54 protein-coding genes, 2 pseudogenes and 3 riboswitches (1 of these 59 cut by a window edge) are annotated in these 57,671 nt (G+C 36.7%); of the genes and pseudogenes, 7 read left to right on the forward strand and 49 right to left on the reverse strand.

Features of this window, described 5'->3' with window-relative positions:
* Positions 1-1,148: 1,148 nt before the first annotated feature.
* The 7 genes from AC3CH7_RS17065 to AC3CH7_RS17095 all read right to left on the reverse strand — a co-directional run bounded on the left by AC3CH7_RS17065 (position 1,149) and on the right by AC3CH7_RS17095 (position 6,587).
* Positions 1,149-1,706 (reverse strand): class I SAM-dependent methyltransferase, encoded by a 558-nt coding sequence (locus AC3CH7_RS17065; RefSeq protein ID WP_012294539.1) that lies wholly within the window; start codon positions 1,704-1,706, stop codon positions 1,149-1,151.
* A gap of 129 nt (positions 1,707-1,835) precedes the next feature.
* The gene (locus tag AC3CH7_RS17070) at positions 1,836-2,912 is read right to left on the reverse strand and encodes a sensor histidine kinase (protein ID WP_488381665.1); all 1,077 of its coding nucleotides are present in this window, start codon (positions 2,910-2,912) and stop codon (positions 1,836-1,838) included.
* Entirely contained in the window at positions 2,909-3,595 is a 687-nt protein-coding gene (locus tag AC3CH7_RS17075) for a response regulator transcription factor (RefSeq protein WP_012294541.1), read from the reverse strand. Before AC3CH7_RS17075 ends, AC3CH7_RS17070 begins: the two co-directional genes overlap by 4 nt.
* A gap of 182 nt (positions 3,596-3,777) precedes the next feature.
* The gene (locus AC3CH7_RS17080) at positions 3,778-4,596 is read right to left on the reverse strand and encodes an SPL family radical SAM protein (RefSeq protein WP_197223929.1); all 819 of its coding nucleotides are present in this window, start codon (positions 4,594-4,596) and stop codon (positions 3,778-3,780) included.
* A 36-nt stretch (positions 4,597-4,632) separates the two neighbouring features.
* On the reverse strand, positions 4,633-5,166 hold the full coding sequence (adaB, locus tag AC3CH7_RS17085) for a methylated-DNA--[protein]-cysteine S-methyltransferase (RefSeq protein ID WP_488381666.1): 534 nt from the start codon (positions 5,164-5,166) through the stop codon (positions 4,633-4,635).
* Positions 5,150-5,788 carry a bifunctional transcriptional activator/DNA repair enzyme AdaA gene (locus AC3CH7_RS17090; protein WP_099805854.1) on the reverse strand — a complete coding sequence of 213 codons (639 nt, stop codon included), beginning with the start codon at positions 5,786-5,788 and terminating at the stop codon, positions 5,150-5,152. The genes adaB and AC3CH7_RS17090 overlap by 17 nt, the downstream gene beginning before the upstream one ends.
* A gap of 85 nt (positions 5,789-5,873) precedes the next feature.
* Positions 5,874-6,587 carry a 2OG-Fe(II) oxygenase gene (locus AC3CH7_RS17095; protein ID WP_099805855.1) on the reverse strand — a complete coding sequence of 238 codons (714 nt, stop codon included), beginning with the start codon at positions 6,585-6,587 and terminating at the stop codon, positions 5,874-5,876.
* A 163-nt stretch (positions 6,588-6,750) separates the two neighbouring features.
* Between AC3CH7_RS17095 and AC3CH7_RS17100 the strand changes: the two genes are divergently transcribed.
* Positions 6,751-7,662, forward strand: a complete 912-nt coding sequence (locus AC3CH7_RS17100) for a DNA glycosylase (protein ID WP_036161718.1) — start codon at positions 6,751-6,753, stop codon at positions 7,660-7,662.
* A 364-nt stretch (positions 7,663-8,026) separates the two neighbouring features.
* On the opposite strand, the gene AC3CH7_RS17105 is transcribed toward AC3CH7_RS17100, so the two are convergent.
* The 18 genes and pseudogenes from AC3CH7_RS17105 to AC3CH7_RS17190 all read right to left on the reverse strand — a co-directional run bounded on the left by AC3CH7_RS17105 (position 8,027) and on the right by AC3CH7_RS17190 (position 23,291).
* The gene (locus AC3CH7_RS17105) at positions 8,027-8,683 is read right to left on the reverse strand and encodes a Type 1 glutamine amidotransferase-like domain-containing protein (protein ID WP_488381667.1); all 657 of its coding nucleotides are present in this window, start codon (positions 8,681-8,683) and stop codon (positions 8,027-8,029) included.
* Between the two features lie 78 nt (positions 8,684-8,761).
* The gene (locus tag AC3CH7_RS17110; protein WP_012294548.1) at positions 8,762-9,175 is read right to left on the reverse strand and encodes a DUF4279 domain-containing protein; all 414 of its coding nucleotides are present in this window, start codon (positions 9,173-9,175) and stop codon (positions 8,762-8,764) included.
* 251 nt (positions 9,176-9,426) lie between these two features.
* On the reverse strand, positions 9,427-10,713 hold the full coding sequence (locus tag AC3CH7_RS17115; protein ID WP_488381668.1) for an ATP-binding protein: 1,287 nt from the start codon (positions 10,711-10,713) through the stop codon (positions 9,427-9,429).
* A complete protein-coding gene (locus AC3CH7_RS17120; RefSeq protein ID WP_488381669.1) occupies positions 10,706-11,617 on the reverse strand; it encodes a tetratricopeptide repeat protein in 912 nt (303 codons plus the stop codon). The genes AC3CH7_RS17115 and AC3CH7_RS17120 overlap by 8 nt, the downstream gene beginning before the upstream one ends.
* A 19-nt stretch (positions 11,618-11,636) precedes the next feature.
* Positions 11,637-12,086, reverse strand: coding sequence for a hypothetical protein (locus AC3CH7_RS17125; protein WP_481276432.1), 450 nt, complete (start codon positions 12,084-12,086; stop codon positions 11,637-11,639).
* Positions 12,087-12,123: 37 nt separating this feature from the next.
* Entirely contained in the window at positions 12,124-13,005 is an 882-nt protein-coding gene (locus tag AC3CH7_RS17130; protein WP_036216291.1) for a tetratricopeptide repeat protein, read from the reverse strand.
* 17 nt (positions 13,006-13,022) lie between these two features.
* The gene (locus AC3CH7_RS17135; RefSeq protein WP_031415973.1) at positions 13,023-13,457 is read right to left on the reverse strand and encodes a hypothetical protein; all 435 of its coding nucleotides are present in this window, start codon (positions 13,455-13,457) and stop codon (positions 13,023-13,025) included.
* A 475-nt stretch (positions 13,458-13,932) separates the two neighbouring features.
* On the reverse strand, positions 13,933-14,358 hold the full coding sequence (locus AC3CH7_RS17140) for a stage III sporulation protein AH (RefSeq protein ID WP_200991356.1): 426 nt from the start codon (positions 14,356-14,358) through the stop codon (positions 13,933-13,935).
* Between the two features lie 229 nt (positions 14,359-14,587).
* Positions 14,588-15,217: pseudogene (locus tag AC3CH7_RS17145) on the reverse strand (DUF3885 domain-containing protein).
* A 47-nt stretch (positions 15,218-15,264) separates the two neighbouring features.
* Complete coding sequence (locus AC3CH7_RS17150) at positions 15,265-16,185, reverse strand: ABC transporter ATP-binding protein (RefSeq protein ID WP_447402307.1); 921 nt, start codon at positions 16,183-16,185, stop codon at positions 15,265-15,267.
* An 11-nt stretch (positions 16,186-16,196) separates the two neighbouring features.
* The gene (locus tag AC3CH7_RS17155) at positions 16,197-17,408 is read right to left on the reverse strand and encodes an ABC transporter permease (RefSeq protein WP_012294557.1); all 1,212 of its coding nucleotides are present in this window, start codon (positions 17,406-17,408) and stop codon (positions 16,197-16,199) included.
* 17 nt (positions 17,409-17,425) lie between these two features.
* The gene (locus tag AC3CH7_RS17160; protein ID WP_447402308.1) at positions 17,426-18,550 is read right to left on the reverse strand and encodes an ABC transporter; all 1,125 of its coding nucleotides are present in this window, start codon (positions 18,548-18,550) and stop codon (positions 17,426-17,428) included.
* Between the two features lie 584 nt (positions 18,551-19,134).
* A complete protein-coding gene (locus AC3CH7_RS17165) occupies positions 19,135-19,887 on the reverse strand; it encodes an SDR family NAD(P)-dependent oxidoreductase (RefSeq protein WP_207889104.1) in 753 nt (250 codons plus the stop codon).
* Positions 19,888-20,253: 366 nt separating this feature from the next.
* A complete protein-coding gene (gene hslO, locus AC3CH7_RS17170; protein WP_031415980.1) occupies positions 20,254-21,132 on the reverse strand; it encodes an Hsp33 family molecular chaperone HslO in 879 nt (292 codons plus the stop codon).
* Between the two features lie 391 nt (positions 21,133-21,523).
* Positions 21,524-21,961, reverse strand: a complete 438-nt coding sequence (locus tag AC3CH7_RS17175) for a MarR family winged helix-turn-helix transcriptional regulator (protein ID WP_012294563.1) — start codon at positions 21,959-21,961, stop codon at positions 21,524-21,526.
* A gap of 271 nt (positions 21,962-22,232) precedes the next feature.
* Positions 22,233-22,514 carry a hypothetical protein gene (locus tag AC3CH7_RS17180; protein ID WP_031415983.1) on the reverse strand — a complete coding sequence of 94 codons (282 nt, stop codon included), beginning with the start codon at positions 22,512-22,514 and terminating at the stop codon, positions 22,233-22,235.
* Between the two features lie 6 nt (positions 22,515-22,520).
* Entirely contained in the window at positions 22,521-22,910 is a 390-nt protein-coding gene (locus AC3CH7_RS17185) for an SHOCT-like domain-containing protein (protein WP_197223921.1), read from the reverse strand.
* A 12-nt stretch (positions 22,911-22,922) separates the two neighbouring features.
* Positions 22,923-23,291 (reverse strand): DUF2089 domain-containing protein, encoded by a 369-nt coding sequence (locus AC3CH7_RS17190; RefSeq protein ID WP_031415985.1) that lies wholly within the window; start codon positions 23,289-23,291, stop codon positions 22,923-22,925.
* A 550-nt stretch (positions 23,292-23,841) separates the two neighbouring features.
* Here AC3CH7_RS17190 and AC3CH7_RS17195 point away from each other — a divergent pair.
* The gene (locus AC3CH7_RS17195; protein ID WP_031415986.1) at positions 23,842-24,177 is read left to right on the forward strand and encodes a 2Fe-2S iron-sulfur cluster-binding protein; all 336 of its coding nucleotides are present in this window, start codon (positions 23,842-23,844) and stop codon (positions 24,175-24,177) included.
* 109 nt (positions 24,178-24,286) lie between these two features.
* On the opposite strand, the pseudogene AC3CH7_RS17200 reads toward AC3CH7_RS17195, so the two are convergent.
* Positions 24,287-24,475: pseudogene (locus AC3CH7_RS17200) on the reverse strand (SDR family oxidoreductase); the annotation flags it as partial.
* A gap of 203 nt (positions 24,476-24,678) precedes the next feature.
* Between AC3CH7_RS17200 and AC3CH7_RS17205 the strand changes: the two are divergent.
* Together AC3CH7_RS17205 and AC3CH7_RS17210 are read left to right on the forward strand one after the other, a co-directional pair.
* Positions 24,679-25,644 (forward strand): arsenic resistance protein, encoded by a 966-nt coding sequence (locus tag AC3CH7_RS17205; protein WP_488381788.1) that lies wholly within the window; start codon positions 24,679-24,681, stop codon positions 25,642-25,644.
* A 447-nt stretch (positions 25,645-26,091) separates the two neighbouring features.
* Positions 26,092-27,570 (forward strand): Lsa family ABC-F type ribosomal protection protein, encoded by a 1,479-nt coding sequence (locus AC3CH7_RS17210; RefSeq protein WP_488381670.1) that lies wholly within the window; start codon positions 26,092-26,094, stop codon positions 27,568-27,570.
* A gap of 135 nt (positions 27,571-27,705) precedes the next feature.
* On the opposite strand, the gene AC3CH7_RS17215 is transcribed toward AC3CH7_RS17210, so the two are convergent.
* From AC3CH7_RS17215 to paiA, 7 genes are all read right to left on the reverse strand, one after another.
* On the reverse strand, positions 27,706-28,530 hold the full coding sequence (locus AC3CH7_RS17215) for a sugar phosphate isomerase/epimerase family protein (RefSeq protein ID WP_031415994.1): 825 nt from the start codon (positions 28,528-28,530) through the stop codon (positions 27,706-27,708).
* Positions 28,527-29,501 (reverse strand): DUF6005 family protein, encoded by a 975-nt coding sequence (locus AC3CH7_RS17220; RefSeq protein WP_488381671.1) that lies wholly within the window; start codon positions 29,499-29,501, stop codon positions 28,527-28,529. The genes AC3CH7_RS17215 and AC3CH7_RS17220 overlap by 4 nt, the downstream gene beginning before the upstream one ends.
* A gap of 13 nt (positions 29,502-29,514) precedes the next feature.
* Complete coding sequence (gene asbD, locus AC3CH7_RS17225) at positions 29,515-29,772, reverse strand: petrobactin biosynthesis protein AsbD (RefSeq protein ID WP_031415996.1); 258 nt, start codon at positions 29,770-29,772, stop codon at positions 29,515-29,517.
* Positions 29,769-31,001, reverse strand: coding sequence for an AMP-binding protein (locus tag AC3CH7_RS17230; RefSeq protein WP_488381672.1), 1,233 nt, complete (start codon positions 30,999-31,001; stop codon positions 29,769-29,771). The genes asbD and AC3CH7_RS17230 overlap by 4 nt, the downstream gene beginning before the upstream one ends.
* A gap of 2 nt (positions 31,002-31,003) precedes the next feature.
* Entirely contained in the window at positions 31,004-32,749 is a 1,746-nt protein-coding gene (locus AC3CH7_RS17235; protein WP_488381673.1) for an IucA/IucC family protein, read from the reverse strand.
* Positions 32,724-34,544, reverse strand: a complete 1,821-nt coding sequence (locus AC3CH7_RS17240; RefSeq protein ID WP_012294576.1) for an IucA/IucC family protein — start codon at positions 34,542-34,544, stop codon at positions 32,724-32,726. Before AC3CH7_RS17240 ends, AC3CH7_RS17235 begins: the two co-directional genes overlap by 26 nt.
* A gap of 473 nt (positions 34,545-35,017) precedes the next feature.
* Positions 35,018-35,536, reverse strand: a complete 519-nt coding sequence (gene paiA / locus AC3CH7_RS17245; protein ID WP_416277656.1) for a spermidine/spermine N(1)-acetyltransferase — start codon at positions 35,534-35,536, stop codon at positions 35,018-35,020.
* Between the two features lie 121 nt (positions 35,537-35,657).
* On the opposite strand from paiA, the gene AC3CH7_RS17250 reads away from it, so the two are divergent.
* Complete coding sequence (locus tag AC3CH7_RS17250) at positions 35,658-36,299, forward strand: YczE/YyaS/YitT family protein (RefSeq protein WP_488381674.1); 642 nt, start codon at positions 35,658-35,660, stop codon at positions 36,297-36,299.
* Positions 36,300-36,408: 109 nt separating this feature from the next.
* Here the strand turns inward: AC3CH7_RS17250 and AC3CH7_RS17255 are convergent, their stop codons facing one another.
* The 6 genes from AC3CH7_RS17255 to mmgD all read right to left on the reverse strand — a co-directional run bounded on the left by AC3CH7_RS17255 (position 36,409) and on the right by mmgD (position 43,589).
* Positions 36,409-37,464: an enoyl-CoA hydratase/isomerase family protein gene (locus tag AC3CH7_RS17255; protein WP_012294579.1), complete on the reverse strand. Its 1,056-nt coding sequence runs from the start codon at positions 37,462-37,464 to the stop codon at positions 36,409-36,411.
* Positions 37,465-37,478: 14 nt separating this feature from the next.
* A complete protein-coding gene (locus tag AC3CH7_RS17260) occupies positions 37,479-38,264 on the reverse strand; it encodes an enoyl-CoA hydratase-related protein (RefSeq protein WP_031416003.1) in 786 nt (261 codons plus the stop codon).
* A 10-nt stretch (positions 38,265-38,274) separates the two neighbouring features.
* Entirely contained in the window at positions 38,275-39,933 is a 1,659-nt protein-coding gene (locus AC3CH7_RS17265) for an acyl-CoA dehydrogenase family protein (protein WP_031416004.1), read from the reverse strand.
* A gap of 45 nt (positions 39,934-39,978) precedes the next feature.
* Positions 39,979-40,893 carry a methylisocitrate lyase gene (gene prpB / locus AC3CH7_RS17270; protein WP_036163716.1) on the reverse strand — a complete coding sequence of 305 codons (915 nt, stop codon included), beginning with the start codon at positions 40,891-40,893 and terminating at the stop codon, positions 39,979-39,981.
* 42 nt (positions 40,894-40,935) lie between these two features.
* The gene (locus AC3CH7_RS17275) at positions 40,936-42,369 is read right to left on the reverse strand and encodes a bifunctional 2-methylcitrate dehydratase/aconitate hydratase (RefSeq protein WP_036216312.1); all 1,434 of its coding nucleotides are present in this window, start codon (positions 42,367-42,369) and stop codon (positions 40,936-40,938) included.
* A gap of 98 nt (positions 42,370-42,467) precedes the next feature.
* Positions 42,468-43,589 (reverse strand): citrate synthase, encoded by a 1,122-nt coding sequence (mmgD, locus tag AC3CH7_RS17280; RefSeq protein WP_012294584.1) that lies wholly within the window; start codon positions 43,587-43,589, stop codon positions 42,468-42,470.
* Positions 43,590-43,778: 189 nt separating this feature from the next.
* Positions 43,779-43,973: riboswitch (cobalamin riboswitch) on the reverse strand.
* A 231-nt stretch (positions 43,974-44,204) separates the two neighbouring features.
* Here mmgD and AC3CH7_RS17285 point away from each other — a divergent pair.
* On the forward strand, positions 44,205-44,690 hold the full coding sequence (locus AC3CH7_RS17285; RefSeq protein WP_031416007.1) for an NUDIX hydrolase: 486 nt from the start codon (positions 44,205-44,207) through the stop codon (positions 44,688-44,690).
* Between the two features lie 47 nt (positions 44,691-44,737).
* On the opposite strand, the gene AC3CH7_RS17290 is transcribed toward AC3CH7_RS17285, so the two are convergent.
* The 6 genes from AC3CH7_RS17290 to metE form a co-directional block, all read right to left on the reverse strand.
* Entirely contained in the window at positions 44,738-45,556 is an 819-nt protein-coding gene (locus AC3CH7_RS17290) for an ABC transporter ATP-binding protein (RefSeq protein WP_488381675.1), read from the reverse strand.
* 2 nt (positions 45,557-45,558) lie between these two features.
* Entirely contained in the window at positions 45,559-46,332 is a 774-nt protein-coding gene (locus tag AC3CH7_RS17295) for an ABC transporter ATP-binding protein (protein WP_012294587.1), read from the reverse strand.
* 10 nt (positions 46,333-46,342) lie between these two features.
* The gene (locus tag AC3CH7_RS17300) at positions 46,343-47,146 is read right to left on the reverse strand and encodes an ABC transporter permease subunit (RefSeq protein ID WP_236249520.1); all 804 of its coding nucleotides are present in this window, start codon (positions 47,144-47,146) and stop codon (positions 46,343-46,345) included.
* Between the two features lies 1 nt (position 47,147).
* Positions 47,148-48,101, reverse strand: a complete 954-nt coding sequence (nikB, locus tag AC3CH7_RS17305; RefSeq protein WP_036161745.1) for a nickel ABC transporter permease — start codon at positions 48,099-48,101, stop codon at positions 47,148-47,150.
* Between the two features lie 71 nt (positions 48,102-48,172).
* Complete coding sequence (gene nikA / locus AC3CH7_RS17310) at positions 48,173-49,792, reverse strand: nickel ABC transporter substrate-binding protein (RefSeq protein WP_289448968.1); 1,620 nt, start codon at positions 49,790-49,792, stop codon at positions 48,173-48,175.
* A gap of 144 nt (positions 49,793-49,936) precedes the next feature.
* Positions 49,937-50,129, reverse strand: a riboswitch (cobalamin riboswitch).
* Between the two features lie 120 nt (positions 50,130-50,249).
* Positions 50,250-52,547: a 5-methyltetrahydropteroyltriglutamate--homocysteine S-methyltransferase gene (gene metE / locus AC3CH7_RS17315; protein WP_036163729.1), complete on the reverse strand. Its 2,298-nt coding sequence runs from the start codon at positions 52,545-52,547 to the stop codon at positions 50,250-50,252.
* 274 nt (positions 52,548-52,821) lie between these two features.
* A riboswitch (cobalamin riboswitch) is annotated at positions 52,822-53,000 on the reverse strand.
* Between the two features lie 546 nt (positions 53,001-53,546).
* On the opposite strand from metE, the gene AC3CH7_RS17320 reads away from it, so the two are divergent.
* Complete coding sequence (locus AC3CH7_RS17320; protein ID WP_080695201.1) at positions 53,547-53,693, forward strand: YrzI family small protein; 147 nt, start codon at positions 53,547-53,549, stop codon at positions 53,691-53,693.
* A 397-nt stretch (positions 53,694-54,090) separates the two neighbouring features.
* On the opposite strand, the gene AC3CH7_RS17325 is transcribed toward AC3CH7_RS17320, so the two are convergent.
* The 4 genes from AC3CH7_RS17325 to AC3CH7_RS17340 form a co-directional block, all read right to left on the reverse strand.
* Positions 54,091-54,936 carry a DUF2785 domain-containing protein gene (locus tag AC3CH7_RS17325; RefSeq protein WP_426388675.1) on the reverse strand — a complete coding sequence of 282 codons (846 nt, stop codon included), beginning with the start codon at positions 54,934-54,936 and terminating at the stop codon, positions 54,091-54,093.
* The gene (locus AC3CH7_RS17330) at positions 54,933-55,694 is read right to left on the reverse strand and encodes an alpha/beta fold hydrolase (protein ID WP_207889108.1); all 762 of its coding nucleotides are present in this window, start codon (positions 55,692-55,694) and stop codon (positions 54,933-54,935) included. Before AC3CH7_RS17330 ends, AC3CH7_RS17325 begins: the two co-directional genes overlap by 4 nt.
* Positions 55,695-55,863: 169 nt before the next feature.
* Entirely contained in the window at positions 55,864-56,919 is a 1,056-nt protein-coding gene (locus tag AC3CH7_RS17335; RefSeq protein ID WP_325881485.1) for an ankyrin repeat domain-containing protein, read from the reverse strand.
* A gap of 186 nt (positions 56,920-57,105) precedes the next feature.
* Positions 57,106-57,671: the 3' portion of a DUF4085 family protein gene (locus tag AC3CH7_RS17340; RefSeq protein WP_488381676.1), read on the reverse strand. Its footprint extends 502 nt past the window's final position; only the last 566 of its 1,068 coding nucleotides appear in the window; the start codon falls outside the window, past its right edge; the stop codon is at positions 57,106-57,108.

The following is a 57,671-nucleotide window of genomic DNA, read 5'->3' on the forward strand; positions in this document are numbered from 1 at the left end:
ATCCATACGATCAACTCCTGGGTCAATCTATTCGCCTTGGAATAATTATCGCTGTCGCTTTCCTTTCGCGCAGGTAAACAATGCATCCTAAGGCTTTATCTTATTTCTACGAGCGGATGCTTTTGTATAAAAGCTAGATGTTTCGTTTCAATAAGACCTAACAACTCTAAACTTCGCAATGCCTCTCTCACAGAGGATTGCCTGACACCCAGACGTTCTGAAAGGACTCATTCGAAAGGTTCCTTTTCACCAGCCTGTGTTTTTTCATTTTAATAAGTTGTCGTAATTGTTGGACGATATCTAAAAACACTTTCTTTTGTTCGTTTTTTTTATCCATACGATTAACTCCTGGGTCAATCTATTCGCCTTGGAATAATTATCGCTGTCGCTTTCCTTTCGCGCAGATAAACAATACATCCTAAGGCTTTATCTTCATTCAATAGGTGTTTGGATACCTACTATAAAGAAACAAAATCCACCACCTCCAGATGGTGGCGTCTCTTACTGAATGAATCCAAAAGTGGTCTGGCCACTTTTGAATTGGCTTTATCTTACAAAATAATTATTTAAAAGTAAAGAAGAAACTGTATAAAAATTTATGTAATTTCTAAAATTACTTCAATTTCATATTCTTTTCGTCGTTTGGGCATGTTTTACTTTTACTTGAGGTCTACCAAAGCGCTTTTCAAGCGTTCTCTCACTGTAAAGCAATTCATCTTCTAGTAACAGCTCTTGAACAAGATGAGAAACTTTCCGGAATAAGGTTGCAGATACTCTTCCAAACTCATCCTGAAGCTAATAAAGGCCATTTGTAAACGGCGACTTACAAGGAAAGCACGTATCTGGCTCGTTCGGACGTGCCCCACTGAGCCAATATCCAGGGTTATTAATCGTAACTTTTTTATAATTGTCGCCACTTTACTAAATCAAGAGTTTTAGTATAGGTGTATATATCGTGAAAAAAACAATAAATATGAACAAACTATCCGTATTAAAAAACAAGCAGGGTTAAAAACCTAGCTTGTTTGAAAATAATTTTCATATAAAAAATCCATATAAGTATCTTTTGTAAGATTAAAAATAATTACCTGTCTTTGTATTATTTTCAACTAAAGCTATTTAGAGAGTTTTTTTACAACTAACCGCTCTCACTTTTTGCAGCTCATTATATAAGCAGGTGGGAAATTTCTAATTTCTCTATTAATATCAATTTTAGAAAAATAGCTTTCTAGAAATGTTAATTTAAATTTGGTGTATTGAAACGTTATAAAGAGCCCATCTTCTTTAAGGACTTTTAAAGAGTTTCGTAATATATTACTTGATACATTTTTAGGCAAACTTGCAAATGGTAACCCTGAAATTATATAGTCTGCGTAAGGTATATCGTTTTCGATTAAAATATCTTCAATATACTCAGCAGAACTATCTATAATTACAAAGTTTTTTTCTTTTATATATCTTGCTTTTAATAATGTGTAAAATTCTTTATTATTTTCTACTAAAACAACTTTAGTTGTTTGTTTCCTCTTTTTTAGAATATTCTCTGTGAATACTCCGGTACCTGGGCCAAACTCAACTATATATTCTGCTTGTTCAAAATCGATTTCTTTAACCATTTTTTTACTAAGATACTTGGAACTTGGAAGAATTGCTCCCACTGATCTAGGGTTAAACATATATTGAAAAATAAAAGATAGGTTTTTCATGATAACACTCCATTGCGTTAAAGTTATTTCTACTTAAAATCTAAACTTAAAACCTTAAGTAGTTATCATGAAATTCCTTAAGAATTCTTAAGAAAAAGGGTCTTGGAATTTATATATTCCAAGACCCTTTTATTTTTTTAAAGGATATTCGACAGTAATACTCAAAAACCCATTACCATATTCTGCATAAATTTTCCCATTGTGTAATTCCACAATCCTTTTAGAAATGGCCAGTCCTAAACCTCCCCCTTGATTACTTACGCGAGCCTTATCTCCAGTATAAAACCGCTCGAATAAACTATTTAAATCTTTACTCGGCTTTTCTTCAACCTGATTCATAATTTTAAAAATTACGTAATTTCCCTTTGCCTGTAGAGATATTTGTAATTCTGAGGGCTTCATACTAAATTTTATTGCATTTGTGAAAAGATTTTCATAAACCCTCACTACCTGTTCTATATCAATGAGTACAGGAGCTTTCACTTCAATTGACTTTATAACATTTAATTTTTCTTTTTCAAAAATGGGGATATACTCTCCTACGATTTGTTGTAACAAATCACTCATGTCTACTTCACATAAATTCAGATTTATATTTGGATTCGATAAACGAGTATATTCAAACAATTCATCAATTAATAATTTGAGTCTCTGTGACTTTAAATAGGTTATCTCTAAATACTCTTTATATTTTTCGCTATCACTGTAGTTCCCTTTTTTCAATAAATCTAAATACCCGATTAATGATGTCAAGGGTGTTCTTAGATCATGAGAGACATTTGTTATGAGTTCATTCTTTCCTTTTTCTATTTCTCTTTCATGCTGGAATTGGTTTTCTAATTCATTTGACATAAAATTAATATTTTGTGCAAGTAAGGTTAACTCATCTTTCCCCATTATATTAATGTTAAACCCTAGGTTTCCATTAGCAATTTGTTGTACACTATCAGAAATATGCTTTAAATATTTTAGTTTATTTCTTATCAAAAATAAAAAACAAGCAATAAACGAAAAAATTATAACTAGAAATTGGAATGTAATAAAAATACTTGCATTAGTAGTGTTCATTTCTATATTTTTATAAGTTATATAGTATAAAAATAATTGCGATGTAAGTAAAGAAATAAACAATGAAAAGAATAAACTGATTGCAAATGAACTTAGTAATCTGACAGTAAGTTTGTTCCTAAGCTTAATGTTTTTCATATCTTATATCCCACACCCCAAACGGTTTTAATATATATTGGATGTTTAGGATCTTGTTCTATCTTTTCCCTTATATTAGTGATATGAACCATAACCGTGTTGTCTGACTTAAAATAATCTTCTTTCCATACAGCTTCATATATTTTTTGAATGCTGAGTACAATACCTTTGTTGTATGCTAGAAGTTCTAAAATATCAAATTCTTTAGGTGTTAATCTAATTTCTTTTTCTTGTACAATAACCTGTCGAGTATCTGTATTTATAACTAAATTTCCTATTTCTATAATTTTCTTATTGTTTTTCATGTTTACATTATATTTACTGGAGCGTCTTAGCTGCGATTTAACCCTTGCAATTAACTCTAATGGGTTAAATGGTTTCGATAAATAATCATCAGCTCCAGAAGTCAGTCCTTGAATCTTATCTATATCTTCTGACTTTGCTGATAGCATAATTATAGGCATACTTTTTTCTTCTCGTATCTTTAAACAGGCTTGAATACCATCCATTTTTGGCATCATAATATCGAGGATTATTAAATCTACATCATTTGATTTTAAAAATTCTAGCCCTTTTATCGCATCGGCTACTTTAATGGTCTCCATCCCTTCATTTTCTAAGTAAACAGAAATCAAATTTCTAATATCATTATCATCATCTATAACAAGAATTTTGGGTATCATGGTTTCTCCTTTTTAGTAATCTTCCCGAAAAAACATTAAATATGTTTTTTAAATCGTTATTAATTCCAACTAGCTAAAGTTATTATCTATTTCATGTATATGCTATATTATTATTCTATCATTTTTTAATACAGCTGAATCAAGTAGCTTACTACCTCTATTCATTATTAAAAATGCTATCTTTAGGGCACAAACCCAGCCTGGCTCACATAAACTTGTTTTTCGGGAAAGACTTCAATAAATCTTTTATATACTTTTCTAAGAACATCCGATCCGTACCATTCCTCTAAACCAAGCTGGGCGTATTTGCTGTCAATACCGAGTTTTCGTGTGCGTTTACCACCACTACCATCGCCCATGAAGTAGTCATCTATACATATCCGATCGACATAAGACTTTAGCTTTAACGGAAAATCATCCCCACTTGGCAATATGGGAGCTATAGCCACTTGGATGGGTATGCCCGCGGCTGCTAATTTTTCCAATGTTTTAAAGCGTGCCTGAATGGGAGGGGCCTTCGGAGTAAAGTGTTTTCGTATCGTTTCCGAATCGGTCTCAATCGTCATACTTACTCGAACTTTGTCCTTCAATTGTTGCAGCAAATCGATATCTCGACTTACAAGTGGACTTCTAGTCTGTACTAATAGAAAATCAGGTGGATCTTCTACCATTACTTCTAGTAAAGATCGCGTGACCTTTTCCTTTTGCTCTATAGGTTGATATGGGTCTGTACTTGATGACATAAAAATAGTTACATTCCCTTTAGCTTTGGCTCGATAAAGTTCTTTTTTTAATAAATTTGCAGCTCCATTTTTAACATCCACCCAATTTCCCCATTCACCCTCCCGAAACAGAGATACAGGCATTTCACGGACATAACAATAGGAACACCCAAAAGAACAGCCTGTATAGGGATTAAGTGAATGCGTATAGCCAGAGAGGAAGCCTGTCCCTTTATTCAGAATGGTTTTCGGATTTTTATAGAATAATTCACTACTCATGACGGTACCTCCATTTGTTGTACAGCAATAACTAGATTACATATTGCTTGATAAAGCTCGCTTTTCCAGATCAAGGAGCAATGTCTTCATTTCTAATCCACCTCGATAGCCAGTTAATGAGCCGTTCTTTCCTATTACGCGATGGCATGGCACAGTAATCAATACCGGATTAGCCCCGATCGCTGCGCCTACTGCCCGCACAGCTGCTGGATTATTGATAGCATTGGCAATATCAGAATAGGATTTCGTCTCGCCATAAGGGATATCACAAAGTGCCTGCCAGACTGCTAGCTGGAATGGTGTACCTACATACTCAAATGGAATCGTAAAGGTTTTCCGCGTTCCTTCTAGATACTGAGTGATTTCATCGACAAAGGGCTCAAGCTTTTCAGCATCTTCCACAAGCGGACTTCCTGGAAAGTGTTTCGAAGCCCATTCTAATAATTCCTCGAATGGATTGTTCTGTGACCCAACAAACACAAGCCCCTTTGATGTTGAAGCTACATAGAATTTCCACTCTTTAAACTTTAGTAAAGACCAATAAAGGGTTGGTTTATTCATTTTTTCCATTGCACTGTTCCTCCATCTTCCTCATTTGACGAAATTGCGCTGGTGTCTGGCCCGTTTTCTTTTTAAATAAAGTAATAAAATAAGGCGTGTTAGCCATACCCACACATATGGCGATATCACCAATTGATTTATTCGTCTGAATCAAATACCTTTTAGCTGCGTGAACTCTAACTTGCTGTATATACTCTACTGGCGTAATGCCTTTAATTTTTTTAAATGTCCGCTGCATATGATACGGACTTCCATGACAAATATATGCTAACGATTCTAGCGTTAATTTTTCTGTAAAATTTTTATCAATGTATTCCGTAATTAAATTGACCCACTCACTATCAGGTAGATTTTCATTTGTCGGCTTACATCGTTTACATGGGCGAAAATTAGCACGGAGAGCTTGTTCTGCATTTAGAAAAATACATACATTTTCTTTTTTGGGGACGCGTGATTTACAAGAAGGCTTACAAAATATCCCTGTTGACTTGACAGCGTAGAAAAATTGATTATTGTATGCAATATCATTATTTATAATGGCTTGCCACTTCTCATCAGTTATCATTTCTCCATCATTCAAATGACTTTGAGCATAGCTCTCTTTGTAGCCGTGATCCATTCTATCTGACATTTTCTCACCTCACCTTATAATATACTCCCTATCCATTCGAATGGATATCTCAAAGAATGGAATAGCAAAATATTGAAACGTAATATTATTGAGAATCATGAAAAATGATTCCAAGTCCGTATCGTTCCCCAGAAGTAACGGTGCTTACACCGTGACGAATTGTATTTTTATAATAGCCTTTTTTACCGAGAACGGGTCTGTGGTTAGTGGGGAAAATAAGGGCACTACCTTGTTCTAACGTAATGACATGACCCCTGCTTTGCGCACGTGGAATTTGTTCTACTAATAGAGATTCCCCACCGCAATAGTCTTGATCTCGCTGATTTAATACAAACACTACTTGAAACGGAAAAAATAGATCGCCATATAAATCTTGATGCAGACAATTAAACCCGCCTGCTTCATACTTTAATAGTAAAGGTGTCGGTCTCGTTTGATTAAACTCCTCACAGGTGTTCAAAAAATCTTGAAGATGTTGTGGATACCGTTCTGTTTTCTTCAAATAGCCCAGCCATCGATTAGCAGTTTTCGCTAATTCCGAATAAAAGGACTCTCTTAAATGTTGGATGATATCAGGAAATGGATAAGAAAAATATTTGTACTCCCCATTCCCAAAACGATATCTTGTCATATTGATTGTCGTCCTGTATAGCTCTTCCTCCCCATACATTTCCATGAAAGATTCACATTCCTCTTTTGTTAAAATTGTTGGAAGCTTTGCGAAACCCTGCTCATCTAATTCATTTTGAATGCACTCCCAATCTAAGCCTTCGACACGTGTCTTTATGTCTTGCACCATGTTATCCCTCCTATTTAGCAATGTTGATAACTAACACTATAACCTCATCAATCGAAAAAAATAAGGTATTTAGAATGTAAGAGCAAGATAACAAAATTAGTAAAGATGATGATGTGATAAAGTAAAAATGACATCAGTGTATTTTGTAAAGGAGAATGAAAAAATGAAATGGCATGAAGTCAATAATAATATTGTCATTACCCTACCTAAACATTTCAACATGAATGCCAATCTAGGCTATCTAACAAGAGAAAAGAATGAATGCATGTATGAAATAGAGAACGATAGTATTACAAAAGTGATTGCTATTGGAGAAATTCGGTCTCTGGTACAGGTAAACGTCATGAAGAATAAACAAATGATTGTTCAATTCTTAAATGAATCAAGACCTATTGAAAGCTGGCAACGAGAACAGGTTGTAAAATATATTCATGAGTGGTTTGATCTTCATAACGATTTAACACCCTTTTATGAAATGGCAAAGGCAGATCCTTTATTAAAAATACCTGCTGAAAGCTTCTACGGATTGCGAGTTATTGGCATTCCTGATTTATTTGAAGCTTTATGCTGGGGAGTTTTAGGCCAACAAATTAACTTAGCCTTCGCGTACACCTTAAAGAGGCAATTTGTTGAAAAATTTGGCGATTTCATCGAATGGAATGGTAAGCAATTTTGGGTGTTCCCATCGTACGAAAGAATTGCACAGTTAACACCCTCTGACCTTGCAGATATTAAAATGACGGTAAGAAAAAGTGAATATATCATTGGCATTGCGAAATTAATGGCAAGTGGAGAATTATCGAGGGAAAAATTAATGAAGATGAACTTTAAAGATGCTGAAAAAAGCTTAATTAAAATACGAGGAATCGGTCCTTGGACAGCCAATTATGTGCTAATGCGCTGCCTCAGGTTCCGAACCGCCTTTCCAATTGATGATGTGGGTCTTATCAATTCAATCAAAATATTACTGAACATGAATCAAAAGCCGACGAAAGATGAGATCTTGGAATTATCGATACCATGGAAAAACTGGGAATCCTACGCTACCTTTTATTTATGGCGTGTCCTTTACTAAAAAAATTTTAAGATGAGAACAATTATAAAGAGCATGCTTTGAAACAAATGAATCAAAAACATGCTCTTTTTCAACTATTCTTTGCGAGCTATCTAATCACAGGCTCTATTATAAATGTAAATCTATCCTACAATCCATCAATAATGTTATTATGGTAAACTTTCCACGATTTCCTCGTTGGAAGCCCCATCATGCTTCATGAAAAATTTTCTTGTAAACGCACTAACTGTTAAACTCACTACAATATTAACACCTAATCTGGTATAAAGGAGAACAAAGAAAGAGCGTGTTTTGGAAAAAGATAAATCCAAATACGCTCTTCTTATTTCCAATAATTCAGGTAAGCTATTGCCATTCGCCCTATCTAGAGCGTCTCATCCAACTTCTTAACTTTTGACTGGGAAATTAAATATACATTACCTAAAATGTCGATGCTGTTTCCCTTTACACGTACTGCACAATCTTTGTTCGACGCATAAATATTTAGTTCTTCCGATAAGGGAGACAACTCGTTTTGCACCAACTCTATGTTATTTTCAAGATCAAAATGCGAGAGGACGGAAAAATTGTCAAGACCGATTCCATCGTATAAAGAGCTTTTTTCAACTGGATAGCCAAAGTTTTTTGAGCATAACCATTTAGCGGACATATTGATTGCTCCTGCGCTTGCTCCCATCACAACCGCTGTGCTTTTTTTGATTAAATCCGACAATTCATAGTCTAGTAAAAACTCATTTTGTTTCAGCGTATCTCCACCTAACAAAAAAATGGCTGACGCATTTCGAATAAAGGTTTGGGCATCTTCCTTCTTTACGTGATAATTAATTAAATGATAGTCATCGAATAGGATACCTGCTTGGTCAAGCCATGAGCGTTCAGTAGCACCCCCATCTTCATACAAAAGTGGATTCGAGCTAATCATAGCAAGCGATTTTCTATCAGTTATATCCTCCTGTAACACCCTGCCTAGATTCTCTGGAAAAAAATCATTAAACCACCCTAAATAATAGTGTGTTTTCATGTGTACCTCCGTCATTATTACCTGCTTTTATAAGTTCTGTTTGTAGTACGAAATAAAAGGCTTTTTACTTTTTGCAATTTATATTTCATCGCGATAAATATCAATATCGTATTCTGAGTCGGTGTCATAAGCAAATTTAATAAGTTTTTGATTTATAAAAAGACCGGAAGTTTCAGGAAAAACAAGGATCACTGCTATTTTACATTGTAACTTATATTTCTTTTTAAAGTGATTGATAATGTTTACCTTATTCGTGAAAATATCTATTAGTTCATTTATTTGTAAAGTAGGATCACTTGTTCGTTGATCATCTATTTCGTAAGTCCACGATGAAGTATAACTTTCGTGTTGTGTTTTTCCGATTGTATAGAGTGCACCTTTTGTACGTGTTTCTGTTGGTGTTATTGCTATTTTTTGTGTGAATTCATCTAGTGGAAAATTATCTCCAAATACACAAAAATAAGACCTTATATTAGTTGTTGGCTTTTCCATTCTTTCTCCCTTCTTGAGGAATTAATTAAACGCCATCATGAATAAAATTTAAAATACAATTACAGTACTCTCTCAACCATGGGCTACTGTTTGTTATTTAGCAATGCTCATGCTCAAACCTGAGCCACTTGTAATTTGCAAAGACACGCGATTAAAGTAACGACTATTTATATAAAAAGTAAACCTTCTAAACTTTGAATGTTTAAAAGGTTTTTTTCATGTTTTGCTATCAATATTTGGAGATAGCCATTTTATATATACCGTGCATGTGCTCGAAGATATTTTTCTACGTCATTATACAACCCTGATTGATTTGCGTATTTAACATAATTTTTTGCTGTACGAAGCCAATCTAATGTAGAAGGCTGAAGTTCATGTAGTGCCCTTACTAAGTCATCGGTAGTAATGGGTCTTTCATTACCTGAAAGTAATATTTCTTCTAGCACATACTCAGTAGCTAATTCCACTACATTAGCTATATCAGCACCTGAGAAAAATGGCGTTTTGGCTGCTAATACGGCTGTATCAACATTTTCAACAAATCTTCCCTTTAATTTCAAATTAAAAATTTGCTCTCTTGCTTTTTCATCTGGTGGCGCTACAAAGATGAGCCGGTCAAATCTACCAGGTCTTTTTAGAGCGCTATCAACATCCCATGGTGTATTGGTAGCAGCCATTACCAGAACCTCATCATTGTTTGTATCCACACCTTCCATCTCGGTTAGAAACGTATCGATTATGCCACGAACATGGGAGGACGTTTGTGAACGACTCATGCCAATAGTATCTACTTCATCAAAAAACATAATGCTAGGCTTTTGGAAGCGAGCCTTATCGAATATGGCTTTTAAATTCTGTTCACTTACTCCTATATAAGGGTCTAAGATATCTGTAATATGAACGGGATAAAAATTAGCCTTACATTCTCCCGCTGTCGCTTTAGCGATATAGGTTTTCCCACAGCCAGGAGGTCCATAAAGAAGAACGCCACCCCCAACTTTTTTACGGAACTTTGCAAACAATCCCTTGTTATAAAATGGACTAATAATACGTAAGTTGATCGTTTTCTTTAAATCCTCAAGACCAGCAACATCCGCAAAAGTTACTATTTCCTCGATTTTTTTTATAGCCTTTTTAGGTGCATCCCCATCAATCACCCTAAACTTCGGTTCAAGGTTTTTTACTTTTCTATCGTCTAACTGTATGTCAGGAATGTTATCTTGATTATCCAGTTCCACCTCTGCTACTGTGTCTAGACAACGATCTACGATAGCTAATTCAGCCTTATCTTCATCGTCAATTTCAACGGCGCTAGCAACCTTTGGAGAGTGTTGAATTTGTAAACTAGCCTTTGTTAATTCCTGAATGATGTCATTTCGTAGCTCGTCGTCCGAGCAAAAAGAAAGACCCAATGAATAAGTTTGAACCGCTTCAAGCCAACGATGCTGATCAGCTAGTTCTTTGCCAAGCCACAAATACCCTTGTGGATCATTAGCATTTTGATCTACCATTTGTTGTAACCATTTTATTTTATCCATACTTGTAGCCCCTTAATTTTTTTAATCCCTTTACAAGAGGAAGTGAAATCCATGTATATAGAGCTAATGCAATATAGCATTTTATAAATAGAACCGCTGCCGTATTAAAATCTAAACCTATTAATGAAAAGTAAATGACCACCCCTATCAGCCAAATGCCAGCAGTACCACCTACCACTTCAACGAGGTGATTAGGTATTAATAGCGGGTGTCCTGACAGTTCAAACTCCTCTAATAATTCATACAATTCTTTATCCTCAGGGTTAAGTAGAAAGGCCTGTCTAAAATATTCTTGTGCTTCTTTTTCTTTATTATGAAAGGCAGCATGGATTCCCAAGTGTAATAGTTTAGATAATTCACTATCACTTGAATTCATATATTGCTCTAATGCAAGGACTCGTTGTTTTTTAGGGCTATTAATCTCCTCTAATATAAAATAGTTACGTAATACAAAACTATTTTCAGGAGCCATCTCACGTGCTTTAGTAATTAATTGCTTTGCTTTTTTTCGATGCCCCATTTTTTTCATTAGAACTGCATAAGCAGCGTGGTTTTCAGCATCATCTGGATTGGCTCGTAATGCTTCTAGAAAAGCTTCCTCAGCCTCCTTCCAACGCTCCTTTTTCATATAAATAAATCCAAGAAAATAGAAAATTATTTCTTCACTATACCCCAAATGCAAGGCTTCCTTTAATTGCAATTCAGCTCTATTGTAATCTCCCATAAGATAATAACTGTAGCCTAAAATAAACCATAGTCGACTGTTTTCAAGGTGATCAGCTATCACCTCATGAATAAGTTCAATCGTTTGTGCATATTTCCCTATTTGAAAATAGTGTTCTATTACTTCAAATGTTGCCCCTTCATAGTTTTCATTCATTTGAATATCTTCACGTTCAATCATTCTGTAGTAAAGCTCCTTTTTAAAGCGCTAATAGGAATGCTATAGCGATAAATTCGATAAATCCAGAAACAATACATGCTAGAAAGCCTGGCATCCATAAGGACTCAATTTGTCCACCAACAACTAGATGTTCTTTATAGGGCCTATTTAAAAAGGCGAAAAAAATAAAATAGCCCGCCACTGCAATAATTCGTCCAAAAACCTTTATGTAGTCTTCATCAATCGCTAAGATTCCTTGTCCAATGGCATAAACCATGATTAGTTTTCCTATAATTAGTAAACCACTAAGAATCGTTAGTATTCGGATATATTTTTTTTCAAGCTTTAACCACTTAGCATTTTGCATACCTAATACTACAATGGCAAAAATTCCACCAAAAAAAGCGACGAAAAATAAATTGTTTACAACATAACTTCGTGTTCGATCCTCATTTTCGTTTAGTATACTAGGTTGATAAATATGTTCCATTATTCCTTAGTTGTCTCCTTTTCAATTTTTTCCTTCCTTATTTAGGGCTCTTCCATTTTCTTAAGCCTTTTACAATGGGAATAGATATAAAATAATAAAGTGTGAAAAAAATAGAAAAGCGAAGAAGGTGATTGACAAAGTTATCATTGGAAATAAGCTTGTCAAGAAGCAGGCAAAGTATAAGCCACATCATGAATACAAATCCAATGCCGCCTATTCGCTCTACTATACGGTAAGGAAGCAAAAGCGGGTGAGTTTTAATTTCCAATTCCTCTAAGTTCGATAAAATTCTTTTATCCTCAGGTTTTATAAGAAAAGCTTGTCGATAATATTCTTTAGCTTCCTTAAATCGATTATTAAAGGCAGCACTCCAGCCCAGATGAATTAACTTTGCAAACTCACTATCCGCTGAATTCATATAAAGAGCTAGTGCAGTATTGTGCTTTTCCTTTTTTGCAGCCATTTCAGTAAGGGTATAGTGGTATAAAACGGCTGTGCTGTTAGGATCTAATGCTAGAGCTTTTTCTACTAATAAACTGCCTTTTTTTCTATGACCTGTCATTTTCATCAAAATTGCATACGCTGAATAAACATATGCATCATTTGGATTATTATGTAATGCTTCCAAAAAAGATTCTTCTGCTTTTTGCCACTGTTCCGTTGCCATATAGATGCCGCCTAAAAAATAGTAAATGACGCCTTTATCATATCCTAGCTGAAATGCTTTAAGAAATGGCTCAAATGCTTCTTCATATTGACCTATGGAATAATGACTGACAGCTAGCATATACCATAATTCCTTATTTTCCATATCTTCAGCCATCCGTTGCTTCACTAAGGAAATAACATTTGTGTATCTTCCAATCGCAAAATAGTGTTCAATAAGAGCCATAGGTGTATTTTCTTTTTCACTGTTCATGCACATAAATTCCTTCCCTAATTAGCTAGGACACTATTTCTAAGAAAACCATCTATAAAGATGGAAATTAAACAATAGATAATCCCTATCCAGTACAGGGATTTTGTTTCCCCCACAAATACTAAATGTTCTTTATAAGGTCTTTTCAAAATCACCAAAAAGATAAAATAACTTACTCCAGCCAGTAACCGATTGATTAGCAAATCCATTTCAGCGGAAAAAGGAAGGAAAACATAAAAGATTATAGTAGCCGTATGGAGAAATACACTGCTTACTATTAGTAGTCTGATGTAATGCTTCTCTAGTTTGAGGGCGTTGGCATTTATAAACCCAACGATCGTAATGGCAAGTAGACCTCCAATAAAGGCAACGATGACTAAATTATGTATGCTAAAGCTTTTTGTCCTTCTTACTTTCTTACCAGTTAAGCTTGGAGTATAAAGTGAATGCAACTAACCATAAGCCTCCTTCTATTTAGTACCTATCCCATTGACATTTCGTATTATACATTTATTTATCAATAATGGAAACTATTTCTTTAAATGTATAAGCAGATCATTTATTGAAATGCTTTCTGTTAAAATTACTGTTTTCATCGTTGAATGTTAGAAACATCTTCATAATCATTAAATATTCGTGTTTAATCCAAAATGGACGGTCTCCAGTCGATGGAGAAAGCGCATTTCATAGTTTAAAATACGAATATTTTAAATATGTATTTGATTAATGGTTCGTTTTTATACTTTTTTTGCTTTAAACCTTTTTGGTTATACGTATTTTCCCCATCTAGTTCCTTTAAAAAAGTAGTGAAATTTAAAAAACATAAAACTCCTAATACTGGTATGACAAACAACGTATAAATAACATAACGTAAACCCCCTTTTTCATTAAGAATTGCCTCACAAAATAATCAAATAAGCGACATCTTTAGCTTAATAACAAACGGTCCCATACCTTTTCATCCACCCAGAAAAAACCTTCGTGCGAACAAGCTGCTAATACACATTGTTCATCTTCATAAAACATTAAATCCTCTGGTAATTCTGGCGTAATCCAACCAAAAAGTGAATCGCTATGCTCCTTCAAGAATTGAGCAGTCGTATCATTTAATAGAAAGTAAAAAACAAAGGCTGTATGCTCGCCAAGCGTTGTTGTCTCCCATTCATTTTGAACCTTTCTTTCGATAAGCAGGTTTTCAATAGGTGCTATTAGCTCATCGACAGCGGCTAAGCGTAATTCTTCATTTTCCATCAATTGTCTGTTCTCAACAAAGGCAAAGCGGCTACATCGTTTCGCTAGTATATCAATAAGCTGATAATAGCGTTGCCCCCTTATATTTTCAGTAATCATCATCAATTTTCTGTTTCCTCCTCGTCCATACTCAAGAGATAGCGCATAATTTCCATTAAACGGCCTTGTAAGCCCTATAAAAAAAGAGCTGCTGGTGCAACTCCATGATTTTGAATGAAATATTTTTCCTACCCTTTGCTTGTCATAACGAAATGGATGCAAAAGCATAAAAGCTTATGTTGATTAATCCCTGCATCCATTTATTCCATTGAGAATGTGTAACGCTGTCATCTCATTTGCAATTATCTATCCAGTTCCTAAATTTTAGACCTACAGGTTTTATCGTTTCTTTATTCGTCGCGATGACCTCACAACCTCTATCATCATAAATAAACAAGATAACATTTTTGGTCAAATTAATAAAAAATACATCTGGATAGCTATAGCCTGTACCAAATTTAGGCTTTAAGTGGAAATCTTCATTACAGGCTGCTTTGATAAGTAATACATAGTGAATATCTTGTTTGCGGCACTTTAAGGAAAATCGTGAAATATAAACATCCTCATCATCCAATACATACGGCTAGGTTTGTTGATTTAAATGGTATTTTAACTCTTTATTTTTTATATAACGATCATATACCTTTATGCGCTTTTTCTTACCTTCAGCAAGCTTATACTGATAAACATTTGTCACAAGTAAAATTTCATCCGAATACGAAAAAATTTCGTTAAAAATGGTCAAAGCTTGATGGTATACATCATTAAACATGGCTAGATTTAGACGAACATTATTTTTCCATTGATAAAATCCAGTCCCAAATTCAACGTGAATACCAATATCCCATTGCTGAAAAAGGCTAGGTGTTAACGTGAGTCCAGGAAAAGTCTTATTTAAATATTGTTCTACATCTATCGTCATTCACTCAAATCTTCCTTTAATATAATCTAGCATAAAATTGAAAAAAACTAGGTCACATTTTTATACTCATGATAATACATAGAATACAAATCATTTAATGTCACTTTTCCAAATGCAAAATCCACTACATTTCTCTCCACTAAAAAAGATGTAAGCGAACTTAATAAAGCGGCTTCAGAGCTTGGTAAATGAATTAATGTGATTCCATTTGTAAGAGTTTGAAGTTTGATGTTTGGAAACAGCTCATACAACTGTTTTTCAGTAGGATGCTCCATATTTTTTACGCGAATTGTTTTAATATGTGCTTGACTGAAACCTTCTATTATTTCATTGGTATCCACTAGTTTTCCTTCGTTAAACAAGAAAATTCGATCTGCATATTTCTCTAAATTATCGAGTAAATGTGAGGCAATAATAATAACCTTTCCCTCCGCCTTTTTCTCTACTAATATCTTCGAAATAATTTCTACATTATTTGGATCAAGTCCGTTCATCACCTCGTCCATCATCATAATGTCCGTATCCGTCACTATTTGCATAGCAAAGCAAAGGCGCTGGCGCATACCCAGAGAATACGTGCCTGTTTTTTTATTCACATAATGCCCCATATTTAACATTTCAATGGTTTCATCTATAAGTTTTAAATCGGATTGCCACATGGTTGCAAACATTTTTAAATGTTCGCGCCCGCTTAAGTGATTATACAAGTCACTTTGGTCTGGCATCATCGACACAAAACTATGAATTTTTACTTCATTTGATTTATTCGAGTAGCATAGACCATCTTTAAATACTACTTTCCCTTTCATAGGCTTTACATAATTCATCAACACATTCATAAATGTGGATTTTCCTGTTCCATTTGGTGCAACAAGTCCAATCATTTCACCTTGCTCAAATGTCATTGAGATATCATTTAACACTTTATTTTCCGCAAATTGCACAGTAATATTTTGAATGTCAATCACCTGTGTCCCTCCTATTTTATTAGCTTATACCGTCTATTCATAACAATAAGCAGCATGAATAAAATGACGACTACAGCTAAGACTAGTAACAACTGTAATCCTAAATTGAAATCTAAATAATCGTTCATATAATAAAAATTTCGTTGTTTTGATACAATTTGTCCGACTTGAATGTACGAGGTTGGATAAATTTGAATATCCCAAAAGTAGCCAACATATCGGCTGAAATAAAACTTCTCCCCAAAAATAAGGAGTAAGCCGATGGCGACATTCATCATCTCGTTACGGAATAGGATACTGAACAATAATACAACGTTGATGATGACCATAAACCAAGTTAAAAGCAGAATGAGGGTTTGTCCTAAAAACATCCCTAAAGTCATCGGTTCAAATTTACCCTCCTGACGCCAATCGAGATGAGGAGCATACATGGGTGATGGTAAATTGAAATTTCCAAAGCCGGATTGTAAGCCTATAATAATGAACCCAGCAAAAAGTGGTACAAATAATACGAAGCTACCTAGTAGTGCAACGATCATTTTCATCAATAGCTTTTTCCAATCGCTAATAGGAAATCCTTTGATAATAGATGGATGACGGCGATCTTTTGTCACGATATCAATAGCTAAAAGTAGTACACACACAATTAAAATAACAGGTAGTAATCCCTTTAATAAACGCTCTAACGTTTGAAGGGCTGTCCGCTGTTCGAATATGTCCATGGATAATTCATACTTTGCTTCCGCGTACGTATCATAACGGGCTGCCTGCTCTAAATAAGCATAAAAGGCATCATCTTCTGCATAATCATTATTTTTTATAAAATACTTTGAGTTATAGGAGAATGAATCACTTTTGTATGTAATCGCATTCGTAAAGTAGTACCAATCACGAGTTACCTCGGCATATTTTTTTAGGTCCCCCTCCTCTAATGCTTCTAATCTTGCTTTATCTAGTGGATTAATTTGCCCAAATATCTCAACAGCATAAATGATGGCAGGATGTAGACTATATAAGTTGCGACCTTCCATCGAATTTAAAAACTCTTGCCGTGTTAAATAGCGAGCCTCAATTTCTTCATATTCGACTTGCTCAATCGGATCGTATGCGGGTGCTAATTTAAATACATAAAAAAAGGTTGCAAAAGCAAGCAAAAAATAGATGGCTAAGTTTTTCTTATTCGTAAAAAATTGTTTGAATTCAAATTTGAAATAACTCCACATGCTTATGAGTACCTCCCCTATGCCCTTTTGATTTTCCCTGTTGAGAAAAACGTTTTAATAGTGAACAACATTAAAATAATACAGATAAACAAAATAAGTAAGCCAAGATTCATCGTAATCTCAACAGGCTGTGCTAAATCAACTGGTACGCCTCCTAAAATATCATTGAAGTTCATGAAATTAAAAGGATTATAGGGAAATACACTAATTAGTGATGGAAAAATCATCGGTAAAAAGAACAAAATAAAGTGTATAAATAATGTTAAATACATATTTTTCAGTAACACATTTAATATAATCGACAATAGCATGACGAAAATGGAAATGACGAACATATAGCCAAGGCTCATCGCGATATATTGGATAGAAGAGATTAATACAGCATCTCCTACGTATATGCCTACTGGATCTTGTGGGTTACCAAGTCCATTTAATACCCACAATGGACTGGCGCAAATAAAAATGAGTAAAAAGCTTGTGATGATGGTGAACAAAGAAATCATACATTTGGATAAAATATAAGAATCAAAACGAACAGGAAAGCCTTGAATTAAACTAGAATGCTCAAAATCATCTAGCAAAATAGAACTTGTTTGGAAGCTAATAAATATGTACCAGCCTGCACCTACGTAACTAAAGAAAAATAATAAGAAAGGTATGTATTGAAATAAGTCAGTTATTTTATCCCTTCCCGCATCATTCATCCATTTAAAATAAAGATAGTCCATCGAATTTTGTAATTTAGAGGGTAATAATTCTGCGATATCATGGTATCCTTCTAATTGGAATGCCTCTTGTCTTAATTCAGCAAGCTGAAGTGACGCCTCATAATACATGGATTGTCTGTCCATCGTTAATGTGGCTATTTGCAATGCAATCTTACTTTTTTGCTTCGTTAAATTTTTAAATATATCGCTGCCATCACCTGTTTCCGAGGCATCCTTCACCTGAAACTTTGATAGTATGGCCTGTGTTGAATAATAATCACCCTTTTTTTCAATAAGCTGATTACCAACGGCTTGCGCCTTTATATAAAACATAAAGCCAAAAACGATTAATACAACAGCTATTAGTGCAACTAAATTTCGTCGATTCGCTCGCTCTATCACTAGACCTACTTTTAATGCTTTTAACACGGTCATCCTCCTAGCTTCTTCAATGTGAAAGTCTTTAGATTACTATGATAATGCTTTGTGGATATTTTTTCAATTTTTTGTATATTAAAGGTTTAGAATATTACGAATAAAAAGACTAACGATTTTGGAGGAATAGCAAAATAATAATAAGATACTATATAATTTAGTTCCTTTTTAATAACTAAACTATTAAACCATTCAAATTTTCATGTTGCGTATTATTAGCTTTCAATTTTGTATAGTCATTATCAATGCACCGCTTTAAAAATAGTTTTTTCGTTACAGGTACATTCATCACGACAAAAGTAAAAGGACTGCTTTTGACAGTCCTTAAATGATCTACTATTAAAATGGCTTGAATGCCTAGTACCACATATATTTCTGGAACCCTATCTTTTCTACAATAGCCACAGCAGGCTTGTTCATAGCCCTACAATGCGAATAGGCCATCCAATTCTTCTTTAAACATTCTTGAACATCATGGTATGCGAGTTTGAGCAGGTTTTTCTTGGTGAAACTCTATTATTTCGATATCTATGCCATGTTTATTAGCAGCAACAAAGCCTGAAATACACGTTCTACAATGTTATTTATCTCCCACCACTAACATTTATAATTTCACCAAGAATATAATTGGAGGCATCAGAAGTGAGGAAGGCAATTACTTCTGCTATTTCCTCAGGGGTTGCAGGCCGTTTAATAGGTACAGTTGAAGTCATACGCTCGAGACGATTATCGCCAGGAGCAAATTTATTGTGAAAAGGTGTTTCTACCATTCCTGGCGCTACCCCATTTACAATAATCCCATAGTCAATTAGCTCTCGTGACATACCAATCGTCATTGTATTTATCGCTCCTTTAGCAGATGCATAATGAATACTTTCTCCCGCTCCTCCAATTCGTGCAGCCGCCGAAGAGATATTGATAATTTTTCCGGATTTTTTAGGAATCATATACTTTAATACAGCTTGGGAACATAAGAGAACACTAGTAACATTTAAGTTGAACGTTTCTTCCAATAGTCTTTCACTTATATCCATAAATGTACTTTGTTGGATACCTCCTCCAGCGTTATTAACTAAAACATCAATCGCACCAAAGGAGGAAATAGCTTGGTCAACCATTGCATTCACTTCTTCTTTATTCGTAACATCAGCTTGAATGGCCATAGCCTCTCCATCCTTTTCTTGAATACGTTGGACAGTTTCCATGGCCCCATTCACATTTGTATGATAATGAATAATTACTTTAGCGCCTTTAGATGCCATCAGCTCTGCGGTAGCAAGCCCAATACCGGAGCTTGCGCCTGTGATGAGAACAACCTGTCCTAATAAGTTCTGCATAGCTTCTCTCCTAACAAATGTTTACAATAGTTATTCTCCTTTTCTATGGTAAACCCTTTTAAAGAAGCTTCGATATACATGTTTAACTATCGCTATTATGTTGGATTGTTGCGGGGATTAAATCCTTGCTTATTTAGTCCATGTCTTGTGAAAAAGATTTTAATTGAAAGGTATCTGAATAGATTTAATTTCAGCTAAAGTTCAAATCTATTAGCTAATCATATAATAAAATGCTTTTCTTAATAAAGAACATGATTAAGTGTAACCAAAAAAATGAATGTACGCTAAAAAGAACGGAAGTCAGTTCCTTTAGCGTGCATTCATTTTACCAATGTGGGTATAAATTTTGGTTACTTATTTTAAAGATTAAACGGCCTGTTCTAACATGGCTTCTAATTCACTTTTGTTAAATTGATACGTTTCATTACAGAAGTGACATTGTGTTTCTGCTTGACCATCTGTTTCAATCATATCTTGGAGTTCTGCGCTTCCTAAGCTAACTAGCACTTTAGTAGAGCGATCTTTTGAGCAAGTACATTGGAATAGTACTTCTTGTGTTTCGAGAATTTTTACATTCCCCTCTCCTACAACCATAGTTAGAATTTCTTCCGGTGTTAGGCCATCACGTACCATTGCTGAAATGGTAGGAATACTGTCCAAACGCTTTTCAATTTCTTCAATAATTTCTACTGCTGTACCAGGTAATGCTTGAATAATAAAGCCGCCTGCTGCTTGGATTGTATTATCAGGGTTCACGATCACTCCTACCCCCACTGAAGAAGGAATTTGTTCTGACTGTGCTAAATAGTATGTGAAATCTTCCCCTAACTCCCCTGAAATAATAGGTACTTGTCCTACAAAGGGTTGTTGTAGACCAATATCCTTTGAAATCGTTACCATACCATCTGTTCCTACGGCTCTTCTAACATCTAATTTGCCAATACTGTTGAGGGGGAAATGTGTTTGCGGATTCGTAACATATCCTCGTACTTTTCCATTCGCGTTAGCGTCTACAAGGATTGTACCTAAATCGCCTCCACCATTGATTCGAATGGTTAATTTATCTTCATTGTTTAACATAGAACCAAGCATCACGCCGAAAGTCATTGAACGTCCTAACGCTGCTGATGCAGTCGGCCATGTATAGTGACGATGTTGTGCTTCACCTACTGTATCGACTGTCCTTGCTGCTATTATTCGAACCTGTCCGTTATAGGCTAAACCTTTTACTAAATAATCCTTCATTATTATCTCTCTTTTCTTCATTTTATTAAAAGATGAATCTGCATCATACATCATCGCCTTTTTACGCCACAAGCCCAACAATTTGCCCATCGACGATTCAATAATCTAATGATTGTGTTATACATGTCACAAAGACCTCAGTTGCGTATCATGCGAGTGCCGTCTGTAAAAATACATGTTGTCATTTCTCTTTTATTGGCATGGGCTTCTGTTTCTACATAGCCAATAAACAGCCTACGTATTGTAAAGCACATAGTGGGAAAAATTCGTTGGTCCAAGAGTCCTTTATTTCACTATGTCTAATATACATCTACGTGTTGAGAGGACAAATTCTATACAAATAGTTCAATTATGAACTATTAGAGGGAATAAAAGTTAGAACATAGCTGCTCTAACTCAAATTACCTAACACTTTTTGAAGTAGAGTAAAAGAAGTAGCTTTCTCCTCCTCACTAAATCCATGAAACATTTTGGTTGTCAGATGATCAAAGATTTCTTCAAAATATTTCTGGACCTCCAGTGCTTTTTTAGTTGCAACCACATACATGACTCGTTTGTCCTGGCTATGTCCCTCTTTTACAAGATAGCCTGACTTGACTAAACGGAGAATCATTTCAGTAATCGTTGATTTTTGTTTTTGCATTGTATCACAAATACATTTTATTTGTATGCGTCCCCCATTTTTGTACACAACGTATAACAGCATGAAATGGCTTGGGGCTAAGTCCGTATAGCCTAATCGTTTTAACTCTTGTTTTAATTCATCTTGTACTGCGGTAGAAATTATGGAGTTAAATAAAATTGCTTCATGTGCTTGTATCTCTGCCATTCATATCACCGCCTTTAGAATAGTTCAATTTTGAAGTTATTTCAACTTATATACTCATTTTTCCACAATGATTTTCGGTAGCCATTTAGTAGCTAGATGTAAGTTATGATTGATAATAGATGTAGAACACTTTAATGGTTATCTGACATCTAGCGTGGTGATTTCGCAGAAAAACCTATGAAGGTACAAATTCATGGCCGTGTTTATTGGTAGCGAATATGTAAAAAAAACCACCTACTATTTCAGATGTAAGTGGTTGTATGTCAATAAATTATAATTTAACTTTTACTACTGTACCATCCTGTGCTTTGACATCAACTAGCACGATGCCTTTATAATGCTTGAGCTCCTGGACAATGGGCTTGAGTGTTTTTTTGTCTAGTGGCGGCAAAGTAAAGTTCAGTTTTTTTCTTTCAAAGTATTCTTTTGTCCATTTGTTTATATTCCGCTGAAATAATGGTGAAGACAAAATGGAAATAACAATATTTAACATAGCATATGGGATTGGGATGGTAAGCCGAACATCCTTTGTTTTCACTTTGACATGTATCATCAGTCACTAGTCAATGAACACAGAAACGGAATCCCCGTTTGCCGATTTAATATCAACGATTTGGCCATCTAATTCGTTTTCGATGGCTTCCATTATAAGATTAATATCTAGATCTTTCACGTATTTTTCCGATTGAGGAATACTAGCTGCGATACTATGTCCAGCCATTAATACCACCTTGACCAGCTTGATAGGTAAATTGACTGTTACGTTATCATTTTCAGTTGAGACAATACGAACTTTTAAAGTTTTATCTAAATACTTAGCTGGTTTATCTATTAGCTTATTTCCTGCTTCATCTTTCTCTTGCAGTACTTGAATAAGTTCTGAACCTTTTTCTGCATCGATTTTTCCTTCCTGAACCATCGTTAACACTCGTGCAATTTCCTCTTTCATGATCATTTCCTCCTATTCCTCTTTTAAAAGCTTAATGGCTTCTTCCGCTGTGATTTCACCCTTTTCTAGCAGCGTAACAACATTTTTCTCGTCTACTTCATTTTTCTTCTTCTTCTCCACATGTCCGAGAGATGAAATAATATCTGTTAGCTTTCCTCGAACTGTTGGATATGAAATCCCAAGTTCTTTTTCAACATCTTTAATATTCCCTCTACAAGTTAAAAATACTTCCACAAAATGAAGCTGATCCTTTGATAAGGAGGCCAGTTTCGATAATTCAAACTCATTTTCGATTGTAGTGTGGCAATGAGAGCACTGCAACTTTGTAATTTTCAATGTTTGACTGCAAACAGGACAATTTGTGATTACTTGATAGGCCATAATGAAATTCCTTTCTTTAGGTTGATTTGATTATATAACAAAGAATTTAAAAAATAAATAATTAAGTTTAATTATTTATCCAAAAAAATTAAAAATATTAATATGTAGTTTAAAATAATTAATTTTTACAAAAAACGTTAATATAAAGTGAAGAGACGATATAGAAATGGAGTATGTAGGGGCAATATGGGAAAACAAAAATTCGCCTTCGTTCATCGATTTCAATCCAAGATACTGAAATAGTAGTAGTAAAGTAGGCACTTAACCCAATTTTAAGTGCTTGCCACCGATAGAAGGTTAGAAAGTGACAAGAAAATTTCCCCATATCCAAGGGAGATATATCCCCCATGTACGGCGGATTTGGGCGTAATCCTTTAAATAGAGTGGTTTTCCCAGCATATGAATTGGAAGGATTTCCACCATACAAGTATCCTCGCTAGGTATTATTGTTCAAATTGATTTTTGTATAAAAATAGCAGCATCCATACAAACTGATAAAAACATTTACTTCGTTAACCCCATAAGGAAAAAATGAAGGGAGTATTATTAGATGCCATTTGTCACCGTGTTTGGAGGAAAAACTTTTGAAGTTGAGGAAGGAAAAAAACTAGTGCTAGCACTTGAGGAAAATGGGATAGAAATTTATCATCAATGTGGCGGAAAAGCTAAATGTACCACTTGTAGAGTGGAGGTTTTAGCTGGTGAGTATAAAGATATTTCAAAAGTAGAAAAAACAGCCTTCGCTTTAAAAAATATAGATGAGAATTTATATGACGACTGCTTACGACTATCTTGTCAAATCCGTGTCATTAGTGATATTACTGTTCGCCCCATTCTAACTTCTGAAAATACAAAGGGCAATAGAGGACCAAGACCAGCAGAATAATCCTTAATGTTAAAGAAACGCGGAGGCTAAACCCGCGTTTTTGTTCTTAATATTTATGTTTTAATAGTATTCCAAGGCTAATGATTGTATTTATATGATGGAAATTTTCTTAAAATACACTGCGTACTAATCCACCATCAATCCTTAATGCAGAGCCATTGATGGCAGATGACAGTGGACTACATAAAAACGTGACGAAATTAGCAATTTCCTCTGGGCGAATAAGTCATTGTATAATAGAAGTTGGTCGATTCTCCTTCATAAAGCGCGCTTCAGCTTCTACCATTGTCAAACTTTCATGATATGGAGTCGTTCTATTAGCTGATTTCTACTGACTCCGTACCCCCACCCGAATAGGGATAGGTATTTTCTTGCGATTAAAAATCTGTTTTTATGAAGGAATTTGCTTATATCATCCAATAAGGTCCTTTTATATGATACTTTTATAGAGGAATTCCCCTAGTAAATATACGGGGTTAAAAAAATAGGAGTTCAATGATGATGATTGCAAGAGAAACATTAGAAAGAAATCAGATTTCCCTGTATGTATTCGTTTTATTGTTGGCAGGAGGTATAGGGTTATTCGCCCCTGAGATGGGCATCCATTTAGACATTACCATTTCATTTGTCATAGCTATTTTAATGTATAGCATGTTTTCACAAATTCCTTTTACTACATTAAAAGAATCCTTTTCTAACCGTCGTTTTTTGGGAGCTCTGCTAACGGTCAACTATATAGCGGTACCCATTGTTGTTTGGCTACTAACTTTGTTTTTACCAAACCACCCGCCTTTATTACTCGGTGTCTATTTAGTATTACTGACACCTTGCATTGATTATGTCATTGTTTTTACAGCACTTGGTGGTGGTAATGAAAAAGCTATGCTGATTTCCACACCTATTCTTTTCATTACCCAAATGCTATTACTCCCCTTCTATTTGTGGTTATTCATTGGTCATGAAGCATCGGAAATAGTTGAAAAAGGTCCTTTCCTAGAGGCATTTTTAGAGCTGATCGTCATCCCATTAGTCATTGCTATTATTTTTCAACTACTAGCTAAAAAATCAATAATTGGTCAAAAAATTATTCATTTTTCTGCATGGCTACCTGTTCCGTTTATGGCGTTAACATTGTTTGTTGTTGTAGCTTCACAAATTGGAAAACTATCGTCGTCCATTGATTTGATTGTAAAGGTCATTCCAATTTATATTGCCTTTATGCTTATCATGCCATTTATTTCAAAACACATCGGCAAACGATTCAAACTTGATCTTGCATCTGGTCGAGCTTTAATTTTTAGTGGTTCAACACGCAATTCACTTGTCGTTCTGCCCTTGGCCTTATCTTTACCGGATTCAATTCATACAGTTGTGGTTGCTATTATCGTTACACAAACGATTGTCGAAATTATAGGAGAAATCATGTACATTCGTATTGTGCCTCATTTACTGTTACGCAAACAATAGGCTGATTTGTCATTCATGAAAAAATTTGGTACAATGAATATACAATTATGAGAGGACTGATGGATGAACAATGATGAACTAATCTATATTTTAAGTTGAAATCAATTACTTCAAACTACAAAATATAGGATTAGTCTGTCCATTTTTATTCATCAGTTTATACTTTATTTGTCATTTTCCTATGGCAAAAAGGTCCTTTATTATTACCTGTAACCGACTAATCCTTCCAATGAAATTGGGGGGATTTTTTTATTCTCTCATAGTTACATCAAAATTCAAAAAAGGAGTGTGGAAAATGAGCGATTTAGACACAATTGTTACACATGTAAATCTCCGTATAAGTCGTTAATATCCATCCTACTTATGCGGAGACATGAACACCAGATGGATATGCCGACTTTGTATATAAGAAAGAAAAACGTGTTGCTATACAAAGGAGGAATTATCATGTCAATGATACAAGTTCAAAATTTAACATTTTCCTATCCAGGTAGCTTTGATCCTATTTTTGAAGGTGTTAACTTTCAATTAGATACGGATTGGAAACTAGGATTTATCGGTAGAAATGGTCGAGGGAAGACAACATTCTTTCATTTATTATTAGGGCATTATGAGTATAGTGGGAAAATTAATGCTTCGGTAGACTTTACTTATTTCCCCTACCCTGTTGCTGATCGAAACAAATTTACGTATGAAATATTTGAGGAGATTTGCCCGCATGCAGAGGATTGGGAGTATCTTCGCGAAATATCGTATCTACATGTAGATGCGGAGGTCATGTACCGACCCTTTAATACATTATCGAACGGAGAACAAACGAAGGTATTGCTTGCTGCCCTTTTCTTGACGGAGGGCCAATTTCTATTAATTGATGAGCCGACTAACCATCTAGATACAGATGCGCGAAAAATGGTTGCTAACTATTTGAAGAAGAAAAAAGGATTTATTTTGATTTCGCATGATAGAACGTTTTTAGATGGCTGTGTGGACCATATCCTATCCATTAATCGAGCAAATATTGACGTTCAAAGTGGTAACTATTCTTCATGGAAGTTAAATTTTGATAGACAGCAGGAGCACGAGGAAGCAACAAACCATCGTCTACAAAAGGATATAGAAAGATTAAAACATTCCTCGAAGCGTTCAGCAGGCTGGTCCAACCAAGTCGAGGCTTCCAAAAATGGGACGACGAATTCAGGTTCTAAGCTAGATAAAGGCTTTGTCGGACATAAGGCGGCTAAGATGATGAAGAGAGCGAAGCACATTGAATCAAGACAACAAAAAGCGATTGATGAAAAATCAAAATTGCTAAAAAATGTAGAAAAGACGGAGTCATTAAAATTAGAGCCATTGACGTTTCAGTCAAAGCAACTAATGACGTTGACCGATGTATCTGTTCGATATGATGACCAAATGATTAATCAGCCATTAAGCTTTAAAGTTGAGCAAGGTGATCGTATTGTCCTTGATGGAAAAAATGGAAGCGGAAAAAGTAGTATTTTAAAACTCATTCTTGGAAACGACATACAGCATACGGGCAACATTCATGTAGGCTCGGGTCTCATAATATCCTATGTTCAACAGGATACTTCCCATTTGAAGGGATCGTTATCGGATTTTATTGAAGATAACGGCATTGATGAAACATTGTTTAAATCCATCCTTCGTAAAATGGATTTTGATCGAATCCAATTTGAGAAGGATATTGCTCATTATTCAGGTGGACAAAAGAAAAAACTACTTATTGCCAAAAGTTTATGTGAGAAAGCACATTTATATATTTGGGATGAACCACTTAATTTTATAGATATCTATTCCCGTCTGCAAATTGAAGAGCTCATCCAAAGCTTTAATCCTACAATGGTGTTTGTAGAGCATGACCAGGCATTTCAGCAAACCGTGGCAACCAAAATTATTTCTATGTAGCTAAGTAGGAAACTATAAAAACTGAACGTTTGTAAATCAATAGCTCTCTAAGCGTATCTCCCTAATAAAAAGACAAAATCCCAAGGAAAAGATGATACATATTTTTCCTTGGGATTCTCTATAGCCTTATACTTATTATATTTGCACCAGCTGCAAAGCCTTCTTAACATCGTGAATATCTTTTGTTAAAACACTCTTCACATTCGATCCAAACCATTCCAGTGAGGCATTTATCTCCATGGTTGAATCTACTTCCGCTAGGAATTCTCCATAATCAATGACTCCTTCAAATAATGGAACCATCCCTTCTCTAGACCCTGATGCAGCATACACATTATGTGGTGCAAAAACATCAAGTTGTGTACGGGAGGCAATATTTTTAAAGTGGAAATGTAAAATATAAGGACGAAGTTGCTCCATAGCGATAATAGGGTTTATCCCTGATTCCCATACATGTAATACGTCAAAATTTACTCGTAGCCTTGGGTGATTCGTTTCTTCGAGTAGCTGCATGGTTGATGGTAAATTATCTGTCAAAGTGTTCGGATGAGTTTCAACAAGTAAATATTGTCCCTTTGACTCAAGATAATCACAGAGCAATTCTAGTCTGAAAGTAAGTTCCTCTCTTTCTTTCTTACTTGTGTCTGAGCTGCCCTTCTTTCCGACAAATGTACGAATCTTATTGGTTCCCCAGCGTTCCGCAAGTGCAGATAACCTCTCCGTTTCAGCCATCATCTCAGAAATAGGAGCATCTAATGGTAAATAATCACTAAGCATGCTCGTTTCCAAACCGAAGGATCTTAACCAATCCGCTCCATAATGAAGGTCATCAGCCAAGTTCTTTGCATGAACACCCCAGAGCTCGATCCCCTGAAAGCCTTGAGCTTTGGCAAAGTCAGCCAATTGATCTATTGAGTGAAGATAGTGGCGAAACGAAATTGTACAAATAGATAGTTTCATAACTGGACCTCTTTCTTATGCTGTAGTGTTAACCATGCTTGAAAACATTCATGTAATCCTTGCTTTATGTTGAACTCAAGGATATTTTGTTTTGCTAACTTCGCAAAAATATCTTCTGTTACTAGCGGGTCTTGCGTCATCGCAAGTTTCATCACCCGATACTGAATCGTAGTATAGCCATTCACTAAACGCTCAATATCATCACACCATTTATCAAAGCCTTCTTCAGCGCGGCCAAGTGCTTCCCAAAAAAATGCAAACGCATGCTCATATGCATACTTTCTAATCGCTATAACTGGCAATTGTTTTATTGCAGCTGGAAGTTTTGATATACTTTCTTTGTCATTCCCAGCAGTATGCTCTTTAATAATTTCAGCAATGGTATCTGTCAATGGATTACAATGAAGCTTAATACATGTATTAAAATAGGCTTCCACCGTCTCGGTAGTTGGAGCAATGATTGTCTCCGAATCAAAGTAATAGCCTCCTCCTACAGATGGCTCTTGGATAGCAGCTAAAATTCTTTCCTTCGGTAATAACCCTTCCCAGCGAAAATCAGGATCATACATGAACCACTCTTCTTCATTTTCTGTCGATTCTAGCATCACATAATGAGGGAATGGACTTTGATGAAATTTATTCTCTCGTTCTGGAAGCTTCGATAAATCTAACATTACCATTACATGTTGCTGGGGAGATTTATGCGCTAATAACCCTAGTAGCTTGTTGATATTTTCTTGTTTGGTTTGTTTTTCGTCATACCATTTGTAAAGCTTGATGCCATAGAGCATTTCATACCATGTTTGAAAGAAATAATGATCTATTTGTTCAGAATGGTATGTGAGCACACCATTATCAAGTACATCGAAATCTGCATCCCATACCCCAAAATAGTAAGGCCTATGATCGACACCCTTTGTCTTCTTAATAACCTCACAAACACAGCTTACAAAACAATGAACTTTTATCATTTTTAGCCTCCGATTAATCTATCTTTTGCTGTTCTTCTAAGAAGCTTGCTAGAGTCCCTACTGTTTTGAAATCTTTCGGAACGAGCCCCTCATCGGGAATGGAAATGCCAAGATCCAATTCTATATGAAGGATGAGTTGAAGAACCATAATTGAATCCATATATAAATCCTCATTTAATCGGGCATCTTCATTAAAAGAAGACAGTGTCTGCAACTCTAATGAATTTTCCATAATATCATAGATGCTCTTAATCAATTGTTGCCGACTCATACAGGGATGCCTCCAAGTTTTTTTCTACTTACTTTTCCATTAGGTAGCTTTTCGATTTCATGAACAAATATGAACTCAATCGGAATTTGATGGGGGGCAAGAAATTTCCGGCACCATTCTCTAAGTTCTATAGTATCGATTGGTTCAGAAGACACATAGAGTGCGCAAACTCGCTCTCCTGATAAACTATCCTGTTTCTTATATACGACGGCTTCTGTTATTCTTGGCTCATCCATTAACACGCTTTCTACTTCTTGCGGATACACATTCAAGCCTGCTACATTAATTGTGTCATCGATTCTTGCAAGAAAAGAAAGAATATTATGTTCTATATAGCCAAGGTCTTTCGTATAAATCGTTTGTGTAGACGTTTCAATGATAATCTCGCTAGGTCTTTGTTTGTCACCAGCTGTCACCTTTACATGAGGTAGAGGATATCCCATCTCTTTTGGATCTTCCACATGAGGGTGAATCGCAACACAGCCAGATTCGGAGCATCCATACTGCTGTAGTACTTGGTTAGATTTTTCTCTTAATGATGTTAACCAGCTATGTGGCATCACAGTTCCTGACGTCATCACACGATCAAATTGTTGATCAATTGGTAATAATCGGCTTAATGTATACAGTAACGCTGGAGCTCCATAGAGTATGTGCTGAGGATGTTCTTTTAGCTTTTTCAATATATATTTAGGATTACTATTCGTAATAATAACCGGCTTTGCTCCTCTTCTTATGCAGGCTAGAACCCCACAAATAAATCCATAAGAATGAGTAACTGGACAAGCAACAACAGAATTTGTCATGGCATCAACAGGTAACGCTTTTACATAACTTTCAATCTCCTCCTCCACTGAGCTCCACGTTCGTTCAATGCACTTCGGAGCTCCTGTTGTACCTGAGCTCATTTGAACCAATACCCCTTCTTGGTTATTGGAATGATTGGATAGTTCAATAAACGTATCAATCGATTGGAACAACAACAGATGACTACCCGCAGTAGAAGCAATCCTTATGGCCCCCTCTTTGGGCGTAGCCTGATGGATTGGGACAACTGATCCTCCATTTTCACGAATGTATAAACAAAGAGTCATATATTGAAAAACATCATCCGTACAAATCGCTATCCTGCGATTGCTACACTCCTTTAGATGAGATAAGCCTTCATATATATCAAATTGTTTTTCAATATTTTCTACTGTATAAAATTGATCGTTAACATAAAACATCATTATTTCCCCTTTTCATCTGCTTGTGCCAACGTATTGTTGACGATATGTCGAAAATTTCCTTCTTCTTGATTTTGCAGTTTCTTTTTTAGTAAAGATTCAACAAAAATATGTGTGCTAGTAAACTGAAGCTGTTCATTTCTTGGGCATAAAGATGGAAAGCGGTCAAAGTGCTTCTGTATTCCGTTGTTAACTTGACTCCAAAAGCGTGTTTCTTCGTATCCATAATGCTCTTCTAGCAAATAAGATAGCTCACTTAAATGAAACACGAAGAGTGTATCCATAGCTAACTCTCGTAAACCCTCTACAGAAGACATCCAATAATATTGATCGGCAGGTGCATCTTTAAAGCGTTCATGTATCATTTCAAAATCTGGAACGAGTTTTCTATCGGCAATGAATTCTTCCGTATATTCGATACTGTCATGAAAATCCCGCCATACAATTCGTGTCGGCCACCCATTTTGATGCAATAAAATCATATTTTGCGCATGGGCCTCTACAGCAATTCCTTGAGCAACAAGTAAGTGCCAAACAGGAATAACACTCACTTCAATCAATCGTTTTATCCACGCCTCGGTTCCATATCGGCATAGCCAGTCATCAATAAAAGGACGCCCATCTAACTCCGTCATCATGAGTACCGTAAACGGTACTGCTTTCTCTTCTTCCTTCATGTACAAGCGCACACTTTCTCGCCATATGGTGCCAAACTGACCTTCTAATTTTCTACTATGCATTGTGGCATCCGGTTCAAAAATAATGCCTGCATATTCTTCCAGTACAATAACGCTCTTTTGTAAGTAGGCATCGGATTCAATGACCTGTTTAAGCCATGCAGAAATATGAGGAGCAGCACAAACAGCATGAGAATGTAACCTTCGTAATGAAGAGGTATTCACCATATTCATGGAGCATTTTAATTGTGCCTTTTTTGGATCTGAAGAATTCCATAATGTTCGCACTGATTGAGTTGCCCTATAGTAATCTCCTTTCACATCAAGAGGTATGAAATCTTTTTGTTCTATTAATTCAGCAAGTTCCTGTTTCATGGTACGCCATTGCCATGGGTGAACAGGTAAGAACGTATAGTCCTCAAATGTTCCTTTGAATACTGCAAGCTTGTCAAGAATGGTTTCCCACAGTAAATGCCCTAGCTCTCTTTTCCAAAAATTCGCTTCATCCTCAAGTACAGCGATTCGTACATAGCTTCTTCTCACTGCAACCCATTGAAGAGTAAATGCTTGCTTTCCCTCAGGGCCATAGGCTGCATGGTCGTCAATTGTAAAGCCGGTTCTGGATTTGAAACAAGGATGATAGGGATGTCCTTCCATAATTTCCGATTCTAATTCTTCATAGATTGATTTTCTTCTCGACATGGGCATTTGGAGATGTCGTTCATTCCATTCACAAAGCTTATTCGTTCCATGAAGTTCTTTCAGTAATCGAATTTTGTCTTGACGACTCGTCAGTAACTCATCGACTAGCTCCTCAAGCGTTGCCTCATGTACCGTTTCATCTTCGCTTACTAAAAAAATATGATCTTCCTTTATTCGAATGCGATCAAATGCCATCCTTCTACCTTCACAACGATAGGTGTATTTCTGTCCAATAAGTGTAAAAATTATAGTCCTTTGATCTAGACGTGTTTCTTCATATTTGATTAGTCCTTCAAAGATCATTGCTTCTACAAGCTGCCGCCTTACACGGAGTTCTCCTTGTTTAGCTAAAGGCTGTAGCTGCTGCATACTCTGCCTCCTCAAACTGAATAACAAATGGATTAGGAATTTTAGTATATACGGCTTGTTCCAGTTCGGCCTCCAGTTCATCTACATCATGAAACCTTGTTAATAGGTTTGCTTTGAAGGCAAGCTCCTCTTGTTTTAGAATGTTACGAACGAATATTTTTCCAAAACCTGTAAATTCTTTTTCTAATAAGTGCAGTTGATCCATAGACCACTTCAAAAGTTCATTTTCATTAATTAACTGATCTGCTCCAAATCGAGCAATAACAGGGAACAATTGATTCATAAATAAATAATAGGTAAATCTATCATGGATAAGGGCATCTTCGTAAAATAGCTCCTCCGTTTCATGTAAAGATGGTTCTATTGAAAGAAGTACATCTTTATATGCTTTTGATAAGTAATAACCTTGGTTATCGCGGTAATAATATTTAGTTGGATAACCTGAAGAGATGTTTAACAGACTATTTTGTTGATGGGCTTCAAGAGCGATCCCATGCTCATCGTATAATCTTAATAATGGTTCAATAGCATTTGTCCAATAGACTTTAAACCAATCTAAACTGACGCTCTCTAATGACCGGAATTCAGATTGAGCGATTTTCATGATGAGCTGACATAGCTTTGATTTTTCTTCTAGCAGGGGCTCTTGCACAAGCGTAGCGATCATGCAGATTCCTTCATCATGCCCCTTAGGAAATATGTTTGAACGAAAAATAACCTCAAATCCTGATTCCGTCTGATTTGGAAACTTTATAGTCATATACGCAGGGTCATTCATCATTTGAAAGGATGAATGCTTTTGTAAGAAATCTATCTTCTTCATTAATCGAGCCATAGCAATCCCCGCTTTGAGTTCATGAGTTCTATTGACCCTCAATGAATTTGTTATTTTTACGGGAATTGAAAACTTATACATCATTTCTTCCTGGGCGTTGTAAACCGTTCTGATTGAAGAGGTTGCTGTATAATATGCCCCTAGTGCTCCTTCGTATTTTATTAAATCTTCAGCAATCGCCTTTTTGACATACTGTTGCTGTAGAAGCCATTGTGCTTGTAAGGGGTGTACAGGAATGTAACAGACATTCTCTGACTTAACAAATTCAGGCTGTGATTTGATTAAAGATCGAGCAATGTGTTCACTAGCACTTATTTCTAATACGGAGGCCTCGTTCACCATTTTACGGTCGACTCGAAAGTAGTGAAGTTGGAAAGAACCTTGTAACTCTGGAGCAAAACTGGTTTGTTGCCAATCTGCCATCCCTTGTCTACTTTTAGGTGTTGGATGGAGCCAATGACCAAGTAGGAGAGACTGCTCTGCTTCAATAAACGTATCGCTAGCTCGGTGTTGCTTGTCACCTTCAAAACTCTTTTCAATATAATGGGCCATTGTTTGATAGCTCTCAATTATGCGAAGAATGAGTTCGTCAAAATGGGAAGAAAGCTTCAGACAGCCATCCATTTTAGTCGTACAATGTAGTTCCTGAATAAGCGTGATGAGAATCGTTAATTTATCCTCAACAAGCCATTGTTTTTGTTTTGTACAATATTTCAACGATGCACCAAATACCTGTCTTCCAACAAGAGATTTATATTCCACGCCAAATGCAAAACGTATGTTTTGTCTTGGTAACTCAAGCTCTAATATATATGCCTCGGTAATCAGGGCTGATAGTCGTTGTTCCTTAATCCATTCCTCCTTTTTGACCCAATGCCCGCTTCTCACCTCTCGTATATAACAATTCATAAACGCCTGAAACGTTGCATTCTTTGCAATCTGTTTAGCAATCTGCTGCATGAAATAAACCAATCCTTTCACAGAACCTTTTTACTATTAATTGATAATGATTATCACTCACTGTTGAAAAAATAAGTCTCCCTTATTAGAAAGACTGAGAAGTAAAAGTAAATCGAAACAAATGAGGTGTTGTTAACAATTGATAATGATTATCGTTTTCATTAATAATTACATTTTATAGGTAATATGGAAATGACTCAACTGTCTAAAGACCTATATGACAATACAAACCATTGAAATAGGTAAAAGTATAGAAAAAGTTGGCGTTTTCCGCATCACATATTAGAGATTTTTAATATTTAATGGATTAAAAAGCTTAAATATTACAAGAAAACAAGAATAGTTGTTTAATGAAACAAAGGTTCTTATGGTTTGAAAGACGTGCCATTTCACAAACGATGTACCTGTAGAAAAATAAGTATAGAAAAATAGCAAAAACGTTGATACCGCAACATTTCTGCTATTTAAAAATTTTATATTAATATTTTTGTCATAATTACATCTATTTGTTCTTCCTCATCCATATAAAAGCTGTGTGCCCCGGTCTGCACAAAGCCTATATTCTTATAAAAGCCTATGGCATTGTCATTTTTATCCCAAACTCCTAACCAGATGCTGCTTTTGTTTTGAGCTTCAGCTAATTCGACTGCCTTGTTGATGAGAAATTTGCCAAGACCTCTTCCTTGAAATGGCTGTCGAATATAAATACGTTCAATTTCAAGTGTCTCATCCCCCATTGGTTCAGACTGAGCATCATTGACATTCACCTTTAAGTAACCAGCAATGACATCATTGTTATAGATAAAATAAAATTCTGAAGCTTTATTAGATAATTCTTTTTCCAGCTGATACTCTGTAAATGCTTTCTCCAAGTAAGCGGTCATATTTTCAGGTGAATTATGATCTTTAAAGGTATCATTGAATGTTTCGATACTCACCTCTTGGAGTTTTTTTAAATCACCTATGCTACATTTTGATAATTTGATTGACATTGATTACACTCCTTCAGAACTCTTTATGTATTTTATATTGCAAATGCAATAAAAAGAATATATATTGAATGTAACTTATTTTTGTTGTATATGCAATAAAAAGTGGAGGGAGGTAATAAAAGTGAAATATGTTTTTTATGTCTTAGGCATTTTCATTTTAACACTGGGCATTTCTTTAACTATTCAATCTAATCTAGGCACTTCCCCCTTCGATGCCCTTTTAGTGGGTTTATCTAAAAATATAGGGCTGACTGTAGGTAGCTGGGAAATTATTATAGCTATTATTTTAATAGTTGGTAATTCTATGTTAACCAAGCAAAGGCCCGAATTCTTGGGCTTGATGACAGCCTTTATTACGGGAATTGGAATTGATATGTGGTTATTTGTGTTACACAATTGGATAACGCCTGTAGCTTGGTATAGTCAAGTTGTTAGTTTTGGTGTAGGTTTAATGGTGATTGGGTTAGGGACTGCCACCTATTTACATACGAATTTTGCACCGATACCTGTTGATCGATTAACCTTAATAATTAAAGAGCTCACGAAAAGGAGCATCTTTTTTGCAAGAACCACTATTTATCTCCTGTTTTTAGCGCTGGCGTTACTATGGAAAGGCCCAATTGGCTTTGGAACAATCATAACGGTTTGTTTGGGAGGGCTCATCCTCCATTTCTTTATGCCTATTACTGGCAGAATACTAGATAACCTCCTACAGCACTCTAATACCACTCTAAATGATCAAAATGAAGAGATTGAAAACTAGTATAAACCCAAATATTCTGTTTCTTGCTTAGAATGGGGTGATGTCATTTCCCCCTTTCTTCTATAAAGATAAAAATCCTGCTACGAACAGGATTTTTAAATGAAGTCTATCATGTAACATTATTTTCTTGAAAAAACTTTTTCTTCTCCTCTTCTGTAAATTCTTCTAGGTTTTGATAGGTATAGCGTGGATTACGATCCTTATCAATCACAACAGATCGTACACCTTCATAGAAATCCTTATGTCTTAAAAAGTTTCTTGCCAACATGAAATCTGTATTCAAACATTCCTCTACTGTTTTTTCACGAGCGTCAATAAGCTGCTGTAACGTAATTTTTAAAGAGGAAGGTGATTTCGACAAAAGCAAGTTCTTCGTGTCACGGGCAAATTCGCTTGGGTCATGGTTTAAGGATTGTATGATTTCCTCGACTGAATTTCTTGAAAAATGATGGTTTATTACTGTTTGAAGCTTCTCAAGTTCACTGTTCGTGGATGGATTACTAGAATATTTCTTAATTAGTTGGTGTAAGGTTGCGTTTATATTGTTAGAATGCCAATCTGTCTGTATAACGCTTTGAAGGAAATCAAATAGCTTATCGCTCGTCATATAATGATCTGCTCCGTTCGCAAAAAGGACATCTGCTGCTTTAATAATGGACGCAGTTAATGCCAAATAGTAACCAATAAATCCTGGCGCTTTGTTTAAGAAATAGCCCGCGCCAACGTCTGGAAAAAAGCCAATATCCATTTCCGGCATCGCCCATTTTGTACGCTCTGTAACGATTCGGTGGCTTGCTCCATAGGTTAATCCGACTCCACCACCCATGACTATGCCATCAAGGCAAGCAATAATTGGTTTAGAATAATGATAGATTTCCAAATCCACTTCATACTCTACTTCAAAAAAGTTTTCAGCTACTTTAAATGCTTCTTGACTGGATTGTGCTTGATAAAGTGTTTTAATGTCACCTCCAGCGCAAAACCCCTTCTCCCCTGCCCCTTGTAGTACAATAAGACAGATTTGATCATTCGCTTCCCATTCTTTTAATTTTTCTCTAATGAGGTTAAGCATGTTAGTGGAAAGAGAATTTAAAGCTTTAGGACGATTCAACGTAATGAAGGCTGATCCTCCATCTTCCACCGAAAATAAAACTTCGTTTGCCATGTTGGCCCCCTCCTTTAACAGTGTTTAAAGTGTGGCTGTCTTTTTTCAATAAATGCCTGCACACCTTCTTTGGCATCATTTGTTAAAAATAACTCAGCAAAACGCGTTCGTTCAAGTTCAAGTCCTTTTTGTAAGTTATCCTTCGTGCTTTGAATCACACATTCAATTGTACGAGAGACACATGTCATACTTTTACCCGCAACAAAGGACTGTGCAACAGCTTTAGCCGTCGTCAAAAGTTCCTCAGGTTCTGTTACGAGTTGAATAATACCTAGCTGTAATGCCTCGTCTGCACTCAGTTGTTTACTTGTTAAAATTAATTGGAGCGCTGTTGCTTGATTCGTCATTCTGCTAAGTCGTTGAGTCCCCCCGAATGTTGGGAGTAGCCCAAGCTTTAATTCTGGTAAGCCGAGAATGGCTTGATTCGAAGCAATTCGGAAATGACATCCTAACGCTAGTTCAAGCCCTCCTCCAAGAGCCGGTCCATTAATGGCAGCAATAACTGGTTTTTTCATGGCTTCTACTTCATCGCATAGCGCTTGCCCTGCTTGAGCCATTTGCAATGCTTTTTCCTGTTGGCCAAAGGCTGAAACAAACTCCTTTATATCAGCCCCAGCGACAAAAAATCGGCCAGTGCCTGTAATAATAATGGCACTTGTGTCTTCATCCTCTGCTAGCTCTTGGAAAATGAGACGTAGGTTTTCAATAGTGGCTGATGACAAAGTGTTTGCAGGTGGATGATTTAAATGAATAATTGAAATAGAATCCTCTTTACTAACGTTGACAAATGTATCGATCATGCTGCTCCTCCTAACTAATCATTTTTGGGTTGTCAATGAATGTTCTCGCAAGTGCCCGTTTTTTCATAAAGAGATTTTGCTGTAGCGGAATATTTAATTGTCGAATGTTATTTAGCAAGCTTACTCGTTTTTGTTCATTGCTTTCAGCGGCCGTAATGATAGTAATCGCACTTTCTTCTATTTTGCGGTAACCCTCCTGGCATAATATGTCAGTCATTAATTGTTTTGTTTGGACATGTGCAGTTTTTTTCGACCTGAGCCAGGCTGATTCCATGACATACGTTTCCATGGCCATATCCGCCAACAAACGCATAAATTCTTGCTCCTGTTCGAGTTGAATTTGTGCATTTGCAATGACATGAATAGCTAGTTGCATTAAATGCTTGGAGAGAAGGATGTAATGGTGATTTTTTTCTAATGGTTGAGCGTGAATAAAATCACCCTCTATTGCAGTTGTTTGTACATATTTTTTCCACAGCATTTTAGCCATTGTAAGGCGATTGATTTCATTTGTACCCTCGAAAATACGGTTAATTCTTGCGTCTCGATACAAACGTTCCACTTCATAATCTTGCATATAGCCATATCCACCATGTATTTGAACAGCTTCATCAGCTATTCTTCCAAGTGCTTCGGAACAATGTACTTTATGAAGTGCGCATTCCAGAGCAAATTCAGATATTTTCTGAACTATCGTTTCATTGCTTGCTGATGCAATAGCCTCATCAACTTTCCCAGCCGTTCGGTATGCACCGCTTTCTGCTCCATAAATCAGAACGGCCATGTCAGCAAGCTTTTCCTGTATCAATGTAAAGTCAACGATAGGTCGTTCAAATTGTTTCCGTCCCTTCCCATAATTCACGGCTATTTGAAATGCTTGTTTGGCCGTTCCTATATTAGAAAAGGCAAGCTTTAGACGTGCCATATTCAAAATGTTCATAGCGACTATATGTCCTTTGCCAACCTCTCCAAGAACACAATTGATTGGCACAATAACATCCTCTAAAATGAGCGTGGCCGTTGAAGAGCCTTTAATGCCCATCTTCTCTTCTTCCTGACCCACGGATACCCCTTTAATGGAACGTTCGACAATCAACGCAGTCATCCCCCTATTCGTCTGGGCAAATACAACGAAGACGTCTGCTAGCTGTGCATTGGTAATCCATTGCTTTTCTCCATTTACTAGCCATGCTTTCCCGTCTTCCGTTAATCTAGCATTCGTTTTGGGGCGCAGTGCATCAGAACCCGCTTCGGACTCTGTAAGGGCGTAAGCTCCAATCCATTCTCCAGAAGCCAACTTTGGTAAGTATTTCAGCTTTTGCTCCTCATTTCCAAAATAGATATAGGGTAATGTGCCCACCCCTGCATGAATATTGTAGGAGACACTAAAAGAACCCCCAAAACCCATTTTTTCTGCTACCAGACCAGAAATTTTTTTATTAAGCTCAAGTCCTCCATAAGCTTCGGGTATTTCAATGGCCAGTAATCCAAGATCACCTGCTTTTTGGAACAATTGTCGGGTGATCTCATATTGTTGCTGTTCAATGGATGAGATATTCGGTGAGACATCCTGTTTAATGAAGAGCTCAGCAGTTTTTGCAATGAGCTCTTCTTCATCGTGGAAATCCTCAGGTGTAAAGATCGTCATGTTGTTTTTTAGTCGATCCATATAAGCCCTCCTTGAAAGAAAGTGGAGAAAAGCCATTTACCTCTCCTACTTTATTTCCTCCTTCGGTAAGATGGTTTTTGCTAATTCACTATCTAAATCCTCGAATTTATAATAGGAAATCGTTTCATACAATTCGCTTCTTGTTTGCATATCCTCAATTGCTTCTTGTTGTGTTCCAGTATTTTTTATTAATTCAAATACGCGCTCGTATGCTTTTGCTGCAACTCTCATAGATGTAACGGGATAAATGACCATCGAGTAACCCATTTTTTCAAATTCCTTAGCGGTATAATAAGGAGTTTGACCGAATTCAGTCATATTGGCTAATAAGGGGGCATCTAACTCATTGGCAAATTGTTTAAACTCTTTTTCAGTTTGTAATGCCTCTGGAAAAATAACATCTGCACCAGCAGTAACATATGCTTTGGCTCTTAGTATAGCCTGCTCTAAGCCTTCAACAGACCTTGCATCCGTGCGAGCAACAATCATTAATGTAGGGGCTATTTGTTTAATCATTTTTATTTTTTGAATCATTTCCTCCTTTGGAACAAGAGTTTTGCCATTTAAATGTCCACACTTTTTAGGAAGATTTTGGTCCTCTAGCTGTACGGCAGCAACCCCTGCCTCTAGCATTTCACGAGCAGTACGGGCAACATTTAATACGCCACCAAAGCCCGTATCAATGTCCACTAGCATCGGTAAATTTGTAGCCCGAATAATATCACTAGCACGCTGGGCTATCTCATTTGAATAAATCATCCCTAAGTCTGGTAAACCTCTACTCGCTGTATAAGCGGCACCAGAAAGATATAATGCCTCAAAGCCAACTTTTTTAGCCATCAAACCAGCCATTGCATCATGTACCCCTGGTATTTGCAAAATAGCTGAACGAGCGATATGAGCTTTAAATTGTTCAGCTAATTGTTTTTGTGTCTTTGCTTCTTGGACAATCCATGTCATTTTTAAATACCTCCTCTTTATTGCGTTCGGAATCCATCTAAATTAAATAAATAGATTAACAAATTCATGAACAGCAATTTGTTCAAGCAGCTCTTTATTTACACAAACATCGTTTATTTTATTGAGTTGTTTTTGAGCATAATGCGTACGAAGGTTTTGCTGGAATTTATCAATAATCTGAGGGAATGCTTCCTCACGGCGGAAACGATGTCCTAAAGGATATTCACACTCAATTAGCTCAGTTGATGTACCATCTTTGTAATAAACTTGAACAGCGTTCGCAATGGATCGTTTATCAGGGTCTAAATAGTCGATTGTATATTGGCCTTTTTCCACAACAACCATTTTATTACGCAAGTCATCGATTCGTGGATCTGCCGCCACCTCATCTTCATAGTGATTTGCGGTAATGTCACCATAAATAAGACCAATCGCTGTAATATATTGAAGGCAGTGATCTCGATCTGCAGGATTGTGAAGAGGCCCTTCTTTATCGATAATTCGCATGGCTGATTCATGTGTTGTAATTTCTATGCGGTCAATATCAGCTAGGCGATTTTTTACTTCAGCATGCAAATGAACGGCACATTCTGCAGCCGTTTGAGCATGAAACTCTGCAGGATATGAAACTTTAAAGAGGACATTTTCCATAACATAAGATGCAAGTGGTCTCGCAAGCTTTAATTCTTGCTTATGAAAGAGCACATCTTGGAATCCCCAGCCTGGTGCAGATAATGCAGTTGCATAGCCCATTTCCCCTTTCACAGCCATCATTGCTAGTTGTACGGCCCTGCTTGTAGCATCGCCAGCAGCCCATGATTTTCTTGATCCCGTATTAGGAGCATGTCGATAGGTTCTTAAACTTGAATTATCAATCCAAGCATTTGATAGAGCATTGACAATCTCTTGATGAGTGCCCCCTAAAGCCTTTGTAACAACAGCTGTTGTCGCTATTTTGACAAATAAAACGTGATCTAAGCCAACACGATTTAAGCTATTTTCGAGTGCAAGTATTCCTTGTATTTCATGGGCTTGAATCATCATTTCTAAAACATCTTTCATTTGGAGAGGCTCTTGCCCTTCTGCAACACGTACACGACTCAAATAATCAGCTACAGCTAAAATACCACCAAGATTATCAGAAGGATGCCCCCATTCTGCCGCCAACCATGTATCGTTATAATCCAACCAACGGATCATACAACCGATATTAAAGGCACCTTTAACTGGATCAAGGACATAGGATGTTCCTGGAATACGAGTACCATTTGGAACGACTGTACCTGGTACTACAGGACCTAGAAGTTTTGTACATTCAGGATATTGTAAAGCTAAAATGCCACAACCTAACGTATCCAATAAAACATATCGAGCCGTTTCGTAAGCTTCTTCGCTCGTAATCTTTGTGTTTAATACGTAATCCGCAATATCAATAAGAAGCTGGTCTGTCATCGTTTTTTCATTCGTTTTAATCATCTATATCTTCCTTTCAAGGTATGAATTTGATATACTAGTATGCTGATGGGCATTGGTCAGAATGTCCATCAGCTCTATGGCGAGTTGTTAAAACTTGATTATACCGACAATTCTTCAAGGTTATGACGCTCGCCTATATAATGAACACGAGGTCTAAATAATCGATTATTGTCATGTTGTTCGATCACATGTGCACATAAACCGATCGTTCGAGAGCCAAAGAAAATAGGCGTATATAATTCAATTGGTAAGCCCAGCATGTAGTACACGGGCGCAGCATAATAATCTAAATTTGGATACAAGCCTTTTTCCTCCACCATCACTTTTTCACCGGCTTCGCACATGTGATATAAGCAGTCATCCCCTTGCTCCAAGCATAGTTTATACAAAGCTTCTTTCATGATCTGCGCTCTTGGGTCCATTTTTTTCATATAGACACGATGGCCAAAGCCCATTATTTTATCTTTATTTTTGAGCTTGTTTTTCAGCATCGCTTCAAAGCCCTCCACAGTCTTAGCTTCAAGCAGCATATACATGACTGCCTCGTTCGCCCCACCATGCAAATTTCCTTTCAATGATGCGACAGCACCAGTTAGAGCACCATACAGATCGGATTGTGTGGAGGCAATAACACGAGCAGCAAAGGTCGAATTCGGCATTTCATGTTCACTATATAAAACAAGTGATTGGTCAAAAATTCCCTCTTCTAATGGTGTTGGTTTTCTTCCAGTAATCATGTAATAAAAATTAGCACTATAAGAAAGCTGACTATCCGGTTCTACAACATCTTGACCATTTAATACACGGTAGCTATTCGCAACGATGTTGGGCATTCCACCTAAAAGTCGATATGCTCGTGTTACATTCATTTCAGTCGAACGATCATGGATGTGCTGATCATACCCTGCTAACGCTGAAATTCCAGTTCGAAGGCCGTCCATCGCATGTGTCCCATTTGGTAATAAGTTGAAAATTTGAAAAAGCTCTTGTGGAACGTGATAGTTTTCTTTCAATTTATCCTGTACGTCAGCTTGTTGCTCAGTAGTTGGTAGGTTTCCGTGCAATAATAAATGGACAATATCTAAATAGGCGTATCGCTGAGATAGTTCAATCAAATCATAGCCACGTATAACAATTTGACTGCCTACTACGTCTAAGAAAGACAGTTTTGTTTCCGCAGCAATAACTCCATCAAGACCTGGTGAATACGTTAACTCCATAGATTACAACCCCTTTGTTTAATCATTCTTGTAAGCGTTACCATTCAAACTCGAAAGAACAACAAAAAAACAACTTCTATCCTTTAGAAGTTGTTAATCTACAAAAGTATGACAGAACAAAAAACAGTGAACTTACATCCATTCACAATCATCATACAGTAGCTAACACCTCCCTATCCTCGTAGGTCAATTGATGCTTATTTAGTGGCAGGTCTCCTGACTTATCATCAACGTTCCTATAACACCTTCCCGTTTTGAAGAACAAAACAGTGGTCTCGTTATGGAACTCCTACATACAGTTGCGGGACAGTGTTGGACTCACACCAACTTCCCTTTTAATCAAATGGAATCAAACCCATTTGAACCACCAAAATTTAGCATATTCAATTTGTCTTTTTACCTTAACATAGAGGTTTCCAAACAATCAATATAGGTAAAATTCAGAAAAGACTGATTATAAAAAGCTATTTTTCATTTTTGACGAACTATTCTGCATATTTAAGCATTATTTCGCTCAAAAAAAGATTGTTAATCAATCCCAATGGAGCTATATTTATGAAGCCTGCTTTAAAAAAGCGATTTGTTTTGCATTACGATGAAACGAGGAGTGACGGGATGGGCTATATAACTGAATTAAGAAAGCTTATCGGTAATAGACCAATTATAAGCGTTGGTTCGACAGTTCTTGTTGTTAATGATGATAAGAAAATACTCTTTCAACATCGTTCAGATACGTTGGATTGGGGATTACCTGGCGGTTCAATGGAAATAAACGAAACATTAGAGCAGGTTGCTGCTCGTGAACTTTATGAGGAAACTGGTCTCGTGGCTAAAGAGTTTGAGTTTATCGGTGTTTTTTCAGGACCTGATTATTACTACTGTTATCCGAATGGCGATGAAATCTATACAGTCATTCACCTTTATAGAGCTAAACATGTAAGGGGTGTATTGGAAATGAAGGATGGTGAGAGCTTAAGCCTCACTTATTTCAGTAAGGAAGAACTTCCGAATAATATGGAACAGAGGACGGTCGCTCTCTTAAACAACCTAGAGGGCAAAATATGGGGGTTCGAAAGCTCCTTTACGAAGCTTTCCAAATAACAATGTAAGAATTTTAATAAGGACTTTCTTCGCAAAGACATTTCAGATCATTCCAAACTAGTATTCTTGTGAATTCTTTCGCGAGGGTGACTGGGCAAAATCGCGTTGTATAGCTCAAGTGATGCGGAATGCTTAAATGGTTCACCTTTCATGATTTCCTCTACTAGCTGACCATTTTGCATGACGAGGATGCGATCTGAAATAAAGCGTGTAGCCTGTAAGTCATGAGAAATGAAAATGTATGCAAGTTGCAAATCCTTTTGTAGTGTCTGCAGTAATTGAATGATTTGTTTTCGCAAAATCATATCTAAACTACTAATGGGTTCATCTAAAACAATTAATTTTGGATGTAAGGCAAGCGCTCTTGCAATGTTCACACGCTGTTGTTGTCCCCCACTAAGCTGGGAAGGATACTTTTCGGCAATAGATTTTTCTAACTCTACATGATTAAGTAATTCCTTTACCTTATAGTGTCTCTCAGCTGAGCTATAATGCTCGAAATTTAGGTACGGTTCCTCTAAAATTTGAAAAATAGTGTGCTTTGGATTTAATGAATGATAGCTATTTTGGAAGACTGCTTGTAAATCTCTCCGTATCATTTTTTTCTGTTGGCTAGTGGCATCATAAAGATTAACCCCTTGAAATAGAACCTCACCGGCTGTTGGCCTTTCCATTCCTAATATAATTCGGCCCAATGTGCTTTTTCCTGAGCCACTTTGTCCAACAATGCCTAAGCATTCCCCCTCCTGAAGTGAAAATGATACTTTCTGTAATACAGGAGCATCCTGTCTTCGCTTGAATATGAACGGTCTATGTGCATAGTTCTTCTCAATATTTCTCACTTCTAGTAGCTTCAATTTTTTCACCTCTAAAACATCATTCGGGATTGTAATAGTTTCTTTGTATAAGGATGCTGTGGTGCATCAAAAAAATCATAGACATTCGCTTGTTCAATTAGTTCCCCCTTATACATCACGGCTACATCATCAGCTAGTTCAGCAATAACGCCTAAATCATGCGTCACAAGAAGTATGGCTGCCTGTGTTTCCAGGCGAATCCGATCAAATAATGTCAATACCTGTTTTTGGTTGACTGTATCAAGAGCTGTCGTTGGCTCATCAGCTATGTATACCGAGGCTTGAATTGCGAGTGACAAAGCAATCATTACACGCTGTAGCATTCCCCCACTTAATTGGAATGGATAATAGTGTAAAAGTTTCTCGGGATTAGGTAAATTAACTTTTGACATGCTTTCCATAGCAATTTGTCTAATTTCATTTTTAGTTATAACAAAATGAGCCTTTAATGATTCACGAAAATGACTTTCAATGGTTTGCACACGGTCAAAGGCAGTCGAAGGATTTTGCATAATAATAGATAGATGTCTTCCACGATAAGCTCTCATTTGAGCAGCATTTATCTTCAATAAATCTTGTTGATGGTAGAATATGTGCCCTTTGATAATCTGCGCTCTAGACGGTAAGGCTTGCATGATAGCTTGGCAAAGCATGGTTTTCCCACTACCGCTTTCGCCAATAATCCCCAAAACGCGGCCTTGATAGGCTGTCAGATGAATGGCGTTTAAAATATTTTGTTCTCCAATTTTGACCGATAAGTCTTTCACTTCTAAAACTTTCTTCATAACTTCCCCTTTACTGGTCAGGCGTCTTTAAACTACTTGCCAAAACATTACATACTAGGACAACTAGAACGATAGTAAGCCCAGGATATAGCATTAATTCGGGATGTTGGCGGATATATTGCTTCCCTTCATTTACCATCATTCCCCACTCAGGAGTGGGAGCCTGCACGCCAAGCCCTATAAAGGAAAAGCCTGCAATCTCTAAAATAACCTTTCCCATATCTAATGCAACAATCGTTACAATAGGAGGCCAAACATGAGGGAGATAGTGACGAATAATTAATTTCACACCTGTAGTACCGCTTATTCTTGCCGCTAGAATAAAATCCTTTTCATTCATGCCGATAAATAAACTTCGAATTAGTCTTGAATAATAAATAAGCTGTGTCAAAATAAGTGCGATTAACACATTTTTTAAGCTTGGCCCTAATACACCTAAAAGCCCAAATGCTAGTACAAGTGTTGGAAAAGCTAATAAAATATCGCATATCCGAATAAATAGCGCATCTATTATACCTCTTTTTAAAGAGACCCATGCGCCCAACAGGATCGCTACTACAATAGCAACTATTTGTATGACGAGCGCCGCACCTAAAGAATACCGAATCCCTAAAAGCAATCGTGAGAAGACACATCTTCCTAAATGGTCTGTTCCTAATGGATAGTCCCATGAAGGTGCTAGAAAATTCTTAGAAATATCAACTGCTAAAGGGTCATGAGGCATCATGAGTGGGGCAAACAGTCCTAGTAAACCAATGATGATTAGTATAGTGAGACTCATAAATCTTCTCATATGTATACGTTCTAAGTTCACTTTACTCTCTCCTATTCTTCATCATCAGATGAGGATCCAATAAACGATGCAATACATCTGTGCCTAGATTGGCGAGCACATAGATGACAGCGATCACCAACACATAGCATTGTACAACGGGGTAATCACGATTCGTTATGGATTCTATTAAATATCTACCGAGTCCAGGCCAACTAAATACTTGCTCTACAATGACAGCCCCACCTAGCAAATTTCCGAGTGTCATCCCTAACAAAGTTGATATCGGTATGGCAGCATTCCTCCCCACGTGTCGGATGAGAATGACCGATTTTTTTAAGCCTCTAAGCTGTGCATATTTTACATAGGGCTGCTCGTATTCTTCAATGATGGCAGAGCGGATAAACTGTGAGAACAATCCGATTGTAGGTAAAGCTAATGTGAAAGCTGGTAAAACTAAATGTGCTCCTGAACCTTTTCCATTCGTCGGAAAAATCCCAAGTTTTAAACTGAATAGATAAAGTAGGATAAACCCTAACCAAAATGTTGGAATGGAAACACTTAGGACTGTAAATAATCGAATGATTTTATCGATAAAGGAATGCTTATATAATGCACTCACAACCCCTAACGGAATACTAAAGGTTAAAATAAGGATAAATGCTACTAAAGCTAATTCGATGGTAGCGGGTAGCTTAGCAAATAGCTCATCACCAACGGGTAATTTACTAACAAAAGATGTCCCAAAGTCTAGCTGTAAAACGCCTTTTACCCATAGCAGATATTGCATGATAAAAGGCTTATCTGTCCCTAATTCTTCTCGTAAAGCTTGTATAGCCTCTGGTGTTGGGGCTATTCTTGCAAGTCGAAGAATGACCTCTGCTGGTTCTACTGGTACGAAACGAATAAACACAAAGGTCAGAATAGATACGCCTACTAATACAAATGGAAGTGTGAGAATTCTTTTTACACAAAACATCCAAGTCGATTCGTACATGTCGTCACTTCCTATTTCATCCGATGATAAAAAGAGAGTTGTCCTGGTTCGACACACTCTCTCTTTCATACTTAGTTTTCTTTATCCATTTGTGCATATGGAATGTCATACTCAGAAGCACGTGGTGCAAAATCCTTCATATATGGTTGATAAATAACTTGATTCGTTTCATACGATATTGGATAGAACAATGCTTGTTTGTGGAACATTGTTAAAATATCCGTGTATAGCTGCACGCGTTCTTCTTCATCGGTCCCGACTAATAATTGATGTATGTTAGTATCGATTTCTTGAGTATTTGGTAAGCCTAATTTTGCTTCATAAACACCACTAGCATTTGGTGTAGCTGATTCATTTGCAAAGCTATGTGGATCAGTCGGCGGTCCATTAGTTCGCCAGAAGTTAATATCAACCTGATCATCCATTAATTTTTGCAGACCGACCATCACATCGGCGCCTTCAATATTTAACTGTACGCCTATTTTCGCTAGCTCGCCCTGCATTAACTCTGCCATAGGTTTTTGAATGGCATCAGTAGCAATATAGATTAAATCTAATGTAAGGGGTTGACCATTTTTTGAACGAATTTTTTCACCCTTCTGTAGCGTCCATCCAGCTTCCTCTAGCAATTTCTGTGCTTTTTCAGGATTATATATAATGGGGGCTAAATCAATATTGGCATATGGAATTGCTTCCCAAAATAGCGTGTTAGCCACTTTTTCTGTACCATGTGTAATGCTTTCTACCATTTGTTCCTTATTGATAGCATATTGCATTGCTTGTCGAACCTTTAGCTCAGCTAACGGTCCAGACTGTGTATTGAACAGTAATGCTTTCGTAGACAGTGGCTCAGATGTAGCTGTTCTATATTTGCCACTATCTCTTAAATACGTATAGTTATCTAAACTAATAACCCCTCGCCCATAAATGACATCTAATTCTTCATTTTCAAAGGCTAACGAAATGGATTCCGAATTTGGGATGATTTTAACCTTTATTTTATCTACGAGAGGCTTTTCTCCCCAATAATGTTCATTACGGCTAAATAAAGCATATTCATCTTTTTTATAGTCGGTTAAAACCCATGGCCCTGTGCCAATAGCTGATTGAATGGAATCATTTGTCTTATCGCCGTCTGGGAAGCCATTATCCCCTAAAAAACGGAATGGTCTGACAAAGGCTAATTCGTTTAACACAGGGTAATACGGTTCGTCTAATTGCAAACGTATTGTTGATTCATCTACTTTGACGACCTCTTTTATATGGTTGACCATGCCCATCCAAGAATGCATGTCACGATTCGCTAATACCGCATCAAAATTGCGAATCACATTATCAGCATTAAAGGCAGTCCCATCCGAATAGTTAACATCCTTGCGTAAATGGAACGTATAAGCAGTTTTATCCTCTGAGATGACCCAGCTTTCTGCTAGCTTTGGCGTAATTGTCCCATCATCGTTATACGCCACTAAAGATTCATAAACCATTGCTTGAGCAGTCATCTGATTTGGTAAATATGTATGGGGGTTTAATGGGCCTACATCTAATGGCCAACCAATCGTAATCATTTTTTCATCTGTCTGTTCAGTTGATGCTGAGTTTCCTTTGTCTTTTTCCGTGCTTGTACAACCTGCAAGAAAACTGAAGGTCAAAACAAGCATGTAAGGCAGTAAATACTTCGTCCATCTCATTTTTTATCTCCTATCTCTATTCCCTGTTCATATCTACAAATTGAATAGAAAGAAGGCATAAAAAAACCTTATTCTACAAGAATAAGGACAGATAAACCTACAATACGTAAGCTACCATCCATCTCCCTATCTTTCGTAGATCATCAATGAATCTTCTTACAAGCAGGCATTCTGGCTTATGAATCATCATTTTGCTTCACCTTCCCAAGAAAAAACTCAGTGGTCATCGAAACAAAACTCCTCATTTACAGCTGCGGGACAGCATGGGATTTACACCCATTTTCCTTTTAATCGAACGAAAAATAATTTCATTCAAACTTGTAATGCAATATTTGAAATTAGTAATAAACATAACATGCTCAAATGTTCACGTCAATTTTATTTTCTGAATATAATAAACAGATACAAAAAGACCAGGCAGATAACCTGATCTTTGCTTAACTCCTTTTATCTCTCGTTATCTCGATATAGATTCCTTCACCTCCTGACGCAATAGTTTGGTAGCAGCCACCATATTAGCTAAAGCCGCTATTGTTTCTGGCTCTTTCCTTGTTTTTAAGCCACAGTCCGGATTAATCCAAAATTGATGTTTGTCTAAAACTTGTAAACTATCTCTCATGATGGCTAACATTTCTCCCTCACTCGGCACACGTGGACTATGAATATCGTATACACCTAATCCAATCCCTTTTGTATAAGGATGCACTTGAAGTGAAGAAATAAGCTCTCCATGGCTTCGTGATGTTTCAATAGAAATCACATCAGCATCTAGCGCACTAATGGGTTCTATGAAATCGTTAAATTCGCAGTAACACATATGTGTATGAATTTGTGTTGTATCTTTTACACTCGAGGTAGCAAGTTTGAAGGCATTGATTGCCCAGTCTAGGTAAGCCCCCCAATTTTCTTTACGAAGAGGTAGCCCTTCTCTTAGTGCTGGTTCATCCACTTGAATAATGGAGATACCTGCCGTTTCTAGTGCTTTCACTTCCTTACAAAGTGCTAAAGCAATTTGATAGGCCACATCTTTCCGAGAAATATCATCACGTACAAAGGACCAATTTAAAATGGTCACTGGCCCTGTCAGCATCCCTTTGACAAAGCGCTTCGTTAAGCTTTGGGCATACGCTGACTCTTTCACGGTAATGGATGAAGTCCATTCAACATCTCCATAAATAATCGGAGGCTTCACACAGCGAGAACCATACGAAACCACCCATGCTTTTTCAGTAAAGGCAAAGCCCGTCAGTTTTTCACCGAAATACTCGACCATGTCTGTCCGTTCAAATTCTCCATGAACCAGTACATCTATATCCATATCCTCCTGCAAGTGAATCCAGCGCTTTGTTTCCAGTTCAATAAATGCTTCATAGTCTGTATTCGATATTTGTTTCTTTCGCCAAGCATTCCGATTTCTCTTCACCTCATCAGATTGAGGAAAGCTACCGATTGTTGTTGTAGGGAATAGTGGTAAGGCTAACGCCTGCTGCTGTAATTTTTGACGTTGACTAAAATCACTATGTCGCTCAAAATCCTTTGTGGAGACGGATTGAACGGCTTGCTGGATCATCTTATTTTGACGAATCGGATGATTTTTTAGTGCTTCAATGGCTTTCATACTTTCTGAGAAATTATGACGTCGAGTTCCGTTTTGACCCTTTCTATATTTAGTTAGCTCAGTAATCTCTTCGATTTTTTCATCGGCAAACGCCAGTGCTTGTTTGAGAACAGGGTCCAACTTCTTTTCAAATGAAGTAGATATTGGTACATGTTGCAGGTTACTTGAAGGTTGAATCCACAATTCCTTAGCATCACTTAGTTTTTCAATTGCTTGAATCATGGCATTCGCTTCCGCTAGGTTTGAACGCCATATATCACGACCATTGACCACCCCAATGGCTAAAACTTTATCTGGAGGGAAACCATATTGTCGAAGTGACTCCATATTCCCTTTATAGCCATGTACAAAATCTAAGCCAAATCCTTGTACAGGCAGTGTAATTAATGTTTCATAGGAGCATAATGCTTCAAAGTATGTTTGTAGCATTAGTTTTGCTGCTGGAACTGTCATCATCAATTGAGCATAGATTTCTTGAACTAGCTTCAGTTCTGCTGAGTCAAGTGTCGTCACTAAAGAAGGCTCCTCTATTTGAATCCATTCGGCACCTGCATCTACTAATTCTTGAATAATCTGGGCATAGAGAGGTATTAAGGCTAATAAGTATTCGACCTGCGTTAATTTATTGTAGCCCTTAGTGAGCTTATAAAATGTATAGGGGCCAATAAGTGTCGGCTTCGCCATAATACCGAACGCTTCCTTTGCCTCTAAAAAGTCTGCTAATACCTTATTTTCTGTTAGCTGCAACGGTTGTCCTTCATACTCAGGAACAATGTAGTGATAGTTGGTATTAAACCATTTGGTCATTTCACTAGCTACTGCTGAATGATTTCCTCTCGCTACACTGTAGTAGGTATGTAAATCTACCCTTCCACCTTGCCAGTTAAAGCGCTTCGGTACTAAGCCGAACATTAAGGCAGTATCCAACATTCTATCGTACAATGTGAAATCTCCTACTGTCACCACATCTATGCCGAGTTGTAGCTGCTTTTCAATTCTTGATAAACGAATACTTTTTAGTGTAGCCTGAAAATCCTCTTCCGTTAGTTCTTGACGCCAAAATGCTTCTAATGCCTTCTTCCATTCGCGATCATCTCCGATATATGGGTAGCCAATGAGTGTACTAGTATAAGTCATCTTTCATCTCCCTTTCATCAAAAAAATTTACTTCTAGCTTGCTCTACAAATTTGGTTATCCACATGCTAGTTTCGTTGCCCTATATGAAAACCAGTGGGCTTCACTTTGCAATATTAGCATGATAAAAAGCCATTCTCCTTTTTGGAAAATGGCTGCATAGTAAAATTATTAATACAAAAACAATACGAAAAAAAAAGAACTTCCGTATACATCATCTGTTTTCGCACAGTGCCTATTGGTCACTATTCACCACCTATTTCCACGTAGGTATTTGGTGTGTACTAGAAATTGGCAGGTCTCCTGGCTTCTCATCAACACGTCTCACAGCCTTCCCAGTTTCCCAGTGGCATTTGTGATTTGCTCCGAATTACAGTTGCGGGACAGCGTCGGATTTGCACCGACTTCCCTTTTAAGCCAAACTTTCATCTGGCACCATTTCTTACACTATATTCAGTTATACCCCTACTATACCATATATTTCAGAATAGTAGAAATTGTTTTTATATAAAAATTTATCTATTTACTTTGTTTTTAATTGTCAACAACTTGACCCTTACCCTTAGTGATAATGCCTTAATGATGTTTGTTGGCTTTAAGACTACTATTTCTACTATTCGCTACCCCAAAAAATCAGATAACTAACAATGTAAAGCAGCAAAGAATTTTTCTAGACTTTTACACAATCAGGAATTCTTAGTAAAAGTTGTTTACAAACAACTTAAAAAATGATATACTTACAAAGTAAAAAATTCTTAAGGAGGTCGAATGAAATGTTCGTTATCGCTAAATTAATGTCATTGGTAGTTACAACTTCAGTAAAAATGAAAATCACACATTCGACCAGATCGGAATGGATCGCTTAAGTTTTTTGTAATTAAGTATACCCATACCGCAGGGAGAAGTGTGCCCCTGCGGTATTTTTGTGTCTTTTTTCACCGTAGAGGAGTCTCTCTGCGGTTTTTTTCATTCCTCATGGTAATTTAAGGAGGTGATAATAAATGATGTTAAACATTTTTGCTCTTACGATAACTATTACAAAACGTGAGATTTCTATTGAAAAAGCACTTCAACATGAAAATGCGAAAAAAATCTTTGAAGAGAACAGAAGAAAAGTAGAAAATTATATTCGTATTCGTCAATATTAATGTTGTAATTTTAAAAAACAGGAAAGGTGGGAATAGAAATGATTTATATGATCAAAAGACGATATGCAGTTTTATGGCTGGAGAAAGACACAACCACCAGATGAAGTAATATTTTATAATCCCTGTAAAGCTAACCCGTTCTAATCTAGGACGGGTTGCTTCAGGATATGTTTTGCACTTTTCAAGCGATTTTTTACACATACCACTTGTTGTAGTTTAAGAAAATGCGGCATTACAATGTTCGAAAAATTCTAATTCTACAAAGCGTAATTCCTCGATACTAAAATTGAATGTAGCAATTTAGCCTAATTCAATTATTCTACTCCATTAGCCATCCATGTAACAAAAAACAGCGCTTCTCAGCCAAATCCAAGGATTAGGACAACCCCTTAATCCTTTAACTGATAGAAAACCTGTTTAATTTTGCCTCAGTGCCAAGTATGGCAGTATTAAGCTCATTTCCTCGGCTATCTTGTCCCCTTCTGAAATAGAGACTGCGTAAAAAATTCTTGCTGTTCACGCGAGCAATCACCTGACTGCGACTTCTCGGCAAATTGCAGCATTGCGCTAAGCAGCTAATCCAATCAGCAATTTCTTGATGTGGAAGTAATTCTTTGTCAATCATTGTATCCACGATATTGACCAACCGCTCATCATCCTCATCACTAAAAATATGTATTCCATTATGGAGCATGCTAGATATAGCGACAAGCACCTCACGTAGCATTGCAACGCTGCTCTCCTCGCACTGCACCAGCTCAACAAAAACATCTGCACCGTGAGACGCGCTGTGAGCCCAGCCTCCTACTGAAAGGTAACCCCGCAGATCCTTCTCCTCCTTGTAATAACGGAGCATGTCTCGCATTAATTGCTCAATTTCTTCTTGAGTTAAAAATGGATTCTGTCTGTGGCGTTGTATAATCAAAGCGATAGGCAAGGCAGAAAACGTCCTTGTAAAAACTGACTGATCCTCCTCACTGCCAATTTTATAGAACAAATGGTTCTCATCCGTCAGAACAGTTAAGAGACTACGCAACTCCTCTTCACTGAACCTATTCTCTTCCTTAATCCACATATAAAACATCGGATAAATCAAGTTATCCCGCAATTCTGGCTGAGGATCACCGATATATTGAAGTAACAAAGGTAAGAAATCTTGATGCTGCTCACCTTCGCCTAACTGATACGCATTCTCCTCAATTCTTTGTAAATCCTCCATAAGTTTAAACCTTATGTCGCTCATTTTCCCATCTCCTTTAACATGAATATAATCTCTTCTATTACAATATCAGGCTCATCATGATGTATATAATGTCCACTACGACTAGCAATCCGGAACTTACTAGACGTTGACAGCCATTGGAATTCTGCTTGTAGACTTTGTTCAATTCCTAATATTTCTTGTGAGGGCCATCCACCTTCATTTTCATTAGTATCGGGTAAACCTCTTGTAATAATTGAGAGAGGGATATCACTTTGGTTTGAATAATCAACGATTTGCTTATAACTCTGTATTTTATCAATTTTCTCACTATTTAACATAGGGTTCTCGAAATATTCCCTATTTCCTGCAAGTAGATTTTCTGGTAGAACCTTTTCATAGGCAAGTTCTTTATATTCCGGTGCAGCGTCAACCAAAACCATACCACAGATGTCCAGCGGATAAAGACTGGTATACAATCTGGCGACCAATCCACCAAAGGAATGGCCTACTAATATATAAGGCTTCTCCACATCAAGCGCTTGTACCAATTCGGAGAGCTCCTCAACAAGATCACAGCAAGTTCGCGGAACAGCTACGTCTTGACTCCTGCCAATACCCGCCCTGTCATAGGACAAGGTGGACGTTTCTTCCGATATTCGATCTTGGACCTTTTTCCATGTTTCATGGCTATCGCCTAACCCGGCAATAAAGATTACGCTGGGTGTATTTTTACGATATTTATTGAACCGTATACGCCTATTATAGAAATTGATTATCTTTTTATGTCGTATCGTCATTTTAATCACCTAATTAAATTATAAGCTTTACATTATTATTTCTACAATATAAAAAAGGTCCGTTTATGCAACTAAGGGGTAATTTTCCAAAGCCCTTCATTGCCGTTAAGTGCTTAGAAAAAGGGGATAGTATTGTTTATAAAAATGGTTATTGGATTCTTTAAATATGTTAGCGCTTATATTCGGGCTGTTCTAAAATAATTGGATTTGGATTGCTAAGTACCCATTGCACTGCTAACTCGCATAGTCTCGCAGGCTCCTTATCTCCATCACCTTTGTAAAGTTCTTTCGCTAAAGTGATAGATTCCTGAAGTGCAGCGGGATGTAATGGTGTACCTAAGCTAATGTAATGGTTCAAACTTTTGAGCATTTTACGAAAATCATTATCCCAGTTGATGCCGCCATTATGTAAAATTTCGTATGAGACTTTACCAGTAATACGAATAACCTCTCCTTGTACAGTTTGGGCATGTCCTTGCGAAGCAATTAGTAAATCCCAAAGTTCATTATGTTGTGCCTGCCAGCCCTTTGTACATACTGTTATTTTAGACTTACCATCATGCGTTTTTCGCTTCTCTACAGGTGAAACATCAAATAGCTCATAAAGACGGGAAAGTGCCTCATCCGTTTCTTTCAAATATTCTTTATTAAAACCTTCTCTATGGAATTCAAAGTCTTTTCCAATTCGCTTGATAGAATTTTTCATTTCCGGCGTTACAACTATACCTGCGCTCAAAAAAATCTCAGAAACTTCCACTAGATCAACAATATTTATATTTCTACATACTGCTAAAGCTTTGTCCAAAGGCGTCTCATTCAACATATTTACCGCTCTTATATTTGCTCCTTTAGAAACCAATGTGCGCACCGCATTTGGTTTAAAAAAAGCAGCCGCAGCAAATAAAGGTGTTTCATTTTGATAATCCAAGGCTTCTATATCCGCATCTAACTCAAGAAGCAATTCAATATTCCCCCGCCAATTTATTGCCTGATTATGTAAAGCTGTTCTTTTGTAATTGTCTCTCGCATTTATATTTGCTCCCTGTTCCGCCAGCCAGCGAACCAATTCATCCGGTACATCGAAAAAGCTTAAGGCTGTTGTTTTACTATAACCGCCATATGCATCTAGCTCGCATTTGGTAAATACCGCTTGTAATGCCGCAATATCACCTGCTTCAATTAGTTCACTAAAATTTTTCGGTAACGTTTTTCTCTTCCTCGCCATATGTATTTTCCTCCTCACATTAGATTTTTGAATACAATTCATCACGTCATTTACTCACTATATACCATTCTATATTTTACCATGTTTTAATTTCTTTTTTGGCATGGAGGAGGGATTGGTTGTGTCAACTATCCATAATACTAAAAAAGGCTGTTCAATCACTGAACGTTTTGAACAGCACTCTTCTTATTCACTATGCCATTTCAGTTTTACATCCTCCTCTAAACAACCGAGTTGATTGAAATGGTTGGCAATAATATTAAAATACATATTTTCATCTGTGTTTATATCGACTTTACGAAGCACATCATTAGCGATATATGCGGCATCCTTTCCTAATGCAAAGATTGTGTTGAAGGCACGCACACGTATATTTTGGTCTAAATCAAACATAGCAGATAACAGCTCATCAGCCGGTATAGGCTCACTAAAATGAGCATATGGATCTTCATAAGTAGCACAATAAATCCGCTCTCTTGCCTCCTCAAAAGTATCACCTAGTAATACTCCTCCAGCAAAAATCCCATTATCCGATTGCGAAATATTAGCCATATTAATCTCTACAAAATGCGTATCTTTTACAATATAATGTTTATCATCTAGGTTTAGTGCAATAACATAATCATCCCACGTAGCGACTCCTCCTGGTTCAATATAAACTGCAGGACGATACAAGTATTTTGCTGTCACATCTTTGAAGAAAATCGTACATTCAGCATAAGGGCTACCAAAGCTAGATAAAACTCGTAAGG

The organism is Lysinibacillus sp. F12, from assembly GCF_057773605.1.

What these genes read in the sequence shown, in the direction of transcription:
- AC3CH7_RS17065 (WP_012294539.1), bottom strand. Translation starts at nt 1,706, where the DNA reads ATGAAAAACCTATCTTTTATTTTTCAATATATGTTTAACCCTAGATCA.
- AC3CH7_RS17070 (WP_488381665.1), bottom strand. Translation starts at nt 2,912, where the DNA reads ATGAAAAACATTAAGCTTAGGAACAAACTTACTGTCAGATTACTAAGT.
- AC3CH7_RS17075 (WP_012294541.1), bottom strand. Translation starts at nt 3,595, where the DNA reads ATGATACCCAAAATTCTTGTTATAGATGATGATAATGATATTAGAAAT.
- AC3CH7_RS17080 (WP_197223929.1), bottom strand. Translation starts at nt 4,596, where the DNA reads ATGAGTAGTGAATTATTCTATAAAAATCCGAAAACCATTCTGAATAAA.
- adaB (WP_488381666.1), bottom strand. Translation starts at nt 5,166, where the DNA reads ATGGAAAAAATGAATAAACCAACCCTTTATTGGTCTTTACTAAAGTTT.
- AC3CH7_RS17090 (WP_099805854.1), bottom strand. Translation starts at nt 5,788, where the DNA reads ATGTCAGATAGAATGGATCACGGCTACAAAGAGAGCTATGCTCAAAGT.
- AC3CH7_RS17095 (WP_099805855.1), bottom strand. Translation starts at nt 6,587, where the DNA reads ATGGTGCAAGACATAAAGACACGTGTCGAAGGCTTAGATTGGGAGTGC.
- AC3CH7_RS17100 (WP_036161718.1), top strand. Translation starts at nt 6,751, where the DNA reads ATGAAATGGCATGAAGTCAATAATAATATTGTCATTACCCTACCTAAA.
- AC3CH7_RS17105 (WP_488381667.1), bottom strand. Translation starts at nt 8,683, where the DNA reads ATGAAAACACACTATTATTTAGGGTGGTTTAATGATTTTTTTCCAGAG.
- AC3CH7_RS17110 (WP_012294548.1), bottom strand. Translation starts at nt 9,175, where the DNA reads ATGGAAAAGCCAACAACTAATATAAGGTCTTATTTTTGTGTATTTGGA.
- AC3CH7_RS17115 (WP_488381668.1), bottom strand. Translation starts at nt 10,713, where the DNA reads ATGGATAAAATAAAATGGTTACAACAAATGGTAGATCAAAATGCTAAT.
- AC3CH7_RS17120 (WP_488381669.1), bottom strand. Translation starts at nt 11,617, where the DNA reads ATGATTGAACGTGAAGATATTCAAATGAATGAAAACTATGAAGGGGCA.
- AC3CH7_RS17125 (WP_481276432.1), bottom strand. Translation starts at nt 12,086, where the DNA reads ATGGAACATATTTATCAACCTAGTATACTAAACGAAAATGAGGATCGA.
- AC3CH7_RS17130 (WP_036216291.1), bottom strand. Translation starts at nt 13,005, where the DNA reads ATGAACAGTGAAAAAGAAAATACACCTATGGCTCTTATTGAACACTAT.
- AC3CH7_RS17140 (WP_200991356.1), bottom strand. Translation starts at nt 14,358, where the DNA reads ATGATGATTACTGAAAATATAAGGGGGCAACGCTATTATCAGCTTATT.
- AC3CH7_RS17155 (WP_012294557.1), bottom strand. Translation starts at nt 17,408, where the DNA reads ATGTGGAGTTATTTCAAATTTGAATTCAAACAATTTTTTACGAATAAG.
- AC3CH7_RS17160 (WP_447402308.1), bottom strand. Translation starts at nt 18,550, where the DNA reads ATGACCGTGTTAAAAGCATTAAAAGTAGGTCTAGTGATAGAGCGAGCG.
- AC3CH7_RS17165 (WP_207889104.1), bottom strand. Translation starts at nt 19,887, where the DNA reads ATGCAGAACTTATTAGGACAGGTTGTTCTCATCACAGGCGCAAGCTCC.
- hslO (WP_031415980.1), bottom strand. Translation starts at nt 21,132, where the DNA reads ATGAAGGATTATTTAGTAAAAGGTTTAGCCTATAACGGACAGGTTCGA.
- AC3CH7_RS17175 (WP_012294563.1), bottom strand. Translation starts at nt 21,961, where the DNA reads ATGGCAGAGATACAAGCACATGAAGCAATTTTATTTAACTCCATAATT.
- AC3CH7_RS17180 (WP_031415983.1), bottom strand. Translation starts at nt 22,514, where the DNA reads ATGATACATGTCAAAGTGAAAACAAAGGATGTTCGGCTTACCATCCCA.
- AC3CH7_RS17185 (WP_197223921.1), bottom strand. Translation starts at nt 22,910, where the DNA reads ATGAAAGAGGAAATTGCACGAGTGTTAACGATGGTTCAGGAAGGAAAA.
- AC3CH7_RS17190 (WP_031415985.1), bottom strand. Translation starts at nt 23,291, where the DNA reads ATGGCCTATCAAGTAATCACAAATTGTCCTGTTTGCAGTCAAACATTG.
- AC3CH7_RS17195 (WP_031415986.1), top strand. Translation starts at nt 23,842, where the DNA reads ATGCCATTTGTCACCGTGTTTGGAGGAAAAACTTTTGAAGTTGAGGAA.
- AC3CH7_RS17205 (WP_488381788.1), top strand. Translation starts at nt 24,679, where the DNA reads ATGATTGCAAGAGAAACATTAGAAAGAAATCAGATTTCCCTGTATGTA.
- AC3CH7_RS17210 (WP_488381670.1), top strand. Translation starts at nt 26,092, where the DNA reads ATGTCAATGATACAAGTTCAAAATTTAACATTTTCCTATCCAGGTAGC.
- AC3CH7_RS17215 (WP_031415994.1), bottom strand. Translation starts at nt 28,530, where the DNA reads ATGAAACTATCTATTTGTACAATTTCGTTTCGCCACTATCTTCACTCA.
- AC3CH7_RS17220 (WP_488381671.1), bottom strand. Translation starts at nt 29,501, where the DNA reads ATGATAAAAGTTCATTGTTTTGTAAGCTGTGTTTGTGAGGTTATTAAG.
- asbD (WP_031415996.1), bottom strand. Translation starts at nt 29,772, where the DNA reads ATGAGTCGGCAACAATTGATTAAGAGCATCTATGATATTATGGAAAAT.
- AC3CH7_RS17230 (WP_488381672.1), bottom strand. Translation starts at nt 31,001, where the DNA reads ATGTTTTATGTTAACGATCAATTTTATACAGTAGAAAATATTGAAAAA.
- AC3CH7_RS17235 (WP_488381673.1), bottom strand. Translation starts at nt 32,749, where the DNA reads ATGCAGCAGCTACAGCCTTTAGCTAAACAAGGAGAACTCCGTGTAAGG.
- AC3CH7_RS17240 (WP_012294576.1), bottom strand. Translation starts at nt 34,544, where the DNA reads ATGCAGCAGATTGCTAAACAGATTGCAAAGAATGCAACGTTTCAGGCG.
- paiA (WP_416277656.1), bottom strand. Translation starts at nt 35,536, where the DNA reads ATGTCAATCAAATTATCAAAATGTAGCATAGGTGATTTAAAAAAACTC.
- AC3CH7_RS17255 (WP_012294579.1), bottom strand. Translation starts at nt 37,464, where the DNA reads ATGGCAAACGAAGTTTTATTTTCGGTGGAAGATGGAGGATCAGCCTTC.
- AC3CH7_RS17260 (WP_031416003.1), bottom strand. Translation starts at nt 38,264, where the DNA reads ATGATCGATACATTTGTCAACGTTAGTAAAGAGGATTCTATTTCAATT.
- AC3CH7_RS17265 (WP_031416004.1), bottom strand. Translation starts at nt 39,933, where the DNA reads ATGGATCGACTAAAAAACAACATGACGATCTTTACACCTGAGGATTTC.
- prpB (WP_036163716.1), bottom strand. Translation starts at nt 40,893, where the DNA reads ATGACATGGATTGTCCAAGAAGCAAAGACACAAAAACAATTAGCTGAA.
- AC3CH7_RS17275 (WP_036216312.1), bottom strand. Translation starts at nt 42,369, where the DNA reads ATGATTAAAACGAATGAAAAAACGATGACAGACCAGCTTCTTATTGAT.
- mmgD (WP_012294584.1), bottom strand. Translation starts at nt 43,589, where the DNA reads ATGGAGTTAACGTATTCACCAGGTCTTGATGGAGTTATTGCTGCGGAA.
- AC3CH7_RS17285 (WP_031416007.1), top strand. Translation starts at nt 44,205, where the DNA reads ATGGGCTATATAACTGAATTAAGAAAGCTTATCGGTAATAGACCAATT.
- AC3CH7_RS17295 (WP_012294587.1), bottom strand. Translation starts at nt 46,332, where the DNA reads ATGAAGAAAGTTTTAGAAGTGAAAGACTTATCGGTCAAAATTGGAGAA.
- nikB (WP_036161745.1), bottom strand. Translation starts at nt 48,101, where the DNA reads ATGTACGAATCGACTTGGATGTTTTGTGTAAAAAGAATTCTCACACTT.
- nikA (WP_289448968.1), bottom strand. Translation starts at nt 49,792, where the DNA reads ATGAGATGGACGAAGTATTTACTGCCTTACATGCTTGTTTTGACCTTC.
- metE (WP_036163729.1), bottom strand. Translation starts at nt 52,547, where the DNA reads ATGACTTATACTAGTACACTCATTGGCTACCCATATATCGGAGATGAT.
- AC3CH7_RS17320 (WP_080695201.1), top strand. Translation starts at nt 53,547, where the DNA reads ATGATGTTAAACATTTTTGCTCTTACGATAACTATTACAAAACGTGAG.
- AC3CH7_RS17325 (WP_426388675.1), bottom strand. Translation starts at nt 54,936, where the DNA reads ATGAGCGACATAAGGTTTAAACTTATGGAGGATTTACAAAGAATTGAG.
- AC3CH7_RS17330 (WP_207889108.1), bottom strand. Translation starts at nt 55,694, where the DNA reads ATGACGATACGACATAAAAAGATAATCAATTTCTATAATAGGCGTATA.
- AC3CH7_RS17335 (WP_325881485.1), bottom strand. Translation starts at nt 56,919, where the DNA reads ATGGCGAGGAAGAGAAAAACGTTACCGAAAAATTTTAGTGAACTAATT.